This is a genomic window from Methyloparacoccus murrellii (assembly GCF_054657115.1).
On record NZ_BAAHXD010000031.1, the window covers coordinates 1 to 41,305 of the forward strand.

Below are 41,305 nucleotides of genomic sequence, written 5' to 3' on the forward strand. Positions count from 1 at the left end.
CGAAAGAATCGTGGGGATCAACATCAGGATTAAGAGAAAGGTTGAGAAGGAAACTGGAAATCAATGCGCGCGGTGCTGACGGTAGAGTTGATAGCGACGCCAGAACAACGCGAATCCGATCGCCAGGAAGCTGCCAGCGACAACGCCACCGGCCACTGCGGGGATCAGCATGGTCTTTCTGCTGACCGATCGGCTTACGACCGGCAACTGGTAGGTATAGCGATTCTTGATACCGATCAAATCCGTCCTGATAGCTTCGATGGCCGCCTGGCGGATAATACCCTTATCCGCAATCGCGGCACGGAGGCGTTGTTCTACCTCTCAGCATTAGCCCAATCGCCTCACCCCAGCACCGCCAGCATGACGGCGCCGGCCTTGAGGACAGCCGTGGCGGGAACGCCCACGCGCAGTCCCAGGGACTCGCAGCTTTCGCGGGTGATGGACGCCACCACGGTTTCGCCGCCTGGCAGGGTGATGGATACCTCGGTGTTCACCGCGCCCGGCATCAGCCGTGACACCGTGCCGCTCAGTTGGTTGCGGGCCGACAGGCGGCAGCCTTCGAGATCGGTGAACACCATGACCATGGACGCCTTGACCAGCGCGACGACATCCTTGCCATAGGACAGTTCCAGCCAGCGGGCGGACTCGTTGGTAATGGCGGCGACCAGGGTTGCCCCGCCCTGCAGGGTGAGGGTGACCTCTGCCGTGACGGCACCCAGGTTGAGGCTGGCGACCTTGCCGGCCCATTGGTTGCGCGCGCTGGATTTCATGAAGAGTCTCCTGAACCATTGAAGTATGACCGGATCATGGCGCAACTCCTCGTTGAGCCGATCCAGGAAGCATTGCTTTTCCGCCTGCAAGCGGGTGAAGGCGAGCAACAGGGTCTTGCCGGTCGCCGTCAGGCGGGTGCCGCCGCCGTCACGCCCTCCCGTCGTCCGCGCCAGGAGCGGGCGGGGGGAAAGATTGCCGGCGCGCTCGATCATGTCCCAGGCGCCCTTGTAGCTGAGCCCCACCGTCCGTGCCGCGGCGCTGATCGAGCCGGTGCTGTCGATGGCCGCCAGCAGCTGGAACAGGCGTTCGTGGAGCCCTCCGCCGAGGATCAGTTCCGCCTCGACCAGCCGGGGGGCCGGAACGACGGCGGTGTCCTCCGCCTCATCCTCGAGGGGGTGCGATAGCTTGATGGTTTCCATGCCAGGCGGCTGCGGTCAAGAGGATCGGGTATCGGTCATGAAGCTTACCGCCTTAATCATGGCATAAACCGTCTGACCGGCCTGCAGATTCAGTGCGTGAGCGGATTTACGGGTAATCCGCGCCAGCAGGATCGCCTCCCCGGCCCGCAGGCGCACGAGCCGGTGCGCGGCGATGTCGGTTTCCTCCAGCGACAGCACTTGCGCCGGCAGGCAGTTGAGAATGCTGGTCCGCAACGGCCGCTCCAGCGCCAGGCCGACATCCTCCGGCAGGATGCGACAGCGCACCGGACTGCCGGGCGCCTCGAGCCGGCGCGCCACCCACAGGGCGCCGCCGCTGAAATCGAGGCAGCTGAGATCGTTGTCCGCATCGTGGCAGCGCAGACGGGTTTCGAGCACCGTGCCGATCTCGATGCCGGGGCCTCCCGCTGACGGCATATCACCCAGCACCGCGCCCAGGGGACCGGCGACACGCACCCGTCCCTGTGCCAGCACGACCAGATGGTCGGCCAGCCGCGCAACTTCCTCGGGCGCGTGGCTGACATACAGGACCGGGATCGCCAGGGTCCGGTGCAGGGTTTCCAGATAGGGCAGCAGCTCGCGCTTGCGGGCACCGTCCAGGGCGGCGAGCGGCTCGTCCATCAGCAGGATGCGGGGATTCACTGCCAGGGCCCGGGCGATGGCGACACGTTGCCGTTCGCCGCCGGACAGCCGGTCGGGACGCCGTTCCAGCAGATGTGCGATGCCGAGCAGTTCGACGGCCTGTTCCAGCGAGACGCGCTGCCCGGTTCCGCTGCGCCGCTGCCCATAGCGCAGATTGCCGAGCACGCTCAGGTGCGGGAACAGGCTGGGCTCCTGAAAGACATAGCCCAGCGGACGCCGGTGCGGCGGCAGCCAGCGGCGACCCTCCTGCCAGACGTCGCCGTTGACCCGCAAGCGCCCGTCCGGCGCGCGATCGAGGCCGGCGATGCAGCGCAGCAGGGTGGTCTTGCCCGAACCCGAGGGCCCATACAGCGCCGTCACACCCTGGCCCGGCAGATCCAGGTCGACATCCAGCCGGAAGCCGGGCCAGTCGAGCCGGAAGCGCGCTTGCAGACTCACGGCATCAACGCCGGCCGGCGGGTTGGCGCCAGACCTGAAGCGCCAGCAGCACGAGGAATGAGAAGACCAGCAGCACCAGCGCCAGCCGATGGGCGTCGCCATAGGCGAGCGCCTCGACATAATCGTAGATCTGTACCGAGGCCACCCGGGTCACGCCGGGCAGGTTGCCGCCGATCATCAGGACGACGCCAAATTCGCCTACCGTGTGGGCAAAGGTCAGGATGGCGGCGGTGAGAAAGCCGCGCCAGGCCAGCGGCACCGCCACGGTCAGAAAGGCATCCAGCGGCGTGGCGCGCAGGGTGGCGGCAACTTCCAGGGGCCGCTCGCCGATGGCCTCGAAGGCCGCCTGCAGGGGCTGCACCATGAACGGCAGTGAATACAGCACCGAGGCGATCAGCAGCCCGGCGAAGCTGAACGGCAGCAGGCCAAGCCCGAGGGCCTGCGTCAGCCGGCCCAGGGGCCCCTCCGGCCCCAGGGCCAGCAACAGGTAGAAACCCAGCACCGATGGTGGCAGCACCAACGGCAGGGCCACGACGGCACCGATGACGCCTGTCCAGCGCGCCCGCGAGCGGGCCAGCCACCAGGCGAGGGGGGTGCCGATGACCAGCAGGATCGCCGTCACCAGACCGGCCAGCCTGAGCGTCAGGCGGATCGCCTGCCAATCCTCGGCCGAAAGTCCCATGCGCCGGACCGGTCAGGCACCGTCGCAGCAGGGCCTGCCTCTATCGCCGGCGGCCTGGAAGGTCATGTGCGGATTCGAGCCCACGGGGTCAGTCAAGGGAAAAGCCAGTGTGCGGAACATGCGTCAAGATGTGTGCCCGTTGCCTGCCCAATTATCCAGGCAGGCCCCGCGCCATGCCACCCCGAACGCCGGCGGGCTTGCCATCGCTCCATGCCAATGGCCCAGCCAATTCTCACGTGAAGGAGCCTGGCGCAAGAGCCCGGTTCGCCACGTCCCATGTGCCCCATCTTCCCATGTGCCACCCCTTTCCTGCGTGTCACCCTGTTCCCATGTGTGACCCAGGTCCCCATGTGCCACCCTGAGCGGCGCGAAGGGTCCCAGCCCAGGGGCACAGCCAGGCAGGTGCCGATAGACTGGGATCCTTCCGCCGCTGTCGCGGCGTCAGGATGACACTGGGGCAGGGGCTGCCCGGCTCTCTCCGTCACCATCACACTGTCACGCACAGCGGGACGGCGGGGGCACATGGGCAGACGCTCTGCCCCTCACCCTTGTAGCCGCCGGTTCCCTTGCGGTGCCTCGCCTCCGGCAGCGGTCAGGCGTCGGCGGCTGCGGCGGAGCGGCTGGCCTTCTTGCGCTCGTGCTCCAGCAGCAGCTTCTTGCGGATGCGGATGGACTTCGGCGTGACCTCCACCAGTTCATCGTCGTCGATGAATTCCAGCGCCTGCTCCAGGCTGAAGCGGATCGGTGGGGTCAGCAGGATGTTCTCGTCCGAACCGGCGGCGCGGATGTTGGTCAGCTGCTTGGCCTTGGTCGGGTTCACGACCAGATCGTTGTCGCGCGAGTGGATGCCGATGATCATGCCCTCGTAGACCTCGGTGCCGTGCTCGATGAACATCCGCCCGCGCTCCTGCAGGTTGAACAGCGCGTAGCCCAGCGCCTTGCCGGCCACCATGGAGATCATGACGCCGTTGATGCGCTGGCCGATGTCGCCCTTCTTGACCGGGCCATAGTGGTCGAACACGTGGTACAGCAGCCCGGTGCCCGAGGTCGCGGTCATGAATTCGGTCTGGAAGCCGATCAGGCCGCGCGAGGGCATCATGTATTCCAGCCGCACCCGGCCCTGCCCGTCCGGCACCATGTTCAGCAGGTCGCCCTTGCGCTCGCCGAGCTTTTCCATCACGGCGCCCTGATTGGTCTCTTCCACCTCGATGGTGACGAACTCGTAGGGTTCGCAGGATTCGCCGTCGATTTCCTTGACGATGACCTCGGGCCGCGACACGCCCAGTTCATAGCCTTCGCGGCGCATGTTCTCGATCAGGATGGAGAGATGCAGCTCGCCGCGGCCGGATACCTTGAATTTGTCCGGATCGACGGTGTCCTCGACCCGCAGGGCGACGTTGTGCAGCAGTTCGCGCTGCAGGCGCTCGCGGATCTGGCGGGAGGTGACGAACTTGCCTTCCTTGCCGGCGAAGGGGGAATTGTTGACCTGGAAGGTCATGCTGACGGTGGGTTCGTCGACGGTCAGCGGCGGCAGGGCCTCGACGGCGTCGGGCGCGCAGATGGTGTCGGAAATCTCCAGCGCGTCGATGCCGGTGAAGGCGATGATGTCGCCGGCATTGGCCTCCGGTACCTCGACGCGTTCCAGCCCCTTGAAGCCGAACACCTGCAGCAGGCGCGCATTGCGCTGGCTGCCGTCGCGGTTGACCACCACCACCGGCGAATTGGTCCGGATGCTGCCCCGCTGGATGCGGCCGATGCCGATGACGCCGACATAGGGGTTGTAGTCCAGCTGGCTGATCTGCATGCGGAAGCCGCCTTCCTGATCGACCACCGGCGGATGCACCTTGTCGACGATGGTCTGGAACAGGTAATCCATGTTGCCTTCGCGGACGTCGGGGTTATCGCCGGCATAGCCGTTCAGCGCCGAGGCATAGACGACCGGAAAGTCCAGCTGCTCCTCGGTCGCGCCGAGGCGGTCGAACAGGTCAAAGGTCTGGTCCAGCACCCAGTGCGCGCGGGCGCCGGGCCGGTCGATCTTGTTGATGACCACGATCGGCTTCAGCCCCAGGGCGAATGCCTTCTGGGTCACGAAGCGGGTCTGCGGCATGGGACCGTCGACCGCGTCCACCAGCAGCAGCACCGAATCGACCATGGACAGCACGCGCTCCACCTCGCCGCCGAAATCGGCGTGGCCGGGTGTGTCGACGATGTTGATGTGGTAATCGCGCCAGTCGATCGCGGTGTTCTTGGCCAGGATGGTGATGCCGCGCTCCTTCTCCAGCGCGTTGGAGTCCATGACCCGTTCCTCGACCTTTTCATGCGCCGCGAAGGTGCCGGATTGCTGGAGCAGCTTGTCGACCAGCGTCGTCTTGCCGTGGTCGACATGGGCGATGATGGCGATGTTGCGAAGTTTCTCGATCATGGGGAAGCGGGCCTGCGGCGGTGATGGCAAACCGGACATTATACGGGGCAAACGTGACGGCTCATAATCGGCCGGCGATTTTCGCGGGTTTACCGGGCTGCCCAGCGCCACCCGTGCCGACCCCGTCCCGGCAATGGGCGGACGGATCAGCCGCTTCCCCGGTCATCCAGGCAGCCGCGCAGGAACAGCGACACCGCCTCGCGGGCCCAGTCGTCGATTTCGCGGCGGGACGGGGTGGGCTCCAGTCCGAACTGCAAGCGCTGGTAGCGCTCGCCACGCAGGGCGTTGACGAACTGGCCGGCCAGGAAACGGGTGTCGACCGGGGCCAGAAGGCCGTTGCGCCGGTAGCACTCGAAAAACCGCGCCAGGTGCGTGATGGTGCGCTCCGGTCCCTCCGCGTAGGACTCGCGGGCGACCTCCGGCAGCTGCCGCGCCAGCGCCATGGCCTGAATCCGCAGCTGGATCAGCTCCGGCCGCGTCACGTGGTACAGGTATTCGCGGGCGAACTCCAGCAGGACCGGCTCCGGATTGCCGGGGCACCCCTCCCCGACCGGCAGGGCGGCGACGAAAAGATCGCTGTAGCCGCGGATCACCGCGCGGAACAACCCCGCCTTGCCGCCGAAATAGCGGTAGATGGTGCGCAGCGAGACGCGCGCCTCGCGCGCGATGTGCTCCAGGCTGAGGTGGCCGTAACCGTGCTGGCTGAACAGCGACAGGGCCTGCTCCAGCAGCTCGCGCCGGCGCAGCGCCTCCTCGGCCTTGCGGGGTCGGCCAGGTCGCCGGACGATTTGTCGATCCGACACCGGTGGGGTCATGGCTGAATTCCGTTTATTTCGGTTTATAATGAAATGGAACCTTACCATTTCAGACCGCACCATGACCACTCTCTCTTCCGCGGGCTGCGCGCGCCCATGCTGATCCCGCGCGTTGCCTTCCACCTGCCGGCGGCCAGCCGGTGGCTGTCCCCGCTCCTGCTGCTGTCGCTCCTGCTCGGCTGCGGTGAAGGCAAGCCCGGCGCACCCAAGGTCATGCCGCCGGTGCCGGTCAAGACTGTGCTGCCGACCTTGCGCGAGGTGCTGGAATGGGACGAGTACACCGGGCGCGTCGAGGCGATCGAAACCGTGGAAATCCGCGCCCGGGTGAGCGGCTACCTGGAGCAGGTGCGCTTCAAGGACGGGGAAAAGATCAGGAAGGGCGACCTGCTGTTCGTCATCGACCAGCGCAGCTTCATCAGCGAGCTCAAGCGCGCCCAGGCTGAGCTGGAGCGCACCCGGACCAAGCTGGAACTGGCCCGGAACGATCTCAAGCGGGCGGAGCGGCTGCGGCTTTCCAAGGCGATTTCCGACGAGGAGTACGACTCGCGCAGCAAGGGCTTGGCCGAATCCACCGCCACCCTGCACTCGGCCGAGGCAGCGGTGGAAATGGCGCGCCTGAACCTAGACTTCACGCAGATCCGCTCGCCCATCGACGGCCGCATCGGCCGCACGCTCATCAACGTCGGCAACCTTGTCAACAACGATCAGACGCTGCTGACGACGGTGGTCTCGATCGATCCCGTCTATGTCTACATCGATGCCGACGAGCGCTCGATCCTCAAGTACCGCCGCCTGGCGGCGGAGGGTCTGCGCACCCATGGCGAGCGGGGCCGCATCGTCGCCGAGCTGGGCCTGATCGACGAGAACGGCTTTCCCCACCCCGGCTATATCGACTACACCGACCCGCGCATGGATGCCGCCACGGGAACCCTGCGCGTGCGCGGGATCTTCGCCAACCCGCACGAGCTGCTGAGCCCGGGACTGTTCGCCCGTGTCCGCATTCATGGCGGCGTGCCGCATGCCGCCCTGCTGGTTCCCGACCGCGCGGTCGCCACCGACCAGGACCAGAAATACCTCTGGGTGGCGAAAACCGACGGCACGGTGGATTACCGGCGCGTGACCCTCGGCAACCGGTTCGGCTCCTTCCGCGCGATCCTGGGCGGCCTGGCGGCGGATGAGCCGGTGGTCGTCGACGGCATCGCCAAGCTGCGCCCGGGTGCGCACATCAAGGCCCAGCCGACCGACATTCCCTACGATGGCTGAGCGCCCGCTACCGCAGCACCCAGGCTGATGCACCGTTTCACGCATTTCTTCATCGACCGGCCGATCTTTGCCTCGGTCCTGTCGATCCTCATCGTGCTGGTCGGCGGGCTGGCGCTGCTGACCCTGCCGGTCGCCCAGTATCCGGAGATCGCGCCACCCAGCGTGCAGGTCCGGGCCACCTACCCCGGCGCCAATGCCCAGGTGCTGTCGGAGACCGTGGCGACGCCGCTGGAACAGGAAATCAACGGCGTCGAGGACATGCTGTACCTGTCCAGCCAGTCCTCCAACGATGGCGTCATGCAGCTGACCATCACCTTCAAGCAGGGCGCGGATCTCGACAAGGCGCAGGTGCTGGTGCAGAACCGCGTAGCCCTGGCCGAGCCGCGCCTGCCGGAGGAAGTCCGCCGCCAGGGCATCGTGGTGCGCAAGCGCAGCCCCGATCTCAGCATGGTCATCAACCTGACCTCGCCGGACCGGCGGTTCGACAACGTCTACATGACCAACTACGCGCTGTTGCAGATTCGCGATGCGCTGGCGCGCGTGCCGGGCGTCGGCGACATCACCCTGTTCGGCGGGCGCGAGTACAGCATGCGCATCTGGCTGGACCCCGGCAAGGTCGCGGCGCGCCAGCTGACCGCCATGGATGTCGTCCAGGCCATCCGCGAGCAGAACGTGCAGGTGGCCGCCGGCGTCGTGGGCGCGCCGCCGACGCAGGGCCGGACCGACTTCCAGTACACCGTCCTGACCCAGGGGCGGCTGATCGATCCCGAGGAGTTCGCCGGGATCGTCATCCGCACCGGCAGCGACGGCCAGATCACGCACCTGCGGGATGTGGGCCGGATCGAGCTGGGCGCCAAGGACTACAACTCGGAGCTGAAGCTCGACGGCGAGGACAGCGTCGGTCTCGCCATCTTCCAGATGCCGGGCTCCAACGCCATCGACACCAAGACGGCGGTGGTGGCGGAAATGGAGCGGCTCAAGCAGCGCTTCCCGGCCGGACTGGACTACGTGCTCTCCTACGACACCGTGGTGTTCGTCCAGCAGTCGATCGACAAGGTCATCACCACCCTGCTCGAGGCCATCGTGCTGGTCATCGTCGTGGTGCTGGTGTTCCTGCAGACCTGGCGGGCGACGCTGATTCCCATGCTGGCGGTGCCGGTGTCGCTGGTCGGCACCTTCGCCGCCATGGCGGCGCTGGATCTGTCGCTGAACACCCTGTCGCTGTTCGGCCTGGTGCTGGCCATCGGCATCGTCGTCGACGACGCCATCGTCGTGGTCGAAAACGTGGAGCGCAACATGGCCCTGGGCATGAACGCCCGCGACGCGACCCGCCGGGCCATGGACGAGGTCGCCAGTCCGGTCATCGCCACCTCGCTGGTGCTGGTGGCGGTCTTCGTGCCGACCACCTTCATCACCGGTGTCTCGGGTGCCTTCTACAAGCAGTTCGCGCTGACGATCTCGGTGTCGACGCTGATCTCGACCTTCAACTCGCTGACCCTGAGCCCGGCCCTGTGCGCCCTGCTGCTGGACCGCGAACACCACAACCCGGATCTGCCGACCCGCATCATCGACCGGCTGTTCGGCTGGTTCTTCCGCGGTTTCAACCGCATCTTCGAGTGGCTGGGCAACGCCTATGCCTGGACGGTCGGCCGGCTGATCCGCTTCGCCGCGCTGGTGATGGTGCTGTACCTGGCACTCAATGGCCTCAACTGGTTGGCCTTCGACAAGGTGCCGACCGGCTTCATCCCGCCCCAGGACATGGGCTATCTGATCGTCTATGCCCAGCTTCCCGATGCCGCCTCGCTGGACCGCACCGAAGCCGTCATCCGCGAGGCCAGCCGGATCATCCTCGATACCCCGGGCATTGCCCACGTCAATGCCTATGCCGGCTTCTCGGTGCTGGGCGGCGGCAACCAGTCGAATGCCGGCACGCTGTTCACCCGCCTGACCAACCCGGAGCAGCGCGCCGATCATCCCGAGCTGCAGGCCGATGTCCTGGTGAACACCCTGCAGAAGCGGCTGTCGGCGATCGACGATGCCTTCGTGGCGGTCTTCGCCCCGCCGCCGGTGCGCGGCCTGAGCACCGTCGGCGGCTTCAAGCTGCAAATCCAGGACCGGACCAACCAGGGGCCGACGGAACTGGCCCGGGTCACCAACGACATCATCGCCAAGGCCAGCGCCCTGCCGGGCATGGCGCGGGTCTTCACCACCTTCCGCGCCAGCGTGCCGCAGCTGTTCGTCGACGTGGACCGCAGCCAGGCCAAGTCGATGGGCGTGCCGCTGGCCAACGTGTTCCAGACGCTGCAAATCTACCTGGGTTCGCTGTACGTCAACGATCTCAACCTGTTCGGCCGCACCTACCAGGTGTCGGCGCAGGCGGACGCGCCGTTCCGGGCCACCCCGGAGGACATCGGCGCGCTCAAGACCCGCAACGTCAACGGCGACATGGTGCCCCTGGCCACCCTCACGGAGGTTCGCCCGACGGCCGGCCCGGACAAGATTCCGCACTACAACATCTACCCGTCGGCGGAGATCAACGGCATCACCCTGCCCGGCATCAGCAGCGGCCAGGCCATCGCCAGCATGGAAGCCCTGCTGCGCGACGAACTGCCGCCCGCCATGGCCTTCGAGTGGACCGAACTCAGTCTGCAGCAGATTCTGGCCGGCAACACCGCCGCCTTCATCTTCCCGCTCAGCGTCGTGTTCGTGTTCCTGGCGCTGGCGGCCCAGTACGAAAGCTGGTCGCTGCCGCTGGCGGTCATCCTCATCGTGCCCATGTGCCTGCTCAGCTCGCTGGCCGGGGTCTGGCTGCGCGGCATGGACAACAACATCTTCACCCAGGTCGGCTTCATCGTGCTGGTCGGCCTCGCCAGCAAGAACGCGATCCTGATCGTGGAATTCGCCAAGCGCCGCCAGGAGGCCGGCCTGGGCCGGCGCGAGGCCGCCATCGAGGCGGCGCGGCTGCGCCTGCGGCCCATCGTCATGACCTCGCTGGCCTTCATCATGGGGGTATTCCCGCTGGTCGTCTCCACCGGCGCCGGCGCCGAGGTGCGGCGCATCCTGGGCACGGCGGTGTTCAGCGGCATGCTCGGCGTGACGATCTTCGGCCTGCTGCTGACGCCGGTCTTCTACGTGGTGGTGCGTCGCTTCGTCGAGCGCCGGCGCGGGAAGGCCGCACCATGACCACCGGCGGCATCACCGTGCTGGCGCGCCTGCTCGGGCTTGCGGGGCTCGCGGCCCTGCTGAGCGCCTGCCCGGTGGGCCCCACCTACCAGCGGCCGTCACTGGACCCGGGATCGGCCTTCGGCAACCAGGACGAGCAGGAATACGACCTGCGGGAAGCCGATCGGAACTGGTGGCGGCAATTCGACGATCCCCGGCTCACGCAGCTGATCGCACTGGCGGTGCGCAACAACTATGACCTCAAAATGGCCGAGGCCAACCTGCGCGAGGCGCGGGCGCTGTTCCTGGATGCCGGCCTGAATCTGCTGCCGCACGCCAACGCGCACGGCAACTTCACCACCCTGCGGCGCAGCTTCGACGCGCTCAACCGCCGCGACTTCGTGCCGCGCGGGCTGGACCTCTACACCCTTGGCTTCGACACCTGGTGGGAAGTCGACATCTGGGGCCGCATCCGCCGCGACGTGCAGTCCAAGGAGGCGGAGATCGAATCCGCCGAGGCCAATCGCCGCTATCTGACGCTCAGCATCATCGCCGAACTGGCCCGCAACTACGTCGAGATGCGCGGCCACCAGAACCAGCTGGCGGTCGACCGGCGCAACGCGGAAAACCAGAAGGCCACCTGGGATCTCACCATCGCCCGCCAGGAAGCCGGCATCGGCACCGAGTTCGACACCCAGCGCGCCAAGGCCCAGTACGACACCACCCTGGCGATGATCCCGCCGCTCGACAGCCTGGTGCGGCAGGACATCCACCGCATCTCGGTGCTGACCGGGCAGATTCCCTCCGCCCTGCTCAAGGAGCTGACCGAGCCCGCGCCCATTCCCGAGGCGCCGTCGCTGATCCATATCGGCAAGCCGGCCGACCTGCTGCGGCGGCGTCCCGACATCCAGTCGGCCGAACGGCAGCTGGCCGGCGCCACCGCGCGGATCGGCGTCGCCATGGCCGACCTGTTCCCGCGCGTGACCTTCGTCGGCGCCTTCAACCTGGAATCCAGCAGCATCACCGGGCTGGGCGCGCCGGGCACCAGCGCCTACAACATGGGGCCGCGCATCACCTGGCCGGCATTCGAGCTGGGCCAGGTGTACGCCCGCATCAAGGCCGCCGAAGCCAATGCCGATACCTACCTGGCCAACTACCAGCAGGTCGTGCTCAACGCGCTGGAGGAAACCGAGAACGCGCTGCTCGTCTACGACCGGCTGCGCGATCGCCAGGCCCTGCTGAAGACCGCCGCCGAGGCCAGCACCAAGGCCTATGAAATCGCCAATGTCCGCTTCGAGGAGGGGGTCGAGGACTTCCTCAACCTGCTGGATACCGAGCGGCGCCTGCTGCTGGACCAGCGCGAGTACGCGCAGAGCCAGACCGCCACGGCGGCGGCCCTGATCGGCATCTACAAGGCGCTGGGCGGCGGCTGGGAAGTCTTCCAGACCCTGGAGGACGCCAAGCGGCCGGTCGAGGATGTCTTCACGCCCTAGCCTGCCCGCCGCATTCCCGCCAGAAACCTTGCCACCCGCCCAGGAGACCCGACATGCTTGACGAGTTGCTTACCGAAGTCGACAGCGAGGACCGGGTCATCGGCCCCCGGGCGCGCGGCGAGATCCATCGCCTGGGACTGCGGCACCGGTCCGTGCACATCCTGGTCTTCAATCCCCGCGGCGAGCTGTTCCTGCAGCAGCGTGCCGCCAGCAAGGACATCAATCCGGGGCTGTGGGATACCTCCGCCGCCGGCCATGTCGACCATGGCGAAAGCTACGATGCCTGCGCCCGGCGGGAGCTCCGGGAGGAACTGGGCATCGAGGCGCCCGACCTGCCCGCGCCCCTGTTCAAGCTGCCCGCCTCGGCCCTGACCGGCTGGGAATTCGTAGAGGTCTACCGCCTCGTCCATGCCGGCGAGCTGCGGCTCAACGCCGACGAAATCGCCGCGGGCGCCTGGCTGTCACCGGCCGAGGTCGACCGCCGCAACCGCTCCGGCACCGCCGGGCTGACCGCTTCCTTCCGCCTGATCTGGACCCGCTACCGCGAGCATTTTCCGGCCTGAATCAGGCCGGCGCCGCCGGGGTGGCCAGTGCGGCCAGCAGCACCTGGAACGCCCGGCGCGTGGAGGCGAAGGCAAACCGCGCCGGGTCCACCGCGGCCGGCTCCAGCAGCACCAGCTCGGCGATGTCGTCGGCGGCCCGCAAGTGCGCCGGGTCGGCCACCGCGCCGACGAAGAACAGGTCGGCGGTCTTGTAGGGAATGTCGGCGTACAGGTAATCGTTCGGGAAGCTGGCGAGATAGCGCAAATCCCGAATCTCGACGCCCAGTTCCTCCCGGACCTCACGCCGCAGTCCCGCCTCCACGCTCTCGTCGAACTCGATGAAGCCGCCCGGCACGTCCAGGCACCCCCGACGGGGTTCCTCGGCCCGTACGCCCAGGACCAGCCGGTTGCCGGCGAACAGGAACACCGCGGCCGCGGCCGCCGTATTGAAGAAGAAGCGCAGCCCGCAGCAGGGGCACTGCAACTGGCGGTTGTCGAGAATGGCGGGGCCGGGCGTGGCGCAGCGCGGACAATAACGGAAGGCGCGCGACAGGCGCGGGTCGGTCGGGCCTGAATCAGGGATCATGGTCTGCAAGGCTGTCTTGAGGGAAATTGCCACACGCGGAGCGGCTCATAAGAACCATTCCCGCACAAGGAGGCGGTTTATTTGCTAGGCTTGCGGTTGTTTGGCCCCGGGTATCGTGCTGTAATAGTATCGACAGGGAACTACCAGGATCCCGGCCAACTGCCCAACCCCACCAGAACCGGAGTCACCGTGAAAACCTTCGAGAAACTGTTATTGGAAAACAAGGCCTGGGCGCAGGACAAGGTCACCGCCGATCCCAACTTCTTCGAGCGCCTGGCCGATGTGCAGAAACCCGATGTCCTGTGGATCGGCTGCTCGGACAGCCGGGTGCCCTCCGAAATCATCGTCAACGCGGAGCCGGGCGAGATGTTCGTCCACCGCAACATCGCCAACCAGCTCATCATGACCGACTTCAACAGCCTCAGCGTGTTGCAGTATGCCGTCGACGTGCTCAAGGTGAGCCATGTCATCGTCTGCGGACACTACAACTGCGGCGGCATCCGCGCCGCCCTGAAGAAGCAGAACCCAAGCCTGCTGATGGTCAACAAGTGGCTCAAGCACATCAAGGATGTCTACCGCCTGCATCACCAGGAACTGGAGTCGCTGTCCAGCGAGGATGACCGGGTGCATCGCCTGGTCGAGCTGAACGTCATCGAGCAGATCTACAACCTGGCGCATACCTCCATCATCCAGGCCGCCTGGAAGCGCGAGCAGCGCCCCACGCTGCACGGCTGGGTCTACGGACTGAACGACGGCATCATCAAGGAGCTGATCAACCTGCCGCCGGGCAGCGAGATCAACCCGATCTACCAGTACACCGAAGAATCGGCCTGAGCCAATTCCCCGCCGACCGCCCTCTACCGGACCAGCGCCCGGGCCGATCGCCCGGGCCAGCCCTCCACGCCCGGCGGCAACCTGCCACCTTCATGCCGGCATGAAAAACCCGCCCCCCGATGGAGGGGCGGGTTGGTCAATGCCGATCGCTCGACCGCCAGCGCGCTCAGTGCGCGGCGTCCCCCGGACCGAGCGCCCCCGCCATGGCGACTTCGTGCCCCGTGCCGGAAACCCCGGCGACATTGCGGATATGCACCGTGACGTCGCTGTCCTGCGCGGCCTTGAGGTAGTTGATGATGGCGCCGAGGATATCCTTGTCGATGAACTCGGCACGCGAACCGTCGATGATCACATGCCCGCCCGGCTCGATGCGGTCGAGCAGCTGGCGCAGCAATGCTTTGTTGAGGAAGGACACGTCCTTGCGCAGACGCAGCAGATAGTTGTTGCCGTCCTGGGTCAGGCTGATGGCCGCCTTGAAGTTCGCCCGCATGACGAAGATCAGGCCGATGACGATGCCGATGGAAATGCCCTTGAGCAGGTCGGTGATGAGAATGGCGCTGACCGTGATGATGAAGGGCAGGAACTGATCGCGTCCCCGCCGATACATGTCGAGAAAGATCGAGGGCTTGGCCAGCTTGTAGCCGGTGATCAGCAGGATGGACGCCAGCGCCGACAGCGGAATGTAGTTGATCCACTCGACCAGGAACAGGACGCTCAGCAGCAGCAGCAGGCCGTGCACCATGCTCGCCACCTTGGTGCGACCACCGGCGCTGACATTGGCCGCGCTGCGCACGATGACCGAGGTCATCGGCAGGCCGCCCAGCAGGCCGCTGACGATATTGCCGACACCCTGCGCCTTCAGCTCCTGGTTGGTGGGCGCCACACGCCGGAACGGGTCCAGCTTGTCCACCGCCTCCAGGCTCAGCAAGGTTTCCAGACTGGCGATGATGGCGATGGTGACCGCCAGCGAATAGATCTTGACGTTGGCCCACTGGGTGAAGTCCGGCATGACCAGATGGTCGACCAGGTCGCCGAGGGTCTGATGCGCCGGCAGGCTCACTAGGTGCTGCCCCTTGATTTCCAGGGGGGTACCAAGCGTCAGGATCTCGAAGGCAACGCCCCAGAGCACCGCCACCAGCGGCCCCGGCACCAGGCTCAGGACGCGGTTCTTCTTGAAGAAGGAGGTTTCCCACAGCAGCATGATGAGGATGCCGACAAAGCTGACGATGGTCGCCGCCGGCGAGATGGCCTTCAGCGCGTCGCCGATCTCGAAGAAGGTGGAGGACGGCGTCTGCGGCGAATAGGTCTCGTCGACGACGGCATCGACGCCGAAGCCGACCGCGTGCGGCAGCTGCTTCATGATGAGGATGAGCCCGATGGCGGTCAGCATGCCGCGGATGACCGCCGAGGGGAAATAGGCGCCGATGATACCGGCCCTGAGGTACCCCAGCGCCAGTTGCAGCACGCCCGCCAGCACCACGGCCAGGAGAAAGGTCTGGAAGCCGCCGACCTGCTCGATACCGTGCAGGATGATGACGGTCAGGCCCGCCGCAGGACCCGACACGCTCAATTGCGAGCCGCTGAGGAGCGATACCACCACGCCGCCGACGATGCCGGTCACGATGCCGGAGAACAGCGGCGCGCCGGAAGCCAGGGCGATGCCCAGACAGAGCGGCAACGCGACCAGGAAGACCACGACGCCGGCCGGCAGATCGTGGGACAGATTTTGCAGGTAATAAGCCAATTGCTTGCGCGCCATGGGTGGGTCCTCTCCTGACTCCAGCGAAGGGTTTCGGTACGAAACTATTTAATCAGCGAGAGTGGGGCATTGCAACCCTGTTCGCGGACGATATTCACCGATCTCGCCGAGCCCGTCGGTCATATCCACCATACGCCACATTTTGTTGCGCATGCGCCGATGCGGCGTTTCGCATCGGCGACACTTGCGCCGGTTATACTCGGACACCCCCGTCATCCGCCGCGAAATGATCATGCCGCCCATCCGGATCCGCCTCCGCATCGCCGTCCTTGTCGCACTGCTGGCGCTGCCCCTCCTCGGCCTGGCCAGGGAGGAAGCACCCTGCACGAGCCCGGACGGCATCGGTATCTGGCTGTCGCCGGCCCGCCCGGCGCCGGGCCAGCCTGTCCGGGTGATGGCGGTCATGAGCGACGCCCCTGCAGAGTCGCTGACGCTGCGGACCGCGGATGGCGCAACCCTGCCCATCGACACGATCCGGCGCGGCGGGCCGCCCTGGAGCCTGGCCGGCGAGCTGCCGCCGGGCCTGCCGGGCGACCTGCAGATCGAGGTCCGCCGCGCCGGCGAAGTGGTCGCCTGCCGCGCGATCGCCCCCCATGACGCGATCGTCGCCCCCGTGGACCTGGGGATGGGCTGGTCGAAGCCGGTGGAGGCCTTCTATTCGGCGTGGATCGAAACCCTATTCGACGCCCCGGCCAGCGAGAGCCTCAGCTTCCCGTCGCTGCAACCCGTGCTGCGCGACCCCGGGCGGAACTTCCTCCGGGATCACCTCGCGCCCGGGGAGGACAGCCGGCTGCCCGCCACGCCGGATTGCGCCGACCTGCCCTACTACCTCCGCGCCTACTTCGCCTGGAAAATCGGCCTGCCGGTGGTCTACCGGGCCTGCGACCGGGGAACCGGTAGCCGGCCGCCGCGCTGTGGACGCCCCATCATCGACGACCGCTTTACCCGCGGCAGCGCGACCGCCAGCGGCTTCAGCGCACTGATGCGACAGATCGCCGACACCGTCCACTCGGGCAGCGCCCGCACCGGCCTCGGCGACGAAAGCACCGATTTCTACCCCGTGCCGCTGGACCGGCAGGTGCTGTGGCCGGGTACGGTCTACGCCGACCCCTACGGCCACACGCTCATCATCGCCAAGTGGCTGCCGCAAGCCGGCGGCCAGCCGGGCGTGCTCTATGCCGTCGATGCGCAACCCGACAATTCGGTGGCGCGCAAACGCTTCTGGGAAGGCAATTTCCTGTTCGCCGACATCCCCAGCGCCGGGCCGGGCTTCAAGGCGTTCCGGCCCGTGGTGGGCGAGGATCGGCACTGGTGGCTGCCGGGCAACGCCCGCCTGGCGGTCGATGCCCCGCAGGCTGCCTATTCCGACCAGCAGGCCGGCATGGCCGCCGAGGACTTTTATGCCACGCTGAGCCGGCAGATCAACCCGCGCGGGCTGGCGCCCGAAGCGGCCTACGACAGCAAGCTGGATGCCCTGGTCGAGCAGCTGGAAACGCGGGTCGAGGCGGTGAACAATGGCGAGAACTACCTGCGCCGGGGCAAGGGCGGCACGATCGGCATGCCCAGGGGCGCCGCCATCTTCGAAACCCAGGGCCCGTGGGAGGATTACGCCACGCCCTCGCGCGACCTGCGCCTCCTGATCGCCCTGGATGTGCTGGCGGGGCTGCCCGGGCAGATCGTCCGCCATCCCGAGCTGTTCGACCTGGACGGCCGCAGCCCGCAGGAAGCCCGCGCCGCCATCGAGGCACGCCACGCGCGCCGGATCGCCGGGCAACGCATCACCTACACCCGCAGCGACGGCCGTCCGTTCGAGCTGTCGGTGGCCGACATCTTCGCGCGGCGGGCGGCCCTGGAAATGGGCTACAACCCCAACGACTGCGTCGAAATCCGCTGGGGCGCGCCGCCGGACGCGGACGAGATGGCAAGCTGCCGGCGCCATGCGCCCGCCGAGCAGCGCAGCCGCATGGCCCAGTACCGCCCCTGGTTCCAGAAAACCCAACGCCCACCCCGGTGACCGCCATGCCGAAGCCGTTTGTCCTGCCCTTGCTGATCCTTGCCATCGTCCTTGGTGGCGGCTGTGCCGGCAAGAAACCGGGGCCGGCGAGAGCACCCACCGGTGCGGTACCCGCGACAGCCAGCGGCAAGCCGGGGACCTACCCGCGGCTGTCGGGCCGGCAGCGGCTGCTGAAGATCGCCGGGCAGGAATGGGATTTCTTCGGCCGCCAGACGATACGCCTGGACGACTCCGGCGAGAGCATCCCGCACGTCGGCAAGTGGGAAGACGACGGCGATCCCTGGACCGGCCGGGTCGGCCTCTACTGGAGCGCGGTCGGCAAGTCCCAGCTGGACGGCAACGACTGCAAGGAGCCCTGGTCGGCCGCCTTCATCAGCTGGATCATGCGCCAGGCCGGGCTCGACAGCTGGCAGTTCCCGCCCGCCGACGCCCACTGGCATTACGTCCGCCATTTCGTCAGCCGGGCCGGCTCCCCGGACGCGGCCTTCGCCAGCCACCGCGTGGCCGAGTACTCGCCTCAGGCGGGCGATCTCATCTGCGCCACGCGCGGCAGCCACGGTTTCATCCCGGTCTATCAGGATCCCGGCGCGGTGCTCGGCGACCATACCAAGCTGCACTGCGATCTGGTCACCGAACGCCAGGGCAACACCCTGGCGGCGATCGGCGGCAATGTCCGCAACTCGGTCTCCAAGACCTGGTATCCGCTGGATGCCCAGGGCCGCCTGAAGCCGACCGAGCGGCGCCCCTGGTTCGTGGTGCTGGAAAACCGGATGGGACCGTGAGGCTCGCGCCGGCGCCGGTTTCGCGAGACAAAGGGAAGGAACGAAGGAAAGAAAGCAGGCCCGCTACCGCGTCATTGCCGCGGCGCTAGCGGACCCGTCCCGACAGCGCGCCCAGTTGCAGGCGCAGGATGTCCCGCCCCACCGGCCGGCACCAGCCAAACCCCAGTGTCGCCACCGCCAGCGAACCCAGCAAGGCCCAGGCTGCCCCGCGGGCGCCATGGTCCGGGATCAGCCATGCGCCCAGTCCCACGCAGGCCGCCAGACTGAACAGGCCCTGCTCCACCAGGTAGCGGGGCCGGTGCATCAGGGTGGCCCACTGCCCGCCCAGCAGGTTGAGCGCCAGCAGGGGCAATGCCCAGAGCAGGACCTGCACGGGGCCGCCCGCGCCGGCATATCCCTGGCCGAACGCCAGCGGCATCAGCCAGGTCGCCAGCAGGGTGCCGACGGCGGCGACCCCGGCCAGAGGCCAGAACAGCCAGCGCGTGGCGCGCGCAAAGCGTGCCCGCAGCGCCGTCCCGGACTCCCGCTGCGCCGCCGCCAGCACCGGCGCCAGCACGCTGAGGGCCAGCACCGGGCCATAGCTCAAGGCTTCCAGAATCTTCCAGCCCGCCGCATACACGCCCAGTTCCTGCGCATCGGACAGCCAGCCGAGCAGCAGCTGATCCAGCCGGCGATACAGCGCGGTCACCAGGGCCACCGCGAAGAACCAGCCGCCCTGCCGCAACAGCCGAATGACCCCATCGGCCTCCCAGCGCAGGCGAAAGGCCCGGCCCTGCGACCACAGCAGCAGCCAGAGCCCCAGCGCAATGGCCAGGGACTCGGCGGCGATCACCCAGGCAAACGCCAGAAGCCCCGCCTGCAGCTGGATCAGGCCGATGCGGGCCAGCGTGGAAACGACAAAACAGCCGGTCTTGAGGGCGACCACCGCACCGTTGCGGAGATCGGCCTGATAGTCGGACTCGATCCCGTCGGCCAGGACCGCGCCGTAGCTCAGCGACAGAATGCCCACCAGCCCCAGCCAGTCCGGCTCCGCCCGCGGCAGCCCCAGCGCGTAACCCCAGGTCAGCAGCAGGGCCAACAGCACCCCGCCCAGGCGGATGCACAAGGCCGCACTCAGCAGGCGGCCGCGGTCGGCCGGTTGCTGCACCAGATCCCGGACCAACACCGACCCCAGACCGTAGGTTGCCACCGGCAGGAAGGCGGCGATCAGCGACTGAGCATAGTTCAGCAGACCGAAGCGCTCGGGGCCGAGATAGCGGGCCACCCAGACCGTCACGAACAGCGCCGTCGCCGAGCGGATGATCCGCTCCATGCCCAGCCAACCCAGGTTGGCAAGGATGCGGCCCAGTCCCGCGCGCGGGACAGCCGGCTTTTTATCCGGGATGGCGATCATGCCTGCCCCGAATCAGGCACTGGGTCGGGTATCGCCAGGTTGCCCCCGGGGCGGCGGATCGGCTCGGGAATCCAGCTCGGCGGCAGCCAGCCCACCAGCAGGCCCAGCGCCATGATCACCGAGCGCCATTGCCGCCGCCGCAGGCGGTTGCCGGCCACACCCAGCAGGGTCAGGCGGATCAGGCCATGGCGCAGCGGCGTGTGCCGGCGGGCAAACAGCAAGCGGCTGCGCTGGAAGTAGAAGTCCATGTCGTAGCGATAGGTCTTGGCCCCGTTAGCGGTGGAAATCCCGGTCGAGGCCCCCTCGCGGTGGAACACGAGGCTGTCCGGCGCATAGCCCAGCGCCAGTTCCGGCGCCTCCCGGCGCAGGCGGGTACACCAGTCCAGTTCCTCGAAGAACAGGAAATAGTCTTCGGCCAGCAGCCCCACCCGCGCCAGTGCCGAGCGACGGAAAAACAGCGACCCGCCGACCAGATAATCGAAGGCGCCATCCGATACCGTGGCGCAACGCGCCGCCGAATAGGGCTGATTACCCAGCACGTGGCGGGTACGGCCCAGCCAGGGATCATAGGTTCCGCCCACGGCCTGGATGTGCGGCGGCTGCCCGAAGTACAGCAGGGTAGAACCGCAACAGGCCACCTCCGGCCGTGCCGCCATGACCCGCAACAGGGCCGACAGGGCGCCGGGATCGACCACCGTATCGTTGTTGAGCACCCAGACGAATGCCGTCAAGGGATCGGCCAGCGCCAGGCGGAGGCAGGCATTGACCCCGCCGGCAAAGCCCAGATTCCGCGGCAGCCGCAGCAGCGTCAGGGTCGGCTGGCGGTGCGAATCCCCGGAACCGTCCACCCTGTCATGCGCCATCCGGGTACGCAGCCGGTAGGGCCGCCAATCCGCCCGCGGCGGAACCCGACAGGCGCCGATACCGGCCTCCAGCATCCGGTAGGCGTCGTGGTCGGAACCGTTGTCGCAGACGATCACCTCCGGCTGCGGCCCCTCCAGGTGCAGCAGGGAGTCCAGGCAGGCCAGCGTATGCGCCGGCCGGTTCCAGTTGACCAGGACCAGGGTTATACGCATGCAGATTTGCAGGCCTGAGGTTTGGTTGAAAGCATCTTGTCAACGACTCTAGCTCAAGGAAACTTTCGGGAAGCCGGGAGAGGATGGATACGCCACATGAACATCCTTGGAAAGGAAAGCCGGCCGTCGACCGTCCGTACGCGCGGGATTATCTAACTCGTTCGAACCTCGCAACAACTTTGTGGCTGGCGTCCAGCATGACATCGCAGGTCGGTTCGGCCATCTGACAGGCCCCCTCCCAACCCGCCAGGCGATACCCTCTGCCGGGCCTGGCCGCCAACGTGATCGGCAGCCCCTGGGCAAACCGGGCTCGGCAGGCATTGCCACAGGCCAGTCCGGCAGGGGTGCTGATCACCTGGCCGCCGCCGACCACCTGAACATCCACCTCGACGCCTGGTACGAAGCGGGCCGATACCCACGTATCGCCGGAAACCGTCACGTTGCAGCGAGGTTCCCGACCGGAGCAAGCGCCGCCCCATCCGGACAATGCCTGGCCGGCGCCCGGGATGGCCTCGAATGTTTCAACTCGCCCGATACCGATCGTCTCGCACTGTGCACCACAGGGCAGGCCATATTGTCCCTGCGGCACGACACTCCCCGGCCCTTGAATCGTGGTTCTCACCGTGGCCGTATCGATAAACAGCCGATGCCAGACGTTGTAACGCACGGTAAACGCCAGCGCCACGGCCATCACCATGCACAGGAACAGGGCATCCTGCTGTCGTCGGCCAACCACCAGGATCAGTGGCGTCAGGAAAAAATAGAAGAATCGGAACTGGTAGACCGGTTCCGTGAGATACAGCCAGAGCCAGAGAAACGCCAGCCCGGCGCTGAAGGCGCCATACACATACACCCTGTCTGCCAGCGGCCAGCCCCGGCGGAAAACGAACAGCACCAGTCCCATCATGGGGACGCTCGACAAGGGGATGTTCGCCGTCAGAACCGACCAGCCACCCCGCGAAAACGACGTCTGCTCAACCAGGGACCTGAGCAGTTGCAGCCAACTGCCGGGCTGGATGTAAACCACATTGGTCTGCAAAATCCGGGAGCTGGGGTAGCAGCCCAGCAGCATCAGCAGCAGGGCTGTCACCAGCATGGCCTGCGGCCAGTACCAGCGTCTCGGCAGCCAGGCCGCCGGCAGCAGGGTGACCGACAGAAATCCCTGCTTGTGGGCAAAGCCCGCCGCGAACAGCAAGGGTCCGCCAATACCGGGCGAATACCTGACCATGCCCCAGAAGCCCAGCAGAAACAGCAGGATGGCCCAGGACTGCCGGAAACTGGTCATGTCCTGGACCTGATAGAAGGCGCCGGCATACAAGGTCAGCGCCATTAGCCGCCAATGGCACAGGCGGTCGATCAGCAGCAACTTCCCCAGCACGACGGCCGCCGACAGCCACAGCATGTCGGCCGGGTGACTGGAAACCGTCTTCAGGCCGGCCACCAGAAAGTACCAGAGATAATCGCGCTCCTTCGGTAGCCAGCGTTCGCATTCGAACAGCGGGCAGACCCCGGCATAGTGCAGATTGAAATGGCCGGCATCATCCAGACCGCTGCCAAAAGGACGCCAGGCAGTGAAAGCGACCAGCACCAGGCCCAGCATCCAGAACAGGCTGCGATCCACAAACCGGGAACCGCGGGCCAATCCGAAGGCGGCCACCAGCGCCAGGCACACGCCACCGAAATAGGTCAGGTAAAGCTGGGTCAGCTGATCCGCCATGGGTAACGGAAGGAATACGGCCAGCCGGTCACCAGGCCAAGGCTCCAGCGTGTCCCCGATCATGCGGAAGGGGAAAGCCACCGATGCCTGAACGCCTGCTCATGCGGGAAATTGGAAGGATGACGACGGGCGATCGTCTGGTGGCAAGAAAGGCAGGAAATGACGTGCAGTCCGGAGGACGGGATTGGACGATGGGATTGTCCGTTGCAAGCGCTGGGCTAACGGCATTGCCCGGAATCCTGGCTGCCCAACCAGGCCAGCAGGATCCTTGAGCGCCGGAGCTCATTGATCCGCTCGGGATTGCCGCGCATCAACTCCAGGAGCATCGGTACATTTCTGCGAAAAAGATACCGGCAGCGTCGCAGGAACAGCGCTATCAGCTGATTCCGGTCAGCCTTGACATGGAAATGGCTGGCAATCCGCTCCGGCGAAGCGAAAATGCCACGGAGCAACAGGGCCAATCGAGACCAAGGTTTCCTCTCGCCCAGGAGTTCAATGATCGCGGTATCGAACCGTTGGTGCTGAAACTGATCCAAGAACATCGCTTCAAGCGCTGCGGGCTTGATATGCGGATCATCGGCATCCGCCGGGCGGATGGCATCCATCACGAATGATGGCACGCGGGCGCCGGCATGCTCGCGAACCAGCTCCAGCATCAGCCAGGTGCCACGCTCCCAATGCAGAGCCCGAGCCCTGTCAACGACATCGGCCCAGTCAATCGGGCGAGGCGGACACTTGACGAGCTGCGCCACATCCAGCATGGCACGGGGTCCGACATACATGAACCGGTGATGGACCGCCGCATGAAAGCACAGCAGCAAGAGGTGATCCTCAAGGCACAGGCTTTGGCAGACACCCGCACCCAGATGGTAGGTTTCCGACCGTCGCCAGAATTGCGCGTCGTCGACCGGACCTTCCTTGGCGGGATCGGTCATGGCCCAATGGACATCAAGGCTCATGCCGCTGACAGGATGCACCAAGGCAAGCTCATGCCTGGCCGGTGCCATTTCGCGCAGATCCCTAACCGATGGCGGCAGCGAGAAACCTTGCCTTCGCAGCAACTGGGTAAAACCCGGCATGTCCTCCGGCTTTACCAGAACATCGATATCCCCGGAATACCGGGCCGCGAGATCCCCATAGGCAATCTCGACCAGCCACAAGCCCTTCAGCAACAGACAGGAGATGCCCGCCTCAGCACATTCCGCCTGGAGTTCCCTGAACTGTGCCTGCCTGGCCATGTTGAACAGAACTGTCCTGACCGCCGCATCCTTCAGATGCTGCACGACGGTTTCCGGGAACTGCGACAAGGCATCGTCACGGCGGCGGGCAAACTCGTACAGCCGGTAACCCAACCGGTAGTGAAAGGCGGCCCTGGCCAACGGCCCGAATTCATCGGTTGACAGCGCCTCGACGGCCTGCTCGGCCATCGGCCATCGCTCGGCATCCAGGAGATTCAGCAGAATGTCGGGGTACTGGTCAAGCATGCAAATCCCAAGGCAATCGCACAAAGATGGAAACCTCGCCATTTCGGCACCCACGCGGGAATGGCGGCGTGTTCGGGGCCTGCTGCCGCAGGAATGGCCACCTGAAACGCCTGGCCCCCTGCCCTTTCCCGGCATGACCGGGGCGCCAGAGAAACCTCATGTTTTCAGCCGCTCACGAGGGGGTAGGTCGACCAGGCCGCCGCGACACGCGCCAGCGTGCCGGACTATGGAGGCGAACGGAATTCCGACTGCTCCCAGCGCCAGGCATCGCGGCACATCTCATCGATGCCGCGCAGCGCCGACCAGCCCAGAACTTGCCGAGCACGCGTGACATCCGCGAGACTGACCGGCACATCACCCGGCCGGCGCGGGGAAATACGGCAGGGCACGGTCTGTCGCGTCACGCGCTCGAAGGCGTCCACCATCTCCCGCACGCTATGGCCCCGCCCCGTGCCAAGATTCAGGATCAATATGCGCTCGGGGTGATGGTCCAGAACCCGCAAAGCAGCCAGGTGACCACTGACCAGGTCCTCCACGTGCAGGTAATCGCGAACCCCCGTGCCATCCGGAGTCGGGTAGTCGTCTCCCCAGATACGCAGGAACGGCCGGCGACCCGCGGCCACCTGCACAAGGTATGGCATCAGATTGTTCGGCTCACCCTTGGGCGCCTCACCAATCATCCCGGAGGCATGCGCGCCGACCGGATTGAAATAGCGCAAGATGGCAACACGCCAATCCGGATCCGATATCACCAGATTACGCAGGATGTCCTCGACAAAGCCTTTGGTACGACCATAGGGATTGCTGGGTCGCAGCGCCGCATCCTCGACAATCGGCACGGTTTCGGGATCGCCGTAAACCGTCGCCGACGAACTGAAAACCAGCCGGCGCACACCGTGCTCGGACATCACCCGCAGCAGGTTCAGCGAACCGCTCACATTGTTGTCGTAATACAGCAGCGGTGCTTCCACTGATTCGCCTACAGCCTTCAGGCCGGCAAAGTGCAGGACGGCGGAAAAGCGCTGCTGCCGAAACACCCGGTGCAAAGCCGCGGCATCGCGGATGTCACATGGATGGAAGGGAATGTCGCACCGTGCCAGGCGTTGCAGGCGATCCAGCACCGAAAGGTCGCTGTTGCCGAGGTTGTCCAGCACCACCACCGGCACACCCGCCTCGAGCAGCGCCAACACCATGTGGGAGCCGATGTAGCCCAGCCCTCCCGTCACCAGGACGCCGCTATCGGCCATGCCGCAGCCGCTGCCGAAGCGCCCGACCGAGAAAAACCGGGCTGGAGATGAAATTTCGCCGCCACAGCCGGCGCGGTTCCTGCACCAGACGCGGCAGCCATTCCAGGCCCAGCCGCTGGAAGGCAGGATGCGAGCGCTTGACATTGCCCACGTAAAAATCGAACACCGCGCCGACCGGGCCGATACAGCCGACATCCAGCCGGTGACGGTTGGCGTGAATCCATTTCTCCTGTTTCGGCGCCGTCATGCCCACCCACAGCACGTCCGGCCTGGCCCGATTGATGGCCTCGATCATCGCGGCATTGTCCGCTTCATCAAAGGCCGGCTTGTAGGGCGGGGAATACGTGCCCACCACACGCAGGGCGGGAAAGTCCCGCGCCATGCAAGCCACTATTCGGGCCAGTGTTGCCTGGGTCGACCCCAGGAAAAAGCAGCTCAATCCACCCAACTCATCAAGGCGTCGATTAAGCCCCATGAACATATCCGTGCCGGTCACGCGCCGCCGGACCGATCCGCCGAGCAGCCTTGAAGCCAGCAGAATCCCGGCCCCATCCGGGGTCACCAGATCGGCCGCGTGTATCGCCTGACGAAACAGCGGATCGTCATCCGCCACCACCAGCGAATGCGGATTGGCGCAAACGAAATAAGCGGCCCGGCGCCTGGGCAGTTCAGCCACCAGCCTGTCGACACACCAGGACAGATCCTCGGCGGTAACGGGATAACCCAGAATCGATTCGCTTCTCATGCGGCCAGTCTCTGCCGCCGCAGGGCAATCGCGTTTTCGTAGATCGTCATCAGCATGGCGTGGTTGGCTTCCGCCGTATAGCGGGTATCGAAATCAGCTCGCGCCTGAGCGCCCAGACGCGGCAACAGCGAAGGCGCCTGCCAGGCATCCCGGACAACGCGCAGCAGATCCGGCGCGTGGCCGGGCTCGAACAACACGCCGTTGTGGCCACTCCGAACCAGCGACGCCATCGAACCGAGATTCGATGCGGCCACGGGCACGCCCAGCGCGAACGCCTCGCGGATCACCATGGGAAAACCCTCGAACCAGACCGAAGGCAGGACCAGCAGGCGCGACCGGGCGATGCGTTGCTGCACCTCGGCAAACGGCAGTTGGCCGGTGAAGACCACCCGCGCCGACAGGCCGGCGGCGCGAACCCGATCCTCCCAGATCCCGCGCTCCGGCCCCTGCCCGATCAGTTCCAGTCGCGGCGCGTCCCGGCCCCAGGCCAGCCAGGCCTCGATCAGGTGACGCACACCCTTTTCCTCGCCCAGCCGCCCGACGAACACCACCCGGGACTCGCGGTGGTCCCAGGGCACCGGGGTGGGCGGATCATCGTAAAATTGCGGCTTGATCGACACCCGCTCGGCCGGCAGCCCCGCCGCCACCAGTCGATCGCGCTGGAAGTCGGTCAGCGCGATGAAGGCCTCCACCTGCCGGGTCCAGGTACCCAATTGCCGGTGCAGGGCAACGCTGGCCGCCAGCGGCAGCGTCGCCGCCCGGCTGTTCCGGTAGCAGCCATGCCGCAGCGCCGGCCAGACCGAGCGGCGGTCCAGGCAGTCGGTGCAGACCCGCCCGGCCCGCAGCGGAATCGCCGCCGGGCAGAACAGCCGGTAGTTATGCAGGGTCAGCACCCGTGCCGTGCGCCGGCCGATCGCGTGAAAGATGCCCGGCGACAGCAGCGGAAAGGTATTGTGGACATGCACCACGTCGGGCCGAAGCTCATCCACCACCCGCCGCAGCGCGGCCATGGCAAACGGGTTCCACGGCGTCGCCAGCGCGCCTTTCAGCGTACCGAAGGCGCCCTGCCCCCGGATCTCGTCGCTATGCCGGGTAAATTCCAGCACCTCATGCCCACGCGAGCGCAGCAGCGCCTCTTCCGCTTCAAAGACCTGGTTTTCACCGGAGGGGGCCGACGAACCGTAGTGGTTATGCACCAGTAGGATTTTCAAAGAATGGATCTCGATACTGAACCAGAACGTGGAGCGACGGACAATCAAACCGGCGAGGCATCCAGTACCCTGGCCAATTGATGAAGGAGTGCATGTGCCGTGGTTGGATCGGTTTGTGGAGGCGTTGGCTTTCTTGGGTTACGGTGCGCAACCCAATCCCGATACTGCTTGATTTGTTTCGCCTGTCCGATGAGTTTCACATCAGCCACCAGCGATTTGATCAGGTCCAGCGCCTGCTCTATTTTCCAATACTCAACATCGGCAGAAACCTTAGCCGTCACGGCTGCGTTAAACGGATTGTGGGGGTGTACCCGCATGCGATCGCACTCAATCTCCAAACGTTGTAGCAGAAGCCTTTCAAAAACTGCCCACATTCCTAGTACGGCAAACTCCGCTGCTGTTTTTTGACAAGCCAGAAGGTCTCTTTCGCACCGGGTGGAGTCCGCCTCTTCATAGTGCGTTTTTATCAGCGTCCCAGGGGACTTGCTGTCCCGAGAACGCTGTTGAAGGGTGCGGAGCACCACCCGAAGGGCATCATGCTGCAGCCGCCAGGTGTGCAAAACGGCATCCAGTTGCTCAATCGCGGAGGTCATGGTCCGAAACGAGAAATAGCAACTCCAGAAAAAGACGTTCATTCAGTTTGTGCGCGCGTGACAACGCTCTACTCTCCACCCAGTACCAACCCGGTTCATCGACCCCCTTGTAAATGGCTTGCGTGTGAGTTTGCAGCGTGTCGCCGACCTGTATGGCTGTTTCGAAAACGGGACCACCCTGGTCCCAGTCCACCAGAATGGCGCGGTCGACCGTGCCTTCCAGATCCACCCGGCCCTTGGCGGCGATAATCGACGCCCCCACCGGGACCAATGTCGCCAGTAAACGGCCATCGCCGAGCAACAATTGCAAGCCCTCGGCTTGATACTGCCCATAGGCTTCCTCGTCGAGTTCCGTGGTGTAACGGCGGGTGATCAAACCCTTGGCGCGAGACCATTGTTCGATATCGTTGACCAGGGCTGCCAGTCTCCCCAGATAGGTTGTGGGGGCCTGCATGGTGGCGATGTTCATCGTGTGCCTCCCTCCAAAGAAAGCGTGAAAAGCCGGGGTTCCAGCCTATATGACGGCGGTTGTGTGTATTGGCGCTGGCATAAAGATTACTGATCGTGGTGCAAGGACCACCGCCGAATCTCGTCGCTGTGCCGGGTAAATTCCAGCACCTCATGCCCGCGCGAGCGCAGCAGCGCCCGCTCGGCTTCGAAGACCCGGTTCTCGCCGGAGGGGGCCGACGAACCGTAGTGGTTGTGGACCAGCAGAATCCTCAAGCGGGTTTCCCTTGTGGACGCGAAGCACAGCGATCGTCCCTCAATGCGGCATACCCCAGCCCCAGCATCGCGAACTGCAGATTTCCGAACCAGGCTGCATAGAGGATGACGTTATCGCTGAACATGAACAAGGCCATGGGCAGGAAGGACGTGGCCCCGGCATACAGGTAAATCGCGGCGGATGGGTTCGCTTGTCGCAAACGGGCCGCGCCCCGCCAGGCATGCAGACATTGCATGGCCATGGCCAACAGGAACAGGACCATGCCGAACGTGCCATATTCGTATTGCAAGCGCAGCCAATCGTTATGAGGATGCGTAACACCCGTCAAACGATAGGCAATCGGTTCGGTGGTGCTAGCACCATGCCCCCACCAATAGGCTTGTTGTATTCCAGCCTGCAATTCTTTGGCCATCGTCTTGCGGCCCGTCGTGGCAAAACTGCTGGTGGCTTCCCCCGCATCGAAAAACAGGTCAAGCACACCCTCTACGGCTTCGGTCAACGTGCCATGACCGGAATAAAACATTTTTTTTTGCACATGCTCGGTCTGGAAAGCCATCAGCCCCAACCAGGCCACCACCCCGACGATCACCAGCCGTCGAGCCAGGGAAAGCGGCGCCAGCGTCAAGGGTAGTGTCAAACCCACAGCCACCATCCCGGTCCGGGTATTGGCCAGAACTGGGATCAGCGCCAGCAGCGCCCAGATAGAAAGCGCCCGCCGTTGACGGAAGACATAGCGAGCCGCAAACCATGACGCCAGCAGAGAAGCCGTAATCGACCCGGCGGCGAAACCGGTCACCTCGGCGAGCTGCCCGGACGACAGCAGGCCCGTCGCCATGCCGGCTGCCCCAAGGAAAATCCACAGGAACCCTCGGAGCCATCGCTCACTCACCCGGAGCAGGACCGGCGAAATCCTGAGACAGGAAAAGGCCGCCCCCACCACGATGGGCGTAAATAACATAATGGTGCGCTGCAGGGCGTGTGCTTCCTCGGCTCCCAACAGATAAAACAGTGAATAGGTGACCCACGGCAGCCAAATCGCATAGGGAAAACTCACTCGCCGCAAGCGCTTCTGCAGGACCCAACTGCACGCCAACAGGGGAACCATCCATCCCAGAAAGGCGATCTTTACGCCGATCCCGCCCGGTATCAATCCGGGTAGATAACTGGCCAGCATGCCAACCGCCAAGGCGCGTAGAGCCAGTGGCGCCTTGAACCGACCGGCCGATACCCGACCAGGCGACGGACTGACGCCGACTGCTGTCATTGCCATGGGCGAAGGTTCCGATACGCCATCACCGCACGCCGCAAGCGCCAATCCAGTTTCAATCCACCGGGCAACCACGCTAGTAACAGGGTGTAGGCATTGCGCCAGCGCCCAGGATCATAACGCCATGCCCGCCAGGCACGCCGGCGGGCCAGCGTGGTTTCGCGAAAGCGTAGCGCCATGACCGCCTGCATGCGGTACCAGAGCCCCAGGTATTCGCGCAGCCCGGACATTTGCGGGCGTTCTTCGGCCAATTCCCTCAGTGCCTGGCCAACCCGATCCAAAGGGTCCGGACGGCGTTCAATGCCCGACACCTTGAAAACCGCCAGGGGCCGCATGTCATAGGCCAGCGGGTAGTGTGTTGCCAATCGCGCCCAGGTCAACAGGTCCTCGCCGCTGGCGATGCCGGTTGGGAAACCGCCGATCGCCTGCAGGCACACCTTGACCACCGCCACGGCCGAAGTGCAGACCGGCGGATTGGAGCGGCTGGCGATGCGGAAATAGTCCGGCAGGAGTCCCCGCTCGAAGCCGGCCGGCAAGCCGGACAGCCGGGCAACATGCCCTGGCCCGGTGGACGGCTGGATTTCGTAACCGGTCGCAAACCAGCCGGCCTCCGGGTACGCTCCGCGCAGCGCCAGAACGGCGGCCAGGAAGCCGGGTTGCCAGAGATCGTCCGCATCCAGGAAGGCCACCAGATCGGCGCGGGCCAGATCTATTCCCGCATTGCGCGCCGCCGCCACGCCGGCGTTGGCCTGCTTGTGCAACCGTATCCGGGCATCGCCCAGGGCCGCCACACAGTCACCCCCGCCATCGGTGGAACCGTCATCGATCACGATCAGCTCCCAGTCGGTGACGGTCTGCCGCAACACGCTGTCCAGGCTGGCGCGCACCGTCTCCGCCTTGTTGTAAAGGGGCATGACGATGCTGATGCGGGGAATGGGTGTTTCGCTCTGCATCAGTACACCGCTACCCGTCCGGGCCAAGCCAAGGCCAGGCGGCTGACCCAGTCGGGCGGACGCCGCCGCAGCGGCAAGGCGGCCAGTTCCATAGCGGCGTCGGCATGGGCGGCCAGCGAATACCGCCGAGCCGGCAGGTAAGGTGTCGCCGAATTAACCTCTCCGCCCTCCGCGAAAGCCGACAGGGGCAAGTCGGCCTCGACGACGTCCAACAAGTAGCGCTGGCGCTCGCGAGGGATATTCAGGCCCGAGAAATACTCGCCCTGCAACGGTGGAGACAATAATGCGCCATCGAACAGACCATACAACGCACGCTTCACCCTGCGGGTCAACCAGCCGTGCCGATCGGCCGGGCTCCAGGCATCGTCCATCAGAATCAGCCGACAGGCATGACGCGCCTTGTAGTGCAGCGCTCCCGCGCCTTCGGCGAAGGCCGGCGCTGGCGAGAACACGGTATCCGGTCCCAGGGTGGTCAGCACTGCCTCGACCGCCGCCGCCACCATACGAGGCAGGAGTTCCAGATAGTCTTGTCCCGGAAACAGCGTCAGGATCTGGGCATCCGGAGCGTCGGTTTCCAATCGAAGGCAGTCCATGACGCCATAAGATCGATCGCAAGCGCTGACCTGTACGGCGACACAGGTTCGGCCCTGCTCGGCAAAGGCGAGCGACATTGTACGGAAGCGGGCGCGGTGATGCGACAGCAAGTGCTGGCAGAGATAGACAACCGGCCGGGCGGACACCGTAGCGGCGGCTGGCTGAAGAGGGGTCGCCAAGGATGCCGATACCATGGCGTCAATGAAATCAACCGCCACCCGGTCGGCTGTCAATGTTTGTGCAGTAGCGCGAGCGGCCTGCCCCAACCGAGCCAACCAATCCTCACGCGACAGCAAATCCGCGCAAGCTTCAGCGATAGCGCGCGAATGGTCGGCGACCACCAGGCCATTTCCGCCATGGCGCACATAAGCTACCTCCGGGCTATGATCCGATCGGGCCGGCAGCACCACCGGCAGACCGACCGCCATGGCATCCAGCAGATTGAGGCCAGCGATCCCGGTCACGGCGAGACAACGCGCGGTGGCCAGAGCCACAAACTTCCGCCGGCCATGCAAAGGCCCCAGAAGCGACAACCAAGGATGATTCGCGGCCACTGCGCGTAGCGGCGTCAACCCGTCCCCCCCCCCGATGACCAATACCCGCGCCATAGGCAATCGCTCATGCAGCGCTTGGCCGATAGCCAGAATCCGCTCTGGCTGCTTGGCGGCGTACCAACTTCCTAAAAAAGCGATGCAGGGGGCATCGCCCAACCCCAGCTCTGACCGGAAAGCCTGAACCTCAGGATGCTCCCCATGGAGGCCCATCGCCATCCGCGTGTCGCCCGCGTTACCCACTACGCGTAACCGCGATTCGGGATACCCCTTGGCTAGCATTGGTGGCAGGCAGGTTTCCGTATATAACAGATGACCCTGCGCCATTCTCAAAAGCCGATGCCGCAACGGTTCAAGCCAGCGTGAGAGGCGACCGGGCTGAAAATTGACGCCATGCCCCCAGGTCAGGATCGGCTTGCCAAGCAAAAGTCCCCAGAGGATGACAACCGCATGACTCAAGCAGCGTACTGCGTCCGGTACAACAACGACATCGGCAGCGAGCACTTCCCGCCAAGGCAGTTGTTGCCACTCGAACAGGCCGTGTCCGCCGCCAAAGCGGCGGACAGGCAAGCAGCGCGCCCAAGGCAAGCCACCCACGGTACCTCGGCGGGCAAACGCCGGATCGGCGGGCGATACCCATAAGCTGAAGCGATGACCATGCTCCTCGGCCCGTTTGCGCAACGCCTCGAACAGTGGTTGGCGATAGGCCGGTAACAGCCGCTGGATCAGCAGCAAATTCAATTTTGGCCGAGTCATGTCCGCAACACCTCGGCGAGCCGCGCACGGTAGGCCGCCAAGCCATAGTTCCCGGCCACATGCCGCAAGGCCCGATCCCGCAGACGGTCGGCGAGGGCCGGATCGTCCAGCAGCTTGCGCAGCGCCGCTGCCAGTGCGACCGGCTCCCCGGGCGGCGCTAGGATGCCGGTTTCCCCGTCGAGGACCACTTCGGGCAGGGCGTCCACCGCGCTGGCGACCAGCGGCACACCGCAGGCCATCGCCTCCAGGGCGCTCAGCCCAAATCCCTCCAAACCGGGCCGACTGGGCATGACACCGATATCGAAGCCCTTGATGGCAGAATAAATGTCCTCGCGCGCCACCGCGCCGACGAAATGCACGGCGGCCGACAGGCCCAGTGCTTCCGCCAGGGACTCCAGTTCCGCCCTCTCGCTCCCATCGCCAACCACGACCCAATGCACGTCCGGCCTATCCGCTGTCAGGCTGGCGGCGGCGCGCAACAGCACATCCACGCCCTTGACGTGCGCCAGCCGCCCGACGAAGCCCACCAGGCGCGCCGTGGGCGGCAAATCCAGTTCCCGACGCCAATCCCGCCGGGGGGCCAACTGTACGGCTGCCAGATCGATGGCATTCGGCAACACCCGCACCCGCCCGCCCAGATAGCCCCCCTTGACCGGCAGCCCAAACAGGCCACGGGCCGTGGTGTGGGACACGCAAACGACACGGGTACACACCCAGCGCGCCAGCCAACGCAGCCGCCACTGTCCGCCAGCACGGTAATGCCCCGCCGCCACATGGACACAGGCGATGAGCCGCCCGGTGCACAGCCGTGCCACCAGCAGCGGCGCCAGCGTCGGCGTCATGTATTGCAACCAAATCAGATCGGGCCGGCCGGTCAGCGCGCGCGCAAGACCCCGCGCCAGTCGCCAGGCGCCCACCAACCCGCCGCCGCGGGTCACATCCAGACGCTTCACCGCGATACCGGCAGCAGCGAAGGTATCGAGCATGGCCGGGGCCACTTCGTCGAAATAGACCACGACCTCCACCGCGTGTCCCAAATCGCGCAGAGCGCGAGCTGTGGTCAAGGTGGCCACTTCGGTGCCGCCGGTCAGGAGGCAGGGTATGAGGAGAGAGACCTTCATGGATGGCGCAGCCGTGCAAGAGAGCCGCGTTTGAGGTAACGAAGCTGTTCGCGGCAATAATCGACCCAGGGCCAATCGTAAATCCTCGCCAGCATCAACTCGATAGGGGAATCCCGGCCGATTCCCTCGATGATGGGCGCTGGAATACCGGGCCCGGACTCCCGCAACAACGGTGTTGGGGAACCACCGAGTAACGCCTCGAAGACGCACAGGGCATCCGAACACACCCGCTCGAGATCGAAACGCTCGATGACCCCCTGTCTCCCACCCTGACGAACCCTGGATCGTAGCGCATGGTCCTGCATCAGGCTTTCCATCGCCTCGACCAGATATCGCCTGGAACGCACGACATACCCATCAATGCCATGCCGGATGACCTCGGTTTGGGCATTGTCTCGATGCGGTCTGCTCACGGTAATCACCGGTAGACCGTACAACAGCGCCTCGGCCAGCACATACCCAAAGCTTTCGCCCTGCCGAGCCGCATGCAGAAAGCTGTCCATGGCGCCATAGGCAACACCCAGCTCGGCGGGCTCCGTGAGGGTTCCCAATAGGGTGACATGGGCGCGCAAGCCCGGATTCAACTGCAAGATTCGCTCGACGACATCCGGAGACGCCCCCACCAACAGCAAGTGCACTCGCGGGTGATGCGTCACCACGGTTACAAATGCCTCCACGATACAGGGATCCCACTTGCCCACCAAGGGCTGCCCGACACGGCCAAAAACAAAATGATCGGCAGGGATTCGATGAGTCGCCTTGAAGGTCTGAATATCGTCCGTTGCGGGCGTGGGATAATCTCCCGCGTCAACTGGGTTTGGAATCACTACCGATGCCCCCTTCCCCCCTCTCCGGCGCCATCTCACATGATTGATGCAGGCAAGCTGTAAATGAATGTCGATCAGATTATCCCCCACGCCATAATCACGGGCAAAGAACACATTGGTCTCGGCGATGAGGCGTGCCTTGGGGCGCGCCCAGCGCAGTAAATCCGTCTCGCGGTCATTGCGCCGTCCCTCCCGGTGAATATGGACCACGTCAAACTCACGGCTGCCCAGGATGTCAAGCACGGCTTGACGATCATCGCCGAAATTGAACACCCGGCAGCCCGCAGCGGACAGACTGGCCTCCCGCGGCCCTGCCCGCCCATGATTGAGTACGGTTACCTCATGGCCGTGACGCCGGTATCCAATGGAGAAATTCTGTGCGGCACGCTCGGTGCCGCCCAGACCAAGACTGGGGGTAATGGTCAGGATCCGCATAACCTAAGGTTGTCTACTTGTATGCGACAGATGCCGGGGATAGGCAGCCACATAATATTCTGGATGCTGCAAGGGATGGCCTCGCAAGTCCGTCACCACATAGCCGTTTTCCGTCAAGAATTTGAGGATCTCATTTCCATGCTGGGTTACTTCCAGCAACAAAATCGTCTTGCCCTTGGCCAGAATGTTGCGTGCCCCCTTGAGCAGCTCGTACTCATGACCCTCCACATCGACCTTGACGAAATCCGGAATGCCATATATGTCAGCGGCCTGGTCCAGGCTCATGGTATTGACAACTATCTTGCCCGCTGAATTGGTGCTTCCGGCGCTCAAGGTATTCATCGCGCCTGTTTCGTCGCAATGCAGAATACCCGTGCCGGCACTGTCGGAAAGTGCCACATCAACAACCACCACCTTGTCGAGTGCATTATCCCAAATATTCATTTCCAAAAATTTCAGATTAACCGGGTCTGGCTCGAAGGCTATGATGGAAGATCCCTCCGGCATGATGGAATGCAACCATATCGTCCAGAAACCTACATTGGCGCCGACATCATAGATAATGGCCGCTTTACCCAGCCCCTCTATAATATTTCTTGCCAAGGCCCGTTGCGGCGCTTCAGTGCTATCAAGATCGACCGTCCAGAATCCGAAATTCCGGTAGCCATCGAAATGGAAGGTGTACCCTGCCCAAGCCCTTTTGATGATTCGACCGCTCAGGAGTTGACGAAACCCCCATCTGATCAAGCGATTTTCAAGCAGTCTGGCGCGTATTTTTCTCGGTATTAGCCGGTGGATTTTCACGATCATGGCTTCCCCGTCCTGCGCGCAACGACAACTGCATCAACAGGATTCAATTGTATGGCATATCGCTGGATGAAATCATGGGTTTCATCCACATATCCCAGAGCCTGCACGTGACGCGATATTTCCCCGCGGCTGGCCAGGTATACCGCATCGGCGTCAGGGCGCCACGCCTCGCTGAAGCAGGTCGGCTCGGTCCATATGGGCCATGCGCCAAGCCGTGCCGTCATCAGCTTCCAGTACAACGCCAGGGCCAGATGACCCATCGCTCTGCCATACTGCTGCTTCCGCAGCTTTTCCTTCAGCGAGCCAGGACCGCCCAATGGCAGTGAGGGCATACGCCCAAAACGCCGATAGTCGGGGCAAATCAAGAACAGATACCCATCCTCCTTGACCAATCGTGCGGCTTCCGCAAGGAAGTGGTGAGGGCGTGTCAAATGTTCGATGACGAAGAACGAAACCACGACATCAAACGATTGGCTGGGTAACCCGGTCTCATAAATCGACCCTTGCTCGAACCTCGCCTGTATTGGGCTGCGGGCGGCCTTCGCGAGAACCGACCTGGCCATCGCCAGTGCGGTATGGCTCCAATCCATCCCCGTATAGCGGATCGGACAGTGGGTCAGGTGTTGGGCAACAACCCCTGTGCCACAGCCCAGATCCAGGACTGCCATACCCTCCTGGACCAGCCTGTACAGGATCGCATGCGCGCTATGTTCCGGCCAGTGCTGATTCGCGCGTTGTGCCGATTCAAAATAGGCCTGCGAGCCGGACTGGTTGTAGAAATCAGCCAGCCTGGCTTCCAGTGCCGCCAATTGCGCTTGCACACCAAGCTCGTTGGCGCCGATGAATTTAGAATGCATATGCCAGAAACCATAAAATATATATCTTCAAATCTACCGACGCCTAGATGTCAATATATTTGCTGTAATCACCCAACTGTCTGACGGAGGCTACAAAACAAACGAAATTCCGCACCCTTGCTAACAATTCTTCCTGTTCAGCAGCGAGATCTTGCTACAAACTGGAATACTTGATTGGAAGCCAACGCGGTCTTTACTGCCTCCCTCTCCCACATTGCAAGATGCCTGACTGGATGTCCTTCAATCCAGTCACCCATAACACGAATGGGGGTACCCAATGTGAATGGTGGCAACTGAAGATTCAACTGTCGACACCACCCTGTTGGTATGTCGCTATTCACATCACACTCAGGATGAGTCGATGTGAGAATATAGGGTATATCACTCTTAATAAAGTTATCAAACGCCAAGAATATGTCACGTTCGGAAAGATGGAGCAAGCAGTCCCGACAAAGCCACATATCTGCTTTTGGCAGGGGGTCATTCACAATATCAAGATTCATGAAAGTCGTATTATTGTCTCCATAGAGAGTACGATTGCGCTCGATGAGGTCTGGAACAATGTCCCCACCCATATACGAGACAGATGATATCCACTCAATCATCCTAAACCAATTATAATCTCCGCAAGGTGCGTCAAGAATGGTCCGAATGCCGTATTCCGAAACCAGCTGCGGGATTAGTCTTCGTATATTCTCCGTATACCTGAGAGTTGACCCTGGCCCAGACCTGCTCTCAGCATCGCCCCATTCATTTGTTTCATAGTGATGTAAAAATATCGTTTTCGCATCACCAGTCAATGAAACCTGTTGGGCAAACCGGCGATGTGCACGATAACTTCTCGCAAAACGAAGGATGGTTTTGCCACCAGGTAACCCCATGAGCAACCCAGCTAACTTTTGCTTAATTTTTGCCTTATTCAAAATTCAACCCGTCCACTATATTAATTCTTCCGCTTTAGGAAAAAAGTTAGATATCAGTAGGTTACAAATTCAACTTCCATTGAATCAGGTTTCTCGAAGCAGCCTAAAAGGTATTGAGCATATCATTCCCCCGCATGCCGCCGGTAAAACGCCACATATGCAGCGGCGGCGTTCCGCCAGGTGAACCGGTCCGCCTGTGCGAGGCAGGCGGGCATTTCGTGCGCAGCGCCGGGACTGGCGCCCGTGTCGAACAGACGCATGAGGTCGCACAGGTCGTCCACCCCGTCCGGATCGACATAGAGGGCGGCATCTCTCCCGACCTCGGGCAGCGAACTGTTGCGGCAGGTGACGACCGGCGTGCCGCAGGCCAGCGATTCCAGGACCGGCAGGCCGTAGCCCTCGTATCGCGAGGGGAAAAACGTGGCGGTGGCGCCGGCGTAAAGATCGCCCAGCTGCTCATCCGGCACGTGCCGGAGGAACCGCAGGCGGCCGGCGTCCAGCGCCCCGGCAAATTCCTGCCGGTACGCGGCAGGCGGGTCGCCCCAGACCACGAGCAGGTCATGCTCGCAGCCGCCCTGCCAGGCGGCCTGATAGGCGCGCAGCACGCTGATCGTGTTCTTGCGGCCGATGTCGCAGGACACGGAGAGGAAATAGGGTCGCTGGCTCCCTGTCGTCTTCGCCACCCTCTCACGCGCGCCCGGCTTGTCCTGGGCATGGAACAGGGTCCGGTCTACGCCCCAGGGGATGACCGTCACCTTGTCTGGCGGCACCTGGAGGTAATGCACGATCTCGCCCTTGGCGTGTTCGGACGGCGTCGCGATGCCGGCACAGGCCTGGGCAAAGGCCGGCACGTGACGGCGGGAGTAGGCATGGCCGAGGAATTCCTGGGGATAGCTGAAAAACATGACATCGTGAATGGTGGCCACCGTCTTGGCAGGGCTGAACACTTCGGCAAAATTCCCGGGCACATGCAGCAGGTCATGCGGCGACCGAGCCTCCAGCAACGGGATCAACCGCTTCAGCCAGTCATACCGTGGGCCGATGGGCCAGGGTACGTTGATGACCGGCAGATGGACGAATCGCGCCGGCAACCGGCCGCGAAAGGTCTGGGTCAACAGGCGTATCGAAACGCCGGGATCGTTCAGCTCGTCCAGCGCCTTGGCCAATTCCAGCGAACTGCGGCCGATACCGGGCAAATGCGTGGCGCCGGTGCGCAGCACCATGGGGTTGGCATCGATCAGGATACGGAGCGGTGGGGACATCAGGGGTTTTCCTGGGATGGGATTGAACACACCGACCGGTACAGGCTCAGTAAGGCTTCCACATGCGCCATCAGCGTCGTCACTGGCCCCGCCTGGCTGGCCAGAGCTGGCAACAGGGCCGGGTCGTCGAGCAGCGCGCGAATGGCATCGCTCAGGGCCTGCGGGTCATTCGGTGGCGCCAGCAGCCCGTCGACGCCTTCCCGTACCGTATCCTCCGGGCCGCCACAGCGGGTGGCGATTACCGGCCGACCGGCGCTGAGCGCTTCCACCACCGTCAGGCCAAAGACCTCCAGGTAGATTGACGGCAACAGCAGAACATCGATATGAGCATACGCCTCCGGCAATTCTGCATGGTCGATCTTGCCATGCCAGATAACCGGCAAGCCAGCCGCTTGACGCCGTATTTTCACGGCATAGCGCCGTTCGGCTCGGGTCGCAGCTTCCCCGTACACGTGCAACTCATAGCTAGCCGGTTCGGGCAGGCGCCGCAAAGCCTCGATGAGCACATGCAGTCCCTTGACATAGGCCAGGCGCCCCACATAACCGAGCCGCAGGGGCCGCTGCGGCCAACCCGGCGCCAGCGGAGCGCGCGGCAGACGTTCGATACCGTGGGGCAGCACCGTCAACCGCTCGGCCGGCACCCCGTTGCGCGCCAGAGCGGCGGCAATAGCTCGGGATGGGGCAATCACCCGTACCGGCGCCTCCCCCAGCACCGCGTTCTGGCGTTGTTTGTGGCGGATTCCCAGTGGCGTCTGCCAGGCAGGGGAAACAAAGGGGATGTTGCGCCGCCCTTTCAGGCAGCGGGCGATGGGCAGGGCCACGTTATCCGGCATGCGGCGCACCAGCGGTGACCACAGGTCGCCACCGGGCACGAAATGCAGGGCGCAGGCCAGGCAGTTCGCCATCGACACCGGCACCGCGCATGGCCGGTCGTGCCGGGTCATCAACATGCCATTCGGGCAGACGATACCGCCATGATGGGCCGTGACGATACAGGGAACGGCCAGGCGCTGGCAGACTGTGGCCGTCGCGGCTTTCCATCCATGGGCATGGACGACAGCCGGTGCGATCCGGCGTAGCACCTGCTCCAGTGCCTCCAGCAGCTCGGGCTGGAGTTCCCATGGCAGATCAACCGCCGACGGTGGCGGCACGACCAATTGCCAGACCGGCACGCCCGCCGCCTCGCGCCGCTCCACCCGTGCCGTCGTCAGATCGGACGCGGACAGAATGGATACGACGCTGACGGCTTGCCCGCGCCGCATCAGGCCATTGACCAGGTTTTTGACATACACCTGCCCGCCGCCGTAGCGGGAAAAATAATCGCCCGAGGCGATCAGGGTGAGGGTCATCATGGCCTACCCAAAAAGGGGTATCGGATATTGGATATTGGATTTATTTTTGGAAAGTGCATCATTTGCTTTCCTTGTACCGTATTCTTGATAATATCAGCCCCCTTTTCTGACGCACAATCATATTGGATGGAATATCTACAGCAATAATACACCCAGCACCAATAACAACATTATCGCCTATCGTCACGCCCTTGCCTATAAATACATGAGAGCCTATCCATACATTGTTTCCAATCATGACTTTAGCTCCACGATACCCTTGCTGGTTAAAAGGCACATACTCCTGATCAAAAACGTGGTTATGATCATACACAGTGACGTATTCGCCTATCATGCAATCCTGACCGATATCCACCCCGTAGCGTGCAACGATAGACGCCCCCCTATTTATAAATAGGCGTTCACCAAACGTAACACTAGCCCCCGGAAAGACCTCCATCTTGAATTGAGAGGACACATGCGCGATGCCACGAAACACAACCCTTGCACTGGAATGCACAATAATATCAGCACCGTTGGCAATATAAACTCGCAGCCGTGCAAATCGAATACGACCAGCATGCCTGCACAATAAAAGAATCTGCTTCAGTAGGACTTACGCAAGAAGTGGAAGCTTCCGCAGAACCCCGGCTTTTAATGATTTTTAGTCAAACGAAAGAAAAGGGTATTGATGGGTTTTTAAGCTCCTTCTTCATGTACTCGGAAAGAAGTCCTTTTTTCAGGGCGTAGATGTTTGTTTTGAGTTTTCTGGCAAGATTTGTCAGG

Annotated in this window: 36 protein-coding genes; 7 read left to right on the forward strand and 29 right to left on the reverse strand. The window is 64.1% G+C overall.

Annotation, left to right across the window (positions count from 1 at the left end; translation table 11 throughout):
* Positions 1–60: 60 nt before the first annotated feature.
* The 6 genes from ACYQ1H_RS09935 to ACYQ1H_RS09960 form a co-directional block, all read right to left on the reverse strand.
* Positions 61–240: a hypothetical protein gene (locus tag ACYQ1H_RS09935; protein WP_460027895.1), complete on the reverse strand. Its 180-nt coding sequence runs from the start codon at positions 238–240 to the stop codon at positions 61–63.
* A 101-nt stretch (positions 241–341) separates the two neighbouring features.
* A complete protein-coding gene (locus ACYQ1H_RS09940; RefSeq protein WP_460027896.1) occupies positions 342–1,190 on the reverse strand; it encodes a TOBE domain-containing protein in 849 nt (282 codons plus the stop codon).
* Positions 1,191–1,205: 15 nt separating this feature from the next.
* Entirely contained in the window at positions 1,206–2,288 is a 1,083-nt protein-coding gene (gene modC / locus ACYQ1H_RS09945) for a molybdenum ABC transporter ATP-binding protein (RefSeq protein ID WP_460027897.1), read from the reverse strand.
* A 4-nt stretch (positions 2,289–2,292) separates the two neighbouring features.
* A complete protein-coding gene (gene modB / locus ACYQ1H_RS09950; protein WP_460027898.1) occupies positions 2,293–2,970 on the reverse strand; it encodes a molybdate ABC transporter permease subunit in 678 nt (225 codons plus the stop codon).
* 592 nt (positions 2,971–3,562) lie between these two features.
* Positions 3,563–5,392 (reverse strand): translational GTPase TypA, encoded by a 1,830-nt coding sequence (gene typA / locus ACYQ1H_RS09955; RefSeq protein ID WP_460027899.1) that lies wholly within the window; start codon positions 5,390–5,392, stop codon positions 3,563–3,565.
* A 146-nt stretch (positions 5,393–5,538) separates the two neighbouring features.
* The gene (locus ACYQ1H_RS09960) at positions 5,539–6,195 is read right to left on the reverse strand and encodes a TetR/AcrR family transcriptional regulator (protein WP_460027900.1); all 657 of its coding nucleotides are present in this window, start codon (positions 6,193–6,195) and stop codon (positions 5,539–5,541) included.
* A 108-nt stretch (positions 6,196–6,303) separates the two neighbouring features.
* On the opposite strand from ACYQ1H_RS09960, the gene ACYQ1H_RS09965 reads away from it, so the two are divergent.
* The 4 genes from ACYQ1H_RS09965 to ACYQ1H_RS09980 are packed head-to-tail and all read left to right on the forward strand — an operon-like array spanning position 6,304 to position 12,688.
* The gene (locus ACYQ1H_RS09965) at positions 6,304–7,470 is read left to right on the forward strand and encodes an efflux RND transporter periplasmic adaptor subunit (protein WP_460027901.1); all 1,167 of its coding nucleotides are present in this window, start codon (positions 6,304–6,306) and stop codon (positions 7,468–7,470) included.
* Between the two features lie 27 nt (positions 7,471–7,497).
* Positions 7,498–10,653: an efflux RND transporter permease subunit gene (locus tag ACYQ1H_RS09970; RefSeq protein WP_460027902.1), complete on the forward strand. Its 3,156-nt coding sequence runs from the start codon at positions 7,498–7,500 to the stop codon at positions 10,651–10,653.
* Positions 10,650–12,125, forward strand: a complete 1,476-nt coding sequence (locus ACYQ1H_RS09975) for an efflux transporter outer membrane subunit (protein ID WP_460027903.1) — start codon at positions 10,650–10,652, stop codon at positions 12,123–12,125. The genes ACYQ1H_RS09970 and ACYQ1H_RS09975 overlap by 4 nt, the downstream gene beginning before the upstream one ends.
* Before the next feature lie 53 nt (positions 12,126–12,178).
* Complete coding sequence (locus ACYQ1H_RS09980; RefSeq protein ID WP_460027904.1) at positions 12,179–12,688, forward strand: NUDIX hydrolase; 510 nt, start codon at positions 12,179–12,181, stop codon at positions 12,686–12,688.
* A 1-nt stretch (position 12,689) separates the two neighbouring features.
* Here ACYQ1H_RS09980 and ACYQ1H_RS09985 read toward each other — a convergent pair whose 3' ends face one another.
* Positions 12,690–13,253, reverse strand: coding sequence for an NUDIX domain-containing protein (locus ACYQ1H_RS09985; protein WP_460027905.1), 564 nt, complete (start codon positions 13,251–13,253; stop codon positions 12,690–12,692).
* 189 nt (positions 13,254–13,442) lie between these two features.
* Here ACYQ1H_RS09985 and can point away from each other — a divergent pair, with 189 nt between their 5' ends.
* Positions 13,443–14,087, forward strand: a complete 645-nt coding sequence (gene can, locus ACYQ1H_RS09990) for a carbonate dehydratase (protein WP_460027906.1) — start codon at positions 13,443–13,445, stop codon at positions 14,085–14,087.
* Between the two features lie 166 nt (positions 14,088–14,253).
* Here the strand turns inward: can and ACYQ1H_RS09995 are convergent, their stop codons facing one another.
* On the reverse strand, positions 14,254–15,846 hold the full coding sequence (locus ACYQ1H_RS09995) for a SulP family inorganic anion transporter (RefSeq protein WP_460027907.1): 1,593 nt from the start codon (positions 15,844–15,846) through the stop codon (positions 14,254–14,256).
* A gap of 232 nt (positions 15,847–16,078) precedes the next feature.
* On the opposite strand from ACYQ1H_RS09995, the gene ACYQ1H_RS10000 reads away from it, so the two are divergent.
* Complete coding sequence (locus ACYQ1H_RS10000) at positions 16,079–17,860, forward strand: hypothetical protein (RefSeq protein WP_460027908.1); 1,782 nt, start codon at positions 16,079–16,081, stop codon at positions 17,858–17,860.
* Positions 17,861–17,865: 5 nt separating this feature from the next.
* Positions 17,866–18,642: a DUF2272 domain-containing protein gene (locus tag ACYQ1H_RS10005; RefSeq protein WP_460027909.1), complete on the forward strand. Its 777-nt coding sequence runs from the start codon at positions 17,866–17,868 to the stop codon at positions 18,640–18,642.
* Between the two features lie 85 nt (positions 18,643–18,727).
* Here ACYQ1H_RS10005 and ACYQ1H_RS10010 read toward each other — a convergent pair whose 3' ends face one another.
* The 21 genes from ACYQ1H_RS10010 to ACYQ1H_RS10110 form a co-directional block, all read right to left on the reverse strand.
* A complete protein-coding gene (locus tag ACYQ1H_RS10010) occupies positions 18,728–20,035 on the reverse strand; it encodes a flippase (protein WP_460027910.1) in 1,308 nt (435 codons plus the stop codon).
* On the reverse strand, positions 20,032–21,111 hold the full coding sequence (locus ACYQ1H_RS10015; RefSeq protein ID WP_460027911.1) for a glycosyltransferase family 2 protein: 1,080 nt from the start codon (positions 21,109–21,111) through the stop codon (positions 20,032–20,034). Before ACYQ1H_RS10015 ends, ACYQ1H_RS10010 begins: the two co-directional genes overlap by 4 nt.
* Before the next feature lie 148 nt (positions 21,112–21,259).
* Positions 21,260–22,828, reverse strand: a complete 1,569-nt coding sequence (locus ACYQ1H_RS10020; RefSeq protein ID WP_460027912.1) for an InlB B-repeat-containing protein — start codon at positions 22,826–22,828, stop codon at positions 21,260–21,262.
* A gap of 218 nt (positions 22,829–23,046) precedes the next feature.
* Positions 23,047–24,312, reverse strand: a complete 1,266-nt coding sequence (locus ACYQ1H_RS10025; RefSeq protein ID WP_460027913.1) for a nucleotidyltransferase family protein — start codon at positions 24,310–24,312, stop codon at positions 23,047–23,049.
* Positions 24,313–24,536: 224 nt separating this feature from the next.
* On the reverse strand, positions 24,537–25,559 hold the full coding sequence (galE, locus tag ACYQ1H_RS10030) for a UDP-glucose 4-epimerase GalE (RefSeq protein ID WP_460027914.1): 1,023 nt from the start codon (positions 25,557–25,559) through the stop codon (positions 24,537–24,539).
* Positions 25,549–26,304 carry a WecB/TagA/CpsF family glycosyltransferase gene (locus ACYQ1H_RS10035; protein ID WP_460027915.1) on the reverse strand — a complete coding sequence of 252 codons (756 nt, stop codon included), beginning with the start codon at positions 26,302–26,304 and terminating at the stop codon, positions 25,549–25,551. Before ACYQ1H_RS10035 ends, galE begins: the two co-directional genes overlap by 11 nt.
* Entirely contained in the window at positions 26,301–27,515 is a 1,215-nt protein-coding gene (locus ACYQ1H_RS10040; RefSeq protein ID WP_460027916.1) for a glycosyltransferase family 4 protein, read from the reverse strand. Before ACYQ1H_RS10040 ends, ACYQ1H_RS10035 begins: the two co-directional genes overlap by 4 nt.
* Before the next feature lie 44 nt (positions 27,516–27,559).
* Entirely contained in the window at positions 27,560–28,150 is a 591-nt protein-coding gene (locus tag ACYQ1H_RS10045) for a hypothetical protein (RefSeq protein WP_460027917.1), read from the reverse strand.
* Positions 28,092–28,577: a hypothetical protein gene (locus ACYQ1H_RS10050; protein WP_460027918.1), complete on the reverse strand. Its 486-nt coding sequence runs from the start codon at positions 28,575–28,577 to the stop codon at positions 28,092–28,094. Before ACYQ1H_RS10050 ends, ACYQ1H_RS10045 begins: the two co-directional genes overlap by 59 nt.
* An 86-nt stretch (positions 28,578–28,663) precedes the next feature.
* Complete coding sequence (locus ACYQ1H_RS10055) at positions 28,664–28,831, reverse strand: hypothetical protein (protein WP_460027919.1); 168 nt, start codon at positions 28,829–28,831, stop codon at positions 28,664–28,666.
* The gene (locus ACYQ1H_RS10060; protein WP_460027920.1) at positions 28,828–30,006 is read right to left on the reverse strand and encodes an O-antigen ligase family protein; all 1,179 of its coding nucleotides are present in this window, start codon (positions 30,004–30,006) and stop codon (positions 28,828–28,830) included. The genes ACYQ1H_RS10055 and ACYQ1H_RS10060 overlap by 4 nt, the downstream gene beginning before the upstream one ends.
* 86 nt (positions 30,007–30,092) lie before the next feature.
* Positions 30,093–31,052, reverse strand: coding sequence for a glycosyltransferase family 2 protein (locus tag ACYQ1H_RS10065; protein WP_460027921.1), 960 nt, complete (start codon positions 31,050–31,052; stop codon positions 30,093–30,095).
* A complete protein-coding gene (locus ACYQ1H_RS10070) occupies positions 31,052–32,938 on the reverse strand; it encodes a glycosyltransferase (RefSeq protein WP_460027922.1) in 1,887 nt (628 codons plus the stop codon). The genes ACYQ1H_RS10065 and ACYQ1H_RS10070 overlap by 1 nt, the downstream gene beginning before the upstream one ends.
* Positions 32,939–32,949: 11 nt before the next feature.
* Entirely contained in the window at positions 32,950–34,074 is a 1,125-nt protein-coding gene (locus ACYQ1H_RS10075; RefSeq protein ID WP_460027923.1) for a glycosyltransferase family 4 protein, read from the reverse strand.
* A complete protein-coding gene (locus ACYQ1H_RS10080; protein WP_460027924.1) occupies positions 34,071–35,336 on the reverse strand; it encodes a glycosyltransferase family 4 protein in 1,266 nt (421 codons plus the stop codon). The genes ACYQ1H_RS10075 and ACYQ1H_RS10080 overlap by 4 nt, the downstream gene beginning before the upstream one ends.
* Before the next feature lie 3 nt (positions 35,337–35,339).
* Positions 35,340–36,146 carry an FkbM family methyltransferase gene (locus tag ACYQ1H_RS10085; protein ID WP_460027925.1) on the reverse strand — a complete coding sequence of 269 codons (807 nt, stop codon included), beginning with the start codon at positions 36,144–36,146 and terminating at the stop codon, positions 35,340–35,342.
* Positions 36,143–37,003, reverse strand: a complete 861-nt coding sequence (locus ACYQ1H_RS10090; RefSeq protein WP_460027926.1) for a class I SAM-dependent methyltransferase — start codon at positions 37,001–37,003, stop codon at positions 36,143–36,145. Before ACYQ1H_RS10090 ends, ACYQ1H_RS10085 begins: the two co-directional genes overlap by 4 nt.
* 137 nt (positions 37,004–37,140) lie before the next feature.
* Positions 37,141–37,926 carry a hypothetical protein gene (locus tag ACYQ1H_RS10095; RefSeq protein WP_460027927.1) on the reverse strand — a complete coding sequence of 262 codons (786 nt, stop codon included), beginning with the start codon at positions 37,924–37,926 and terminating at the stop codon, positions 37,141–37,143.
* A 122-nt stretch (positions 37,927–38,048) separates the two neighbouring features.
* Positions 38,049–39,188, reverse strand: coding sequence for a glycosyltransferase family 4 protein (locus tag ACYQ1H_RS10100; protein ID WP_460027928.1), 1,140 nt, complete (start codon positions 39,186–39,188; stop codon positions 38,049–38,051).
* Positions 39,188–40,540: a glycosyltransferase gene (locus ACYQ1H_RS10105; RefSeq protein ID WP_460027929.1), complete on the reverse strand. Its 1,353-nt coding sequence runs from the start codon at positions 40,538–40,540 to the stop codon at positions 39,188–39,190. The genes ACYQ1H_RS10100 and ACYQ1H_RS10105 overlap by 1 nt, the downstream gene beginning before the upstream one ends.
* A 58-nt stretch (positions 40,541–40,598) precedes the next feature.
* Positions 40,599–41,039: an acyltransferase gene (locus ACYQ1H_RS10110; RefSeq protein ID WP_460027930.1), complete on the reverse strand. Its 441-nt coding sequence runs from the start codon at positions 41,037–41,039 to the stop codon at positions 40,599–40,601.
* Between the last annotated feature and the right edge of the window lie 266 nt (positions 41,040–41,305).

Excerpts from the sequence above, each read along its gene's own strand:
- ACYQ1H_RS10105 (WP_460027929.1), bottom strand. The coding sequence starts at position 40,540 with ATGATGACCCTCACCCTGATCGCCTCGGGCGATTATTTTTCCCGCTAC.
- ACYQ1H_RS10000 (WP_460027908.1), top strand. The coding sequence starts at position 16,079 with ATGCCGCCCATCCGGATCCGCCTCCGCATCGCCGTCCTTGTCGCACTG.
- ACYQ1H_RS10050 (WP_460027918.1), bottom strand. The coding sequence starts at position 28,577 with ATGAACATCGCCACCATGCAGGCCCCCACAACCTATCTGGGGAGACTG.
- ACYQ1H_RS09975 (WP_460027903.1), top strand. The coding sequence starts at position 10,650 with ATGACCACCGGCGGCATCACCGTGCTGGCGCGCCTGCTCGGGCTTGCG.
- ACYQ1H_RS10010 (WP_460027910.1), bottom strand. The coding sequence starts at position 20,035 with ATGATCGCCATCCCGGATAAAAAGCCGGCTGTCCCGCGCGCGGGACTG.
- typA (WP_460027899.1), bottom strand. The coding sequence starts at position 5,392 with ATGATCGAGAAACTTCGCAACATCGCCATCATCGCCCATGTCGACCAC.
- ACYQ1H_RS10075 (WP_460027923.1), bottom strand. The coding sequence starts at position 34,074 with ATGAAGGTCTCTCTCCTCATACCCTGCCTCCTGACCGGCGGCACCGAA.
- ACYQ1H_RS09970 (WP_460027902.1), top strand. The coding sequence starts at position 7,498 with ATGCACCGTTTCACGCATTTCTTCATCGACCGGCCGATCTTTGCCTCG.
- ACYQ1H_RS09965 (WP_460027901.1), top strand. The coding sequence starts at position 6,304 with ATGCTGATCCCGCGCGTTGCCTTCCACCTGCCGGCGGCCAGCCGGTGG.
- modB (WP_460027898.1), bottom strand. The coding sequence starts at position 2,970 with ATGGGACTTTCGGCCGAGGATTGGCAGGCGATCCGCCTGACGCTCAGG.
- ACYQ1H_RS09980 (WP_460027904.1), top strand. The coding sequence starts at position 12,179 with ATGCTTGACGAGTTGCTTACCGAAGTCGACAGCGAGGACCGGGTCATC.
- ACYQ1H_RS10045 (WP_460027917.1), bottom strand. The coding sequence starts at position 28,150 with ATGAACGTCTTTTTCTGGAGTTGCTATTTCTCGTTTCGGACCATGACC.
- ACYQ1H_RS09995 (WP_460027907.1), bottom strand. The coding sequence starts at position 15,846 with ATGGCGCGCAAGCAATTGGCTTATTACCTGCAAAATCTGTCCCACGAT.
- ACYQ1H_RS10020 (WP_460027912.1), bottom strand. The coding sequence starts at position 22,828 with ATGGCGGATCAGCTGACCCAGCTTTACCTGACCTATTTCGGTGGCGTG.
- galE (WP_460027914.1), bottom strand. The coding sequence starts at position 25,559 with ATGGCCGATAGCGGCGTCCTGGTGACGGGAGGGCTGGGCTACATCGGC.
- ACYQ1H_RS09985 (WP_460027905.1), bottom strand. The coding sequence starts at position 13,253 with ATGATCCCTGATTCAGGCCCGACCGACCCGCGCCTGTCGCGCGCCTTC.
- ACYQ1H_RS10085 (WP_460027925.1), bottom strand. The coding sequence starts at position 36,146 with ATGATCGTGAAAATCCACCGGCTAATACCGAGAAAAATACGCGCCAGA.
- ACYQ1H_RS10065 (WP_460027921.1), bottom strand. The coding sequence starts at position 31,052 with ATGCAGAGCGAAACACCCATTCCCCGCATCAGCATCGTCATGCCCCTT.
- ACYQ1H_RS10035 (WP_460027915.1), bottom strand. The coding sequence starts at position 26,304 with ATGAGAAGCGAATCGATTCTGGGTTATCCCGTTACCGCCGAGGATCTG.
- ACYQ1H_RS09940 (WP_460027896.1), bottom strand. The coding sequence starts at position 1,190 with ATGGAAACCATCAAGCTATCGCACCCCCTCGAGGATGAGGCGGAGGAC.
- ACYQ1H_RS10005 (WP_460027909.1), top strand. The coding sequence starts at position 17,866 with ATGCCGAAGCCGTTTGTCCTGCCCTTGCTGATCCTTGCCATCGTCCTT.
- ACYQ1H_RS10060 (WP_460027920.1), bottom strand. The coding sequence starts at position 30,006 with ATGCTGGCCAGTTATCTACCCGGATTGATACCGGGCGGGATCGGCGTA.
- ACYQ1H_RS10090 (WP_460027926.1), bottom strand. The coding sequence starts at position 37,003 with ATGCATTCTAAATTCATCGGCGCCAACGAGCTTGGTGTGCAAGCGCAA.
- ACYQ1H_RS10025 (WP_460027913.1), bottom strand. The coding sequence starts at position 24,312 with ATGCTTGACCAGTACCCCGACATTCTGCTGAATCTCCTGGATGCCGAG.
- ACYQ1H_RS10015 (WP_460027911.1), bottom strand. The coding sequence starts at position 21,111 with ATGCGTATAACCCTGGTCCTGGTCAACTGGAACCGGCCGGCGCATACG.
- ACYQ1H_RS10100 (WP_460027928.1), bottom strand. The coding sequence starts at position 39,188 with ATGTCCCCACCGCTCCGTATCCTGATCGATGCCAACCCCATGGTGCTG.
- ACYQ1H_RS10080 (WP_460027924.1), bottom strand. The coding sequence starts at position 35,336 with ATGCGGATCCTGACCATTACCCCCAGTCTTGGTCTGGGCGGCACCGAG.